45 protein-coding genes and 7 pseudogenes (1 of these 52 running past the window's edge) are annotated in these 57,671 nt (G+C 63.0%); 17 read left to right on the top strand and 35 right to left on the bottom strand.

What is annotated here, in order from left to right:
* From galA to NX05_RS04250, 6 genes and pseudogenes are all read right to left on the bottom strand, one after another.
* A protein-coding gene (gene galA / locus NX05_RS04275) for a beta-galactosidase GalA (protein ID WP_173568302.1) crosses the window boundary here: on the bottom strand, positions 1-2,127 show its 5' portion. 765 nt of this gene lie to the left of the window's left edge; 2,127 of the gene's 2,892 nt are visible here — the first part of the coding sequence; the start codon lies at positions 2,125-2,127; its stop codon lies beyond the left edge, outside the window.
* A 153-nt stretch (positions 2,128-2,280) separates the two neighbouring features.
* Entirely contained in the window at positions 2,281-4,989 is a 2,709-nt protein-coding gene (locus NX05_RS04270; protein ID WP_010368199.1) for a TonB-dependent receptor, read from the bottom strand.
* A gap of 716 nt (positions 4,990-5,705) precedes the next feature.
* Positions 5,706-6,416: a type II secretion system protein N gene (gspN, locus tag NX05_RS04265; protein WP_039431798.1), complete on the bottom strand. Its 711-nt coding sequence runs from the start codon at positions 6,414-6,416 to the stop codon at positions 5,706-5,708.
* A gap of 5 nt (positions 6,417-6,421) precedes the next feature.
* Positions 6,422-6,667 (bottom strand): annotated as a pseudogene (gspM, locus tag NX05_RS04260) (type II secretion system protein GspM); the annotation flags it as partial.
* A gap of 228 nt (positions 6,668-6,895) precedes the next feature.
* Positions 6,896-7,309 carry a VanZ family protein gene (locus NX05_RS04255; RefSeq protein ID WP_039431745.1) on the bottom strand — a complete coding sequence of 138 codons (414 nt, stop codon included), beginning with the start codon at positions 7,307-7,309 and terminating at the stop codon, positions 6,896-6,898.
* Positions 7,297-8,550 carry a class I SAM-dependent methyltransferase gene (locus tag NX05_RS04250; protein WP_172645707.1) on the bottom strand — a complete coding sequence of 418 codons (1,254 nt, stop codon included), beginning with the start codon at positions 8,548-8,550 and terminating at the stop codon, positions 7,297-7,299. Before NX05_RS04250 ends, NX05_RS04255 begins: the two co-directional genes overlap by 13 nt.
* Between NX05_RS04250 and NX05_RS04245 the strand changes: the two genes are divergently transcribed.
* Complete coding sequence (locus tag NX05_RS04245; protein ID WP_039431747.1) at positions 8,549-9,286, top strand: pteridine reductase; 738 nt, start codon at positions 8,549-8,551, stop codon at positions 9,284-9,286. The two genes, NX05_RS04250 and NX05_RS04245, sit on opposite strands and share 2 nt — an antisense overlap.
* A gap of 165 nt (positions 9,287-9,451) precedes the next feature.
* On the opposite strand, the gene folK is transcribed toward NX05_RS04245, so the two are convergent.
* From folK to NX05_RS04220, 5 genes are all read right to left on the bottom strand, one after another.
* Positions 9,452-9,967: a 2-amino-4-hydroxy-6-hydroxymethyldihydropteridine diphosphokinase gene (gene folK, locus NX05_RS04240; RefSeq protein WP_017118973.1), complete on the bottom strand. Its 516-nt coding sequence runs from the start codon at positions 9,965-9,967 to the stop codon at positions 9,452-9,454.
* Positions 9,968-10,059: 92 nt separating this feature from the next.
* On the bottom strand, positions 10,060-11,562 hold the full coding sequence (locus NX05_RS04235) for an ATP-binding response regulator (RefSeq protein ID WP_010368207.1): 1,503 nt from the start codon (positions 11,560-11,562) through the stop codon (positions 10,060-10,062).
* 3 nt (positions 11,563-11,565) lie between these two features.
* Positions 11,566-12,006, bottom strand: a complete 441-nt coding sequence (locus NX05_RS04230) for a response regulator (protein WP_003482689.1) — start codon at positions 12,004-12,006, stop codon at positions 11,566-11,568.
* Positions 12,003-13,814, bottom strand: coding sequence for a sensor histidine kinase (locus NX05_RS04225; protein ID WP_039431749.1), 1,812 nt, complete (start codon positions 13,812-13,814; stop codon positions 12,003-12,005). Before NX05_RS04225 ends, NX05_RS04230 begins: the two co-directional genes overlap by 4 nt.
* A 285-nt stretch (positions 13,815-14,099) precedes the next feature.
* Positions 14,100-14,471, bottom strand: a complete 372-nt coding sequence (locus tag NX05_RS04220) for a BON domain-containing protein (RefSeq protein WP_039431751.1) — start codon at positions 14,469-14,471, stop codon at positions 14,100-14,102.
* Positions 14,472-14,622: 151 nt separating this feature from the next.
* On the opposite strand from NX05_RS04220, the gene NX05_RS04215 reads away from it, so the two are divergent.
* Positions 14,623-15,681 carry an oxidoreductase gene (locus NX05_RS04215; protein WP_017118974.1) on the top strand — a complete coding sequence of 353 codons (1,059 nt, stop codon included), beginning with the start codon at positions 14,623-14,625 and terminating at the stop codon, positions 15,679-15,681.
* Between the two features lie 338 nt (positions 15,682-16,019).
* Here the strand turns inward: NX05_RS04215 and gnd are convergent, their stop codons facing one another.
* The 8 genes from gnd to NX05_RS04175 form a co-directional block, all read right to left on the bottom strand.
* Complete coding sequence (gnd, locus tag NX05_RS04210) at positions 16,020-16,961, bottom strand: phosphogluconate dehydrogenase (NAD(+)-dependent, decarboxylating) (RefSeq protein WP_039431753.1); 942 nt, start codon at positions 16,959-16,961, stop codon at positions 16,020-16,022.
* Between the two features lie 20 nt (positions 16,962-16,981).
* Entirely contained in the window at positions 16,982-18,325 is a 1,344-nt protein-coding gene (locus NX05_RS04205) for a hypothetical protein (protein ID WP_039431755.1), read from the bottom strand.
* 170 nt (positions 18,326-18,495) lie between these two features.
* Positions 18,496-18,876: a glycine zipper 2TM domain-containing protein gene (locus tag NX05_RS04200; protein WP_010376256.1), complete on the bottom strand. Its 381-nt coding sequence runs from the start codon at positions 18,874-18,876 to the stop codon at positions 18,496-18,498.
* Between the two features lie 124 nt (positions 18,877-19,000).
* A complete protein-coding gene (locus NX05_RS04195; RefSeq protein ID WP_039431757.1) occupies positions 19,001-19,774 on the bottom strand; it encodes a DUF2242 domain-containing protein in 774 nt (257 codons plus the stop codon).
* 74 nt (positions 19,775-19,848) lie between these two features.
* Positions 19,849-20,913 carry a DNA methyltransferase gene (locus tag NX05_RS04190; protein ID WP_039431759.1) on the bottom strand — a complete coding sequence of 355 codons (1,065 nt, stop codon included), beginning with the start codon at positions 20,911-20,913 and terminating at the stop codon, positions 19,849-19,851.
* Complete coding sequence (locus tag NX05_RS04185) at positions 20,906-22,006, bottom strand: hypothetical protein (protein ID WP_039431761.1); 1,101 nt, start codon at positions 22,004-22,006, stop codon at positions 20,906-20,908. The genes NX05_RS04190 and NX05_RS04185 overlap by 8 nt, the downstream gene beginning before the upstream one ends.
* 20 nt (positions 22,007-22,026) lie before the next feature.
* Positions 22,027-23,430: a nicotinate phosphoribosyltransferase gene (locus NX05_RS04180; protein ID WP_039431763.1), complete on the bottom strand. Its 1,404-nt coding sequence runs from the start codon at positions 23,428-23,430 to the stop codon at positions 22,027-22,029.
* A 121-nt stretch (positions 23,431-23,551) separates the two neighbouring features.
* A complete protein-coding gene (locus NX05_RS04175; RefSeq protein WP_039431764.1) occupies positions 23,552-24,607 on the bottom strand; it encodes a bifunctional nicotinamide-nucleotide adenylyltransferase/Nudix hydroxylase in 1,056 nt (351 codons plus the stop codon).
* 160 nt (positions 24,608-24,767) lie between these two features.
* Here NX05_RS04175 and NX05_RS04170 point away from each other — a divergent pair, with 160 nt between their 5' ends.
* Entirely contained in the window at positions 24,768-25,634 is an 867-nt protein-coding gene (locus NX05_RS04170; protein WP_039431767.1) for an endonuclease/exonuclease/phosphatase family protein, read from the top strand.
* Between the two features lie 285 nt (positions 25,635-25,919).
* On the opposite strand, the gene NX05_RS04165 is transcribed toward NX05_RS04170, so the two are convergent.
* The 4 genes from NX05_RS04165 to NX05_RS04150 all read right to left on the bottom strand — a co-directional run bounded on the left by NX05_RS04165 (position 25,920) and on the right by NX05_RS04150 (position 30,548).
* Positions 25,920-28,079: a carboxy terminal-processing peptidase gene (locus NX05_RS04165; protein ID WP_172645709.1), complete on the bottom strand. Its 2,160-nt coding sequence runs from the start codon at positions 28,077-28,079 to the stop codon at positions 25,920-25,922.
* A gap of 475 nt (positions 28,080-28,554) precedes the next feature.
* A complete protein-coding gene (gene lipA / locus NX05_RS04160) occupies positions 28,555-29,568 on the bottom strand; it encodes a lipoyl synthase (RefSeq protein ID WP_010368229.1) in 1,014 nt (337 codons plus the stop codon).
* 15 nt (positions 29,569-29,583) lie between these two features.
* Positions 29,584-30,282: a lipoyl(octanoyl) transferase LipB gene (lipB, locus tag NX05_RS04155; RefSeq protein ID WP_039431770.1), complete on the bottom strand. Its 699-nt coding sequence runs from the start codon at positions 30,280-30,282 to the stop codon at positions 29,584-29,586.
* Positions 30,270-30,548: a YbeD family protein gene (locus NX05_RS04150; RefSeq protein WP_010368232.1), complete on the bottom strand. Its 279-nt coding sequence runs from the start codon at positions 30,546-30,548 to the stop codon at positions 30,270-30,272. Before NX05_RS04150 ends, lipB begins: the two co-directional genes overlap by 13 nt.
* Positions 30,549-30,806: 258 nt before the next feature.
* Between NX05_RS04150 and NX05_RS04145 the strand changes: the two genes are divergently transcribed.
* On the top strand, positions 30,807-31,868 hold the full coding sequence (locus NX05_RS04145) for a lipid A deacylase LpxR family protein (protein WP_039431773.1): 1,062 nt from the start codon (positions 30,807-30,809) through the stop codon (positions 31,866-31,868).
* 129 nt (positions 31,869-31,997) lie between these two features.
* On the opposite strand, the gene NX05_RS04140 is transcribed toward NX05_RS04145, so the two are convergent.
* The 5 genes and pseudogenes from NX05_RS04140 to NX05_RS04120 form a co-directional block, all read right to left on the bottom strand.
* Entirely contained in the window at positions 31,998-33,203 is a 1,206-nt protein-coding gene (locus NX05_RS04140) for a D-alanyl-D-alanine carboxypeptidase family protein (protein WP_039431775.1), read from the bottom strand.
* A gap of 505 nt (positions 33,204-33,708) precedes the next feature.
* On the bottom strand, positions 33,709-35,121 hold the full coding sequence (locus tag NX05_RS04135) for a septal ring lytic transglycosylase RlpA family protein (RefSeq protein WP_039431777.1): 1,413 nt from the start codon (positions 35,119-35,121) through the stop codon (positions 33,709-33,711).
* Entirely contained in the window at positions 35,118-36,266 is a 1,149-nt protein-coding gene (mltB, locus tag NX05_RS04130) for a lytic murein transglycosylase B (RefSeq protein WP_017118980.1), read from the bottom strand. The genes NX05_RS04135 and mltB overlap by 4 nt, the downstream gene beginning before the upstream one ends.
* A gap of 357 nt (positions 36,267-36,623) precedes the next feature.
* On the bottom strand, positions 36,624-38,015 hold the full coding sequence (locus NX05_RS04125; protein ID WP_017118981.1) for a glycoside hydrolase family 28 protein: 1,392 nt from the start codon (positions 38,013-38,015) through the stop codon (positions 36,624-36,626).
* 213 nt (positions 38,016-38,228) lie between these two features.
* A pseudogene (locus tag NX05_RS04120) lies at positions 38,229-38,428 on the bottom strand (integrase core domain-containing protein); the annotation flags it as partial.
* A 33-nt stretch (positions 38,429-38,461) separates the two neighbouring features.
* Between NX05_RS04120 and NX05_RS21755 the strand changes: the two are divergent.
* The 6 genes and pseudogenes from NX05_RS21755 to NX05_RS04080 all read left to right on the top strand — a co-directional run.
* A pseudogene (locus NX05_RS21755) lies at positions 38,462-38,716 on the top strand (DDE-type integrase/transposase/recombinase); the annotation flags it as partial.
* Positions 38,712-39,136 (top strand): annotated as a pseudogene (locus NX05_RS04115) (transposase); the annotation flags it as partial. The pseudogenes NX05_RS21755 and NX05_RS04115, both read left to right, overlap by 5 nt.
* A gap of 672 nt (positions 39,137-39,808) precedes the next feature.
* On the top strand, positions 39,809-41,506 hold the full coding sequence (locus tag NX05_RS04105) for a glycoside hydrolase family 6 protein (protein WP_017118983.1): 1,698 nt from the start codon (positions 39,809-39,811) through the stop codon (positions 41,504-41,506).
* A gap of 205 nt (positions 41,507-41,711) precedes the next feature.
* A pseudogene (locus NX05_RS21750) lies at positions 41,712-42,668 on the top strand (IS1595 family transposase).
* A gap of 221 nt (positions 42,669-42,889) precedes the next feature.
* The gene (locus NX05_RS04085) at positions 42,890-43,273 is read left to right on the top strand and encodes a hypothetical protein (protein ID WP_230597667.1); all 384 of its coding nucleotides are present in this window, start codon (positions 42,890-42,892) and stop codon (positions 43,271-43,273) included.
* A gap of 76 nt (positions 43,274-43,349) precedes the next feature.
* Positions 43,350-43,541 carry a hypothetical protein gene (locus NX05_RS04080; protein WP_039431786.1) on the top strand — a complete coding sequence of 64 codons (192 nt, stop codon included), beginning with the start codon at positions 43,350-43,352 and terminating at the stop codon, positions 43,539-43,541.
* On the opposite strand, the gene rodA is transcribed toward NX05_RS04080, so the two are convergent.
* The 5 genes from rodA to NX05_RS04055 form a co-directional block, all read right to left on the bottom strand.
* Positions 43,535-44,653: a rod shape-determining protein RodA gene (gene rodA / locus NX05_RS04075; RefSeq protein WP_039431787.1), complete on the bottom strand. Its 1,119-nt coding sequence runs from the start codon at positions 44,651-44,653 to the stop codon at positions 43,535-43,537. The two genes, NX05_RS04080 and rodA, sit on opposite strands and share 7 nt — an antisense overlap.
* Positions 44,650-46,710 carry a penicillin-binding protein 2 gene (mrdA, locus tag NX05_RS04070; RefSeq protein ID WP_039431789.1) on the bottom strand — a complete coding sequence of 687 codons (2,061 nt, stop codon included), beginning with the start codon at positions 46,708-46,710 and terminating at the stop codon, positions 44,650-44,652. The genes rodA and mrdA overlap by 4 nt, the downstream gene beginning before the upstream one ends.
* 3 nt (positions 46,711-46,713) lie before the next feature.
* Positions 46,714-47,199, bottom strand: coding sequence for a rod shape-determining protein MreD (gene mreD, locus NX05_RS04065; RefSeq protein ID WP_010368256.1), 486 nt, complete (start codon positions 47,197-47,199; stop codon positions 46,714-46,716).
* A complete protein-coding gene (gene mreC, locus NX05_RS04060; RefSeq protein WP_039431791.1) occupies positions 47,196-48,542 on the bottom strand; it encodes a rod shape-determining protein MreC in 1,347 nt (448 codons plus the stop codon). The genes mreD and mreC overlap by 4 nt, the downstream gene beginning before the upstream one ends.
* 172 nt (positions 48,543-48,714) lie before the next feature.
* Positions 48,715-49,761 carry a rod shape-determining protein gene (locus NX05_RS04055; protein WP_010368259.1) on the bottom strand — a complete coding sequence of 349 codons (1,047 nt, stop codon included), beginning with the start codon at positions 49,759-49,761 and terminating at the stop codon, positions 48,715-48,717.
* A 274-nt stretch (positions 49,762-50,035) separates the two neighbouring features.
* Here NX05_RS04055 and NX05_RS04050 point away from each other — a divergent pair, with 274 nt between their 5' ends.
* Positions 50,036-50,968 (top strand): carbohydrate kinase family protein, encoded by a 933-nt coding sequence (locus NX05_RS04050; protein ID WP_039431793.1) that lies wholly within the window; start codon positions 50,036-50,038, stop codon positions 50,966-50,968.
* A 260-nt stretch (positions 50,969-51,228) separates the two neighbouring features.
* A pseudogene (locus NX05_RS25155) lies at positions 51,229-52,412 on the top strand (sigma-54-dependent Fis family transcriptional regulator); the annotation flags it as partial.
* Here NX05_RS25155 and NX05_RS25325 read toward each other — a convergent pair.
* A pseudogene (locus NX05_RS25325) lies at positions 52,407-52,577 on the bottom strand (integrase core domain-containing protein); the annotation flags it as partial. The pseudogenes NX05_RS25155 and NX05_RS25325 overlap by 6 nt on opposite strands.
* 213 nt (positions 52,578-52,790) lie before the next feature.
* A complete protein-coding gene (locus NX05_RS24125; RefSeq protein ID WP_162231346.1) occupies positions 52,791-53,123 on the bottom strand; it encodes a hypothetical protein in 333 nt (110 codons plus the stop codon).
* Between the two features lie 279 nt (positions 53,124-53,402).
* Here NX05_RS24125 and NX05_RS24120 point away from each other — a divergent pair, with 279 nt between their 5' ends.
* From NX05_RS24120 to NX05_RS04015, 5 genes are all read left to right on the top strand, one after another.
* Positions 53,403-53,552: a hypothetical protein gene (locus NX05_RS24120; RefSeq protein WP_155282139.1), complete on the top strand. Its 150-nt coding sequence runs from the start codon at positions 53,403-53,405 to the stop codon at positions 53,550-53,552.
* Positions 53,553-54,102: 550 nt separating this feature from the next.
* Complete coding sequence (aepX, locus tag NX05_RS04030) at positions 54,103-55,068, top strand: phosphoenolpyruvate mutase (protein WP_039437895.1); 966 nt, start codon at positions 54,103-54,105, stop codon at positions 55,066-55,068.
* A complete protein-coding gene (aepY, locus tag NX05_RS04025; protein ID WP_039437892.1) occupies positions 55,065-56,282 on the top strand; it encodes a phosphonopyruvate decarboxylase in 1,218 nt (405 codons plus the stop codon). Before aepX ends, aepY begins: the two co-directional genes overlap by 4 nt.
* 8 nt (positions 56,283-56,290) lie before the next feature.
* The gene (locus NX05_RS04020; RefSeq protein ID WP_249027770.1) at positions 56,291-57,316 is read left to right on the top strand and encodes a diiron oxygenase; all 1,026 of its coding nucleotides are present in this window, start codon (positions 56,291-56,293) and stop codon (positions 57,314-57,316) included.
* Positions 57,313-57,671, top strand: a 359-nt coding sequence (locus tag NX05_RS04015) for an NTP transferase domain-containing protein (protein WP_253956508.1), incomplete at its 3' end; no start/stop codon positions are given. The genes NX05_RS04020 and NX05_RS04015, both read left to right, overlap by 4 nt.

Raw genomic sequence — 57,671 nt, 5'->3', positions numbered from 1 at the left:
GATAGGCGCGCCGGTGGTTTCCACACGCGTGCGCGCCACTTCGCGTCCATCACGCCAGCCCACCGCTTCGAGCACACCTGGCGCGTAGTCCACCTGCCATTGATTCGATTGCGCACGATCCACCGCTTGTTTCCCGAGCGAGCGACCGTTGAGCAACAACTCCACCTGCTCGGCATTGCAGAACGCCATCACCTTGATCGGCTGACCTTCGCGTCCGGGCCAGTTCCAGTGCGGCAACAGGTGCAGCACCAGCGCATCGTCGATCCATAAAGCGCGGCGCAACCAATAGGCGCCCTTGGCAAATCCGCATTGGTCCATGATGCCAAAGAACGACCCGACAGATGGCCATTCGAACGGCGTGGGTTCGCCGCGATAATCGAAACCAGTCCACACGAAACTGCCGGCGACGAATGGGCGTTCGGCAATCAGCTGCCAGGCACGGCGATGGGTATTGCCCCAGTCCGCAGCCAGGCTGTCGTCTTCTGCCACCACGTGCGCGTCCAAATCGGTGAACCATGCACCACGCGTCTGAAACGCGCTGGTGTCTTCGCTGGACAGCATCGGCGTGCGCGGACGTGCCGCATGCACGCGGTCGTAGTTGTACTGGCGATAGTTGAAACCGAGCACGTCCACCACATCGGCCGCGCCGCGGGTGGCGAACATGCCGTCATTCATGCCGGCGGTGATCGGGCGCGTGTCATCGAGCGCACGCACCGCGCTGGCGGCGTGCGCTATGATCGCGTACCCGGTGGCGGTGCCTTGCAGCGGCTCTTCATTGAGCAGCGACCACAAAAATACGCTGGGATGATTGCGCTGGCGCCGCACCATATTGCGCAGCAGCGCCACATAGTCGGGCGCAGGATTGAACAGGCGGTTCTCAGCCATCACCAACATACCGAGACGGTCGCAGGCCTGTAGCAGTTCCGGCGCCACTGCGTGGTGCAGACGGATGGCATTGCAGCCCATCGATTTCAGCCGCTGCAGACGAAACACATGCAGCGCATCGGGTAGCGCCACGCCAACGCCGGCATGGTCCTGATGCAGGCAGACGCCCTTGATCTTGAGCGCACGCCCGTTGAGGAAAAAACCGTGGTCGGCATCGAAGCGCAGGCTACGAAAGCCGACGTCGCACGCGCCACGGTCACTGCGGCCGTCTGCGCCCTGCACCTCGGCTTGCAAGCGATACAGCACCGGTGTCTCCACGCTCCAGCGCTGCGGCTTTGGCACTGCGATGCTGATCGCGGCCTGTGCAGTGGCGAAGGCGGCAAGCCGCAACTGCGTCTGACCATGCGCCACGACAGCGCCATGCGCATCGCGCAAGACGACCTCAACCCACGCATCAGCGGGCTGCTCGCCGCTGTTGACAAGGTCCAACTGCACCGGCACCTGCCAGACATCGCCCGGGCCTTCGCGCGGAACCGCTGCCAAGCCGTCGCCGGCGATATGCAGGGGCGCACGCAGCACCAGCCAGGTGTGGCGGTAGATGCCGCCGCCTTCGTACCACCACCCGTCCATGGCCTCGGCATCGACGCGGATGGCGATGCTGTTCAATGCATTGCCGTAGCGTGCGACCGGCGTGATGTCGATCACCAGCCCGTTGTAGCCGCTCCAACTGCGCGCCATCAGCATGCCGTTGACCCACACCGTGGCATGGCTGGCGATACCGTCCAGACGCAGTTCCACCGCCTGGCCGCGCACCGCCTCTTCCAGCCGGAACGTGCGCCGGTACCAGGCAAGACCGCGCGGGCGATAGCCTTGCGCGACGTTGGCGTCGGCGCGCACCGGCTGCTCCACGACAAAATCGTGCGGCAATTGCAGCTGCCGCCAACCGGTATCGTCGAAGTCCGGCGCCGCCGCGCCCCAGGCCCGGCCCGCCTTGCCATTGGCGTACGTTTCGTCCTGCCCCAGCAGGCGCGGAAATGGCACATCGCCGGCATGAAAGCGCCATCCCTCGTCCAGATCCAGCCATTGGCCGCCGGCCCCTGTGGCGGATGTCTGCGGCCCGGGAGGCGGCTTGGCGCTGGTGCCGACACGTGGGGTGTCGGCGGCGGCGCCAGACACCAGCGCAGGCATGCCAAGCAGCGATGAGGCACAGACGCTGCCGGCAAGGAACTCACGCCTGCGCATGGCAACGCCTGATCAATTGCGGTGCATGCACGCCACGTGGTGCCCGCACTGCCAGCACGGCACGGCACGCGTCCCCTGCACCAGCACCGTTACCTTCACTGCTGGCCGCCGCGCGCAGCTGTGCATGGCGGCCCGAAGCGCGCTGCCTCAGCATCAACGCATGTCCCACTGCATCGACAGGTAGTAGCTGCGACCGGTCACGCCGGTCATCTGCCAGCGGCTGGGGATGTCCTTGTACGCCTCTTCCTTTTGGTTGGTGAGATTCAGGCCGCCCAGTTGAAAACTCAGCTTGTCGTTGACCTGGTAGCCAAGCACCGCATCCAGCTGCGTGCGCGCCTTCATGATGTGGCCTTCGCGCGCGAAGAAGCTGTCGCTGCTGTCCTGTTCGTACTCGCTGCGATGATTGAGCGACACGCGTGCCGAGTAATGCTCGCTTTCCCAATATGCGGTGGCATTCCAGGTCTGTTCGGACAGGTTGCGGATCTTGAAATCGGTATCGCGCTGCGGAATCACCCGGGTGAAATTGGTGGTGAACCCGAAGCCATCGATCGGCAACCAGGCATCCAGCGATTGCGTCCAGCCCAGCTCGTAACCGCGAATCTTGACCTTGCTCGGATCGTTGGTGGTGGCGGTGATCTCGTAGATATCGCCGTTACTGCTCACACAGTCGCCGGCTGCATTGCTGGACAGCGCAGTGCCGTTGAACGCGGCCGGGCAGACGATGCTGTTGAAGGTTCCGTTCTTGATGTTTTTCCAGAACCCGGCCACGGTCAGCGCACCGCCGTTGCCGTAATACCACTCCAGGCTCAGGTCGGCTTGGTCGGCGGTCAATGCCTTCAGATCGGTCTGGCCCTGGGTGACGACATAGGTGGTGGTGCCGCCGGTATTGGTGCCGGTTGAAATCGTTGAGGCGATGGCGGTATTGCTGTCCAGAATCGGGCGCACCAAGACTTTGGCCGCCGCAAAGCGCAGCAGCACGTCTTCGCGCATATCCAACACCAGATTCAGGCTGGGCAACCAGTTGGAATACTCGTACGGCGCGCGCGCGGTGCCGACCACGATATTGGCGTCGTCGCTCGCGGCTTGCGCCTGCGTCAGGTAGGTGTCGGTGGTGCGTTTGGTATTTTCGTAGCGCATGCCGACGTTGCCGCGCAAACGCATGCTGCCGATGTCAGTGTCGATGCGCGCCATCGCATACGCCGAAGAAATGTCGTTCTCGATGCTGTAGCTGCTCTGCGGTGCAAACAACACCGGCACGGTGATGCCCGCGGCCGCCAGCGAGCGCGCATAAGCGGCGATGTCCGGGGTGACCCAGCTGTCCTGCGAGGCCAGTTGCCCGTCGAGGAAGTTGCTGACCGTGCTGCTGGCGGCCGACAGTTCCGGAAACATGTCGAAACCCGACACCGCACCGGTCCTGAGCAGATACAAAAAGTCGCGCCGGCGCACATCGCGATCGAAGGTTTCGCGACGGTATTTGGCACCGAAGCGCACTGCGTTCAACGCACCCAGGTCCAGATAGCGTTCGGCGTCCAGTTGGAGCGACCATTCCTTGTTGCTGAGTGACTGGATGGAACCGTTGGGATATTCGCTGCGCACCAGATTGGCCTTGTTCCAGGCGCTAGCGTCGTTGGCGTCGGCATCGGTGGTCAGCGAGATTGCGTCGGGATTGGAGGTATCCAGCAGCGTTGCCGAGGGAATCCGGCCCAGGATCGCGGCACGCTCGTTCTCGTCGGTCTTGCCCTGGGTGTAATTGGCCGCGCCACTGAACGTCCAGGCATCGCCCTTCCACTTGAAGTCGTAGGTAAGCAACTGGGTGGACAGATTGTGCTGTTCGATTTGGTGATTGTTTTCCAGCCAGTAATCCGATGCCGACACCTGTGTGGCGGTCAGCCCGTTGGTCTGCAGCACCGTCAGCGGACTGCGCTCGAACGAGTACACCAGCTGGTTCATGTCGTTGGCGGTCCGGTCCTGCGAATACAGCGCAGTAAGGTTCATCTCCAGCTGGTCGCTGGGCTTCCACTGCAAGCCGCCGTTGAACATCTTGCGCGTGGTGTCGCGCTCGATCGAGCGATAGCGCGGACGGCGCGGGATATACAAGGTGCCCGCGTCGGTGGCTTGCGTATACCAACGGTCGATCCACAGATAATCGGCGCGATCCTTTAGCTTCTGATAGCCCGCACTGAGAAACACGCCCAGATCGCCGCCACCGAACTTGAACTGGTCGATATAGGTCAGCACGCCCTTGGGCGTTGGCGAGCCGCCAGCAAATTCGGAGTATTGGGTCTTGGCCGAGAACAACAGCTTGGTCTGCTGGTAGTCCAGGGGTTTGGTGGTATTGATGTTGACCGTGCCCGACAAGCCACCGGCATCCATGTCCGCAGACGGCGATTTGATCACCTCGATCCCGGCGGCCACTTCTGGCTGGATGATGTCGTAGCGGAAGCCATCGGTGAAATCGGCGCTTTTGATCACCTGACCATTGATGGTGGTGGCCGAATACTGCGGCCCCAGGCCGCGCACACTGATGGTGGAACCGCGCCCGTTGATGGTGGAGATCTGCACGCCGGGAATGCGCTGGATCGCCTCGGCGATGTTCTCGGCAGGAAACTTGCCGATGTCCTGCGCAGAGATGCCGTCGGTCATGCGCACGTCGTCGCGCTTGTTGTCCATCGCGGTGATCAGGCTCTTCTGGTACGAGCTGGTGACCTTGACCGTATCGAGCTGGGAGATCTGCGCCGATGCTGCCGACGATGCGTCCTGTGTCTGCGCGTTGGCGCCGCAGGCAAGCAGCGACAGCGCAATGGCAAGGGACAGCGACGAGGGCGAACAACAACGCAGCGAGGCACGCGGGAGAGGCGACATGAGAGATCCTGGAGTGGAATGGCTGGACGACAACGCGACTGGCATTCCGATCGATCAGCGATGACAGATCCCGCGCTGGCAACCCACCACGCGCGCACAGGTCACCAGTTCCGGACGTCCGGAACCGCCTGCGATCTGTTGTCTGCGAGCACCCACGGCCCCCCGTGGGTGCCGATGCCGCCTCCCTCCCAGGACCGGCACCGCATGCCATTGCTGATCAACGGCCCTGAATGGAAAGTACCAATCCAGTGGAGTTGATTCTTATGGTCTCTAAAAGATCGTGTCAACAGTCACTTTCGAAAGTGTTTGATAGCTCTCTGATAAGGCGCCCGTTCCCCGTCGTTATTGACCTTCAACGGTGCATGCACGGATATCGGGTGCGCACCGGGCATCGTTGTCACAGGACCAGTCACTGACCAATTCTCGGTGACCAGACCAATTGTGTGCAGTCCACGCCGCGGTCGCGGCATTGCGATCACCGGGGCTGCGTCACAGTCCTTTGCAGCGCGCTCATGTGTGTTCCAAAGCGTGTGTCGCGTCTATTCGCGCAAGCGAACATGTGCCGTAATGACTCTGCGTCGTTGCACCACGACAACGTTGTCAACGGATGAGTCAGCACGCCATCCAAGCGTCCGTGACGAACACATCAACCGTGGGGCATGCACGCCAATGGTGCAGAAGGCCGATGCTGCGGCACGCAGCCAGTCATCGCGCTTCTAGCGCAATTGTCCTTGGTCGTTGCGCAGAAACTCGCGCTTCGGGGCAGCAGCGAAGCCGAGCAATTGCAGCCCGATACGCAGCACGGCGTCCTGCGCTGGATCGACACGCGACTGCAGTTGCCAGCGTCCATCGCGCCAGAGTTGCAGCTGTACCTCGACCTGCACGCCGGCAGGCAGCGCCGCATCTGGCAGCAGGGTCAACACGGCGGTGTCATCCACGCACTGCGGCTGCCCGGACAAGCGCAACGGCGGCAGACCGGGAAGCTCGCCCTCGCCGCTCGCCAGCAGTTGCAGGCTGACCCGCCCGCGCGCCTGCACGCAGCCGGTGGCGTCGAATAGCAGATCGACCTGCTGCAGCTGCAGGACCAGATCGATCAGCGTCACGCCACCTGGTTGGTGCAACAGCAGCTCGCCCTGTGCGTTGCGAATGCCGTATTGCGCGCCATCCACCACCAGCAGTTGCAGCTGCGGGGACTGTAGGTGCACCTGATACTCGTCACGCAATAGCGCCAAGAGACGCGGGCGTACTGCGACATCGCCGAACGCAATGCCCTGCCATTCCACGTGCCGCAACGTGCCGGCCCAGATGGAGCCCTCTACGTCCAGCACCGAGAACGGCAGCCCTTCGCGTGGCAGCACCAAGCGCAAGGGCAGCGACGCGATCAAGGCGACACCCAGCATCAACAGGAGGATCAAGGCCCAGCGCAAATGGGTCACGGCGCAGATTCCGCAAAGCTGCAGCGTACGCGGAGTTGGCCCTGATCGCGCACGACGCTCAGCTGTGTCGGCACTACACCATATGCTTGCCGCAACCGCTCGAGCCAGCCGAACAAGTTGGCGGCGCTGACCGCATCGATCTGTACGTCTACCCCGCCAGCCGCGCGACGTTGCCGAGAAGTAATGCTCATGCCGGCATCGCGCGCGCCACTGGCGATAATCTCGGCCAATGCGGCCGGGCCTCCATGGGGGCTGGTTGGCGACATCCATGCCGCCAACGAGCCCGCAATCGGCAAGGGCACCGCACCAGATAGTTAGTCGGTGGCTTTTTAAAGCTATCAAGTTGCCTGGCTTGAATTGCGAAGCTCACGGGACACATGGGTACGCCAGCATGTCCTTCATTCCTAGATTGAGAACATGCACACCGCTGCCGACAGCTAGCTAATCCCGCTAATGACGCTCCTTAATCATCAGCGCCGACCAAACAGGCGCCGATCAATCCGCAACATCACACATCGCAACGGCGTCCATGCCAGACAGAGCCCGGCGAGAATGCCCAAGGTATCGGCCAATGCATCGTACGGGTCGGCGCTGCGATTGGTGGTCAGCGCGCCTTGTGCGATTTCGATGCCGATGCCCAGCAGCACCAATCCGAAGGCGGCAAACACCAGCGCGCGACGGGTGGCGAACAATTGCACGGCTCCCCAACACAGCAACGCGAACGTGATGAAGTGCTCTGCCTTGTCGCTGTTGGACGGCAACTCCGGGAACTCAGGCGGCGGCCCCAAACACACGGCAATCACCACAACGATTGCGGCGATCCACAAGCCCACCCACAAGCGCGGCCGCTGAAACGGCCGCAGCGCCCAGATCACAACCGCCACGTGAGATCACCTGAGAGGAACGCAGGTGCAAAGTCGACATCGCGCGAGAAGCCCATCACCTGGAAGCGCTCGCCCATCTCGCTGGGCAGCGTCAGCCGCTTGATCTGTTCGCGCAGACGCATGCGCCCCACTTCATCGGTGCGCGTATCGGCCTGCGCCAACAATGCGTCCAGCCCATTGCCGAGCAGGAAGCTTGCTTGCGTGCAATACCCGGCCAGCTCGAAACCTGCGCCGGTGCCTGCCTCGGCCAACGCGGTGAAGTCCACCGATGCGGTCAGATCCTGCAGGCCCGGCCAACGGTAGAGATCTTCGTGCATGCGATGCCGGTAAAACGCACGCAACGTGCCGTCCTCGCGCTGCGCACGATAGAACTCGCCGCGCGGGTAACCGTAGTCGACGAACAACATCGCGCCACGCTTCAAACCGCCGGCTACCGCCTGGATCCAGTACGGCAACTGCGGCAGCAACTCGGAGCGATAGCCATCGGCGAACGGCTGCTCCAGATAACGCTCCAGGTGACGCACGGCCGCGCTCAGCAACGCATCGGCCGGTTGCTCGCCGCGCGCGAAGTGCTGCTGGGCATCCAGCACCACGGTTTCTTCATACACCTGCCCATCGCGCAGTGCGAAACGCGGCGTGGGCAAGGCGTCGATGACTTCGTTGGCAAACAGCACGCCATCCCAATCGTCCGGGAACAGCGCATCCAGCCATTCCACCAGATCGAATACCGGCGGAATCAGGCTGCGCCCCAACCGCTCGCGTTGACGCTCGCGCAGGTCGGCACTGGGTTCCAGGATCGCGTAACGCTCGGGCAGCGCGTCCAGCTCCAGCAAGCGCTTTAGCGTGACTTCGGCAAATGCGCCGCTACCGCCGCCCACTTCCAGCACCCGCGCCTGCGGCCCGAGCTGCTGCAACACCGGCGCCAACGCACCAGAGACAGTGGCCGCAAACAACGGCCCCAGTTCCGGGGAGGTGACGAAATCGCCTGCCTCGCCGAACTTGCTCGCGCCGGCGCTGTAATAGCCCAGGCCGGGCGCATACAGCGCCAGCTCCATGAAGCGCGAAAACGGAATTGCACCGCCGGCGGCCTGAATTTCGGCGCGTACGTGAGCAGCCAGCCGGTCGCTGTGCGCCAGTGCGTCCGGATCGGGTGTGGGAAGGTCGGCGTGCATGCGGGCACCGGTTGCGGGGACAATGCACAGGATAGCCGAGCCCTCCGCAACGCCGAGCGAGTACGCCATGACAGACAGTTCCAAGGTGGTGTTGATCACCGGTGCCGCCCGCCGCATCGGCGCGCAGATCGCTACCACGTTGCACGCCGCCGGCTACCGCGTTGCGCTGCATGCGCACCGCTCCGCTGAGGTGCTGGACGCGCGCGTGGCCGAGTTATGCGCACAGCGTGCCGGTAGTGCGCAGGCGTTGCATGCCGATCTACGCCTGCCCGAAGCACCTGCGCAACTGGTGGCCGACTGCATTGCCTCCTTCGGCCGCCTGGATGGCGTGGTCAACAACGCCTCGGCGTTCTACCCCACCGCCATCGGCGAGGCCACCACAGCGCAATGGGACGAATTGTTTGCGGTCAACGCACGCGCGCCGTTCTTCATCGCCCAGGCAGCCGCAGAACAGTTGCGTCAGCATCGCGGCGCCATCGTCAACCTTACCGATCTGCACGCGCAGCAGCCGATGCGTAACCACCCGCTGTATGGCGCGTCCAAAAGCGCGTTGGAAACGCTGAGCCGCTCGCTCGCGCTGGAACTGGCGCCGCATGTGCGCGTCAACGCGGTCGCGCCCGGGGCGATCATATGGCCGGAACAAGGCAAGTCCTCCGAAGCCAAGCAGGCGCTGCTCGCGCGCACACCGCTGGCGCGCATCGGCACGCCGAAAGAAATTGCCGAAGCGGTGCGCTGGTTGCTGGACGACGCCAGCTTTGTCACCGGCCAGACCCTGCACGTCGATGGTGGCCGCCAGCTCAGTTGAGCAGCGTTGTCGGCTAACCATGCTTCGCTGCTGAGAGTTGATATCTAAGCAGCGCGCATCAGCTCAGCTGCGACATCGCAGGCGCCACTGCCATACAGGTTTCGCACGCCATATCGCTGCCCGCACGCTTGCTCAACCACGCTCAGCAAAGCCGCCAGAACGGTACTACTGCGCCGCACTCACCTCCGGCACAGTCGCATCCAGCTCCACCGTCGTGAACGCGCTGCCGTACTGCGGATGCGCCTGCCACAATGCTGCCAACGTTTGGCCGCTCAGCGGGTCGATAAAATCCGGCGCAATATCGGCCATTGGCTTGAGCACGAATGCGTGTTTGAGCTCGGGCCGCGGGATACGCAGATACCCGGGGCCTTCGACGATGCAATTGCCGAAGAACACTACATCCACATCCAGGGTGCGGTTGCTGAAACGCGGGCCGCTGCGATCGCGCCCGTGCGCATCTTCCAGCGCATGCAGCCAGTGATCCAGCGCGTCCAGCTCCAGATCGGTCTGCAATGCCACTGCGTTGTTGACGAAATCCGGCCCATCGAAGCCCACCGCCGGCGTGCGGTATGCGGGGGAGACGTCGAGCTGGCCAAAGCGTGCGCGCAAGGCGGCGACAGCCAAGCGCAGGTAGTGGGTCGGCTGGACATTGCTGCCGAGGCTGAGAAGCACGTTGGTCATGCATTATTCGCGCATGCGGCCGGCATAGGCGTCAACTGTTGCAATCGCATTGCACCTATCCACGCACGCACTGAGTCCGCAGAAACCTGGTGTCAGGCCACTTCCAGCGCGTGCGAAACGGCGCGGAAGACCCGGCGCATTTCCAGCGGTTTGCGCAATACATGCACCGGCAGATCCGATGGAAAATGTGAACGCTGCAGCGGCGCGCCAACATCTTCCAGCACGATCGCCGGGCCCTGGTACCCCAGCTCCTGCATGCTCAGCAGCACGCTCACTGCCGAGAGCAGAATGATGTCGCTGTCGATGATCACCAGGTCCGGCATGGCGTGCTGCTGCACCAACTGCAGCGCCGCGGCACCATCGCTGGCCAACTGCGGCTGATAGCCCTGGCTGGAAAGTGCATTGCCCAGCAGGGATAGGCGCGTGGCCTCGCCATCCACCAACAAAATACGCTGCCCATGGCCAAGCGGGAGCGGCAGTTCGGTTTCTGTCACTGCCGTCGACACCGCGCGCATTGGCACGATCATGTCGAAGCGCGTGCCTTCACCCAGCCGGCTATCGACCACGATGCTGCCGCCATAGCTCTCGATAATGCGCTTGCACGAAATCAGCCCCAGCCCGGTGCCATCGGCCTTGGTGGTGAAGAACGGGCTGAACAGGCGCGCACGGGTTTCATCGCTCATGCCCACGCCGGTGTCGGCCACGCTCATGCGCACGCGCGTGTCGTCAAAGCGATCGGCCGTCAGGATCAGCGTGCCGCCCGCCGGCATCGCCTGAATCGCGTTCAAGCCCAGGTTGAGCAGGCATTGCTGCAATTCGGTGTAATTGGCCTCGATGGTCAGATCTGCAGCGATGGTGTCCATCTGCAGACGCACGCCGTCGGGCAGGCTGCTCTTGAGCAGCATCTGCACCGCCTGGAACAGATTGGCGATGGACACCTGCTCGCGCGGCTTGTTGGAACCACGCACGAACGACAGCATCGACTCGGCCATTTCATGCCCGCGCCGGCCGCATTCGGCCACCACATTGGCCAGCTGACGCAGCTGCGGGTCGTCGGTGCGCCCGGCCAGCAGGTCGGGCACGATCAACAACGGCTGCAGGATATTGCGCAGATCGTGACTCAGGCCGGCCGCCAACATCGCCAGGCTTTCCAACCGTTGCGCGCGCATCAGCTCGCTTTCCACGCGCTGGCGTTCCAGATCGGCGCGCGCCTCGCGGATCGCGCGAATCACCGCGCTCGGCAAACGGGTTGGGTTGTGTTTGATGATGTAGTCGTTGGCGCCATCCTGCAGCGCCTTGACCGCGGTCTCTTCACCCATGGTGCCGGAGACGAAGATGAAAGGCGTGGCACCATTCTGGCGCACCAGACGCAGCGCCTGATGGCCGGAAAAACCCGGCATGCTCAGGTCCGACAGCACGATGTCTGGCTGGAAGGTCTCCAGCGCGGCGCGCAGCGACGGCTCGCTGTCCACGCGCTCGAATGCCGCATCCAGCCCGGCATCCAGCAACTGGTCGGACAATAGCTCCGCGTCTTCCGGTGAATCTTCCACCAGAAGGATCTTCAGCTGCTCCAGATTGCCACCCTCATGCGGCATGGTTCAGTCCAGCTCCGGTGCCTGGTTGATCACCGCCCAGAACGTGCCAAGCGTCTTGACCGCGTTGAAGAACTGATCCACATCCACCGGCTTGACCACATAGGCATTCACGCCCAGGTCCCAGCTGCGGGCCAGATCGCTTTCTTCGCGCGAGGACGACAGGATCACCACCGGCAGGCGCTTGAGTGTCTCGTCGCTGCGCACCTGCTTGAGCACTTCCAGCCCATCCAGACGCGGCATCTTGATGTCCAGCAGCAGCACTGCCGGCAAGCCTTCCTCGCGGTCGGCGAACATGCCTCGGCGCAACAGATAGTCCATGGCTTCCACACCATCTTCGACATGCACGATGGGGTTGGCAAGGCGGGCTTCGCGCAGGGCGTCGACCGCCATCTCCGCATCGGCCGGGCTGTCCTCTGCCAAAAGAATGGTACGGATGGCGGTCATACACTGAACTCTTGGTTGGGCGCTTCAAGCGCAGGGGGTAACACGAAATAAAACGTGGCGCCTTCGTCGACGACGCCTTCGGCCCAGACCCGGCCGCCGTGACGCGTCAAGACGCGCCGCACGCTGGCCAGACCAATACCGGTACCAGCGTATTCGCTGGCCTTGTGCAACCGTTGGAACACACCGAACAATTTGCCGCTGTATTCCATATCGAAACCGGCACCGTTGTCGCGCACGCTGAACTGATGGCCGCCGTCGGCCATCGGCGTGTAGGTGACCTCGACCTTGGCCACCTCGCGCTTGGCGCTGTACTTGACCGCATTGCCGAGCAGGTTCATCCACAGCTGGCGCATCATGTTTTCGTCGGCCACCAGCACCGGCAGCGGCGCGATGTGCCAATCCACGCGGTGGCCGGTGTTTTCGCTCTGCACGTTGGCATCCAAAATCGCGCGCGTCTCGGCCACCAGCGATTGCATGTCCACCGCCTGCAGACGCAGTGCACTGCGGCCCAGGCGCGAATACACCAGCAGGTCGTCGATCAGCGAGGCCATGCGTCGCGCCGAGCTACTGATCACTTCCATGTAATGGCGCGATTTCTCGTCGGCCGCATCGCCCAGATGGCGGGCCAGCTTGTCGGAGAATCCGGCCACGTGCCGCAACGGCGCACGCAGATCGTGCGAAACCGAATAGCTGAAAGCTTCCAGCTCGCGGTTGACCTCAGACACTTGCTCTACCTTGCCTTCCATCTGCCGGTTGAGCTCCTGGATGCGCATCTGCGCGCTCTTTTGCAGGCTGATGTCGCTCACCGTCATCAGCACCACGTTTTCATCGGTGGTGTCGGGCAGCGGCATGCGGCGTGCGTTGATCAACATGGTGCGCAGCACGCCATCGGCGCCGCGCTGCTCATGTTCGTAATCCCACAGTTCGCGGCCACGCAGCAACACGTCGGCCAGCCGCTGATGGATCTGGTTATCGCGCCACACGCCCTCGCCCACATCCTCCAGCGCCATCGATTCGTTGCCGCGCTCTTCCAGGCCGTAGAGTTCGGCGAAGGCGGGGTTGTGCAACACGATGTGTTGGTTGGCATCCAGCAACACGATCGGCTCGCGCACGGTCTGCAGCACCGAGCTTGCGCGGCCGTTGGCGCGCAGGTATTCCTGCTCGGCCGCCAGCCGGCGCCGGATCTGCCGCTGCAGCAGCCAGGTCACCGTGCCCAGCAATAGCAGCTGCACAGCCAGCGTCGCCCAGCTCAGCAGCGCGTAATGCATGCGCTCGGTCTCGGCGCGTGCATTGCGTAGCGCCAACAAACGGCCTTCGGCGCTTTGCAGGTCGTCGATCAGCGTACGGATCGGGTTGTTTACCGTCATGTCGTTGATCAGTGCGCGGATCTGCTCCGGCGCAGTGGTCACTGCAATACGATCGGCCAGCAGCAGACGCCGCTCGATGGTGCTCTGGATGCGCCCGATGCGCACCAACTGCGCCGGGTTGTCCCTGGTCAGTTCGATCAAGCGCTGCACCGCAGCCAGCGACTCGCGTCGCCCGCGACGCATGCGCTCACGCAGCGCCTCGCGCTCCACTCCGTGCGAGCGCATCAGCGCCGCCGATTCGGTATCGCGCATCGCCGCTTCCAGCCGCTGCGCGGTTTCCTGCACTTCCTGGCTATGCAACACCCACACCGCTGCCTGATTGGCGTTGCGCGCCATCTGCTGCAGTAGCAACGACGGCACCACCACAATCAGGAACACGGCAACCGCCAACAAAGGCAGGCGCCAGCGATCCCATTTGTCTGCTTGGACCGTTGTGTGCATTGCTAGATCGGTTTCCGCTCGCTGCAGGGGCCAAGGACAGACCGGCATTGTCTCCGATCATGGCACTTTCCAGATTAATGATTCAGAGAAATCACGCTCGCCCGTGACATAGCTGAATGGGCATAGCATACGTGCAGCAAACGTGAAAGCAGCGCGAGCACCTTGCCGTCTATCGGCTCGCCGGGCGGTTTCTTCAGGACGAAAAAAGGCGCACTCCGTGGAGTGCGCCTTGTGCTCGGGTCCGCCGCCTCGCCTCGGCAGACCCAGCATTCGCAGCGGCCGCGTTTACTTCTTCGCAGCGGTGACCTTCAGACCGGTCGACTTGACGCTCTTGACGCCTTCGATGCCCTTTGCAACGGCCACGGCCTTGTCGTGCTCAGCCTGGGTGGCGACGGCGCCGGTCAGGGTCACGATGCCGTTCTTGGTCTCGACCTTCACATCGGTGCCAGCGACGTTATCGGTAGCCAACAGATCAGCCTTGACCTTGGTGGTGATCCAGGTGTCGGTGACCGGCTTCTTGGACTCATTCATGCCAGCAGCGTGGTCCTTGTGGTCGGCATGTTCCTGCGGGGCCGCGAATGCCTGCGACGCGCCAAGGGTCAGACCGAACGACAGCGACAGAGCCAGCAACTTGCGTGCATTGATCATGTTCTTCATACCAGGTACCTCACTGTTGAACGTGGGCGCAGCTTGCGGTGGCGCTCGTCGAGCAGACGTGACTGTGACATGCAGAGGTTGTGAACCCTGCGCACACGGGCAGGTGCAATACCATGCGGATTCCCTTGGTCGTTGCGATGAACCGTTTTCAATGCCTAAACCGTTCAATCTGGCCGTCGTCGGCTACGGCTATGTCGGCCGCACGTTTCATGCACCGCTGATCGCGAGCACCCCAGGCCTGCAGTTGCACAGCGTGGTGTCGTCCAAGCCGCAGCAAGCACAGGCCGATTTTCCCGGCATCAACGTACTTGCCGACCTCGACAGTGCATTGGCCGATCCCGCATTGGACGCAGTGGTCTTGGCCACCCCCAACCAGACCCATGCGCCGTTCGCGCTGCAGGCGCTTGCCGCTGGAAAACATGTGCTGGTGGATAAACCATTCGCACTGGACGTTGCGCAGGCGCAGCAGATGGTCGATGCCGCCAATGCAGCGGGACGCATCATCAGCGTGTTTCAGAATCGCCGCTGGGATGCGGACTTTCTCACCGTGCGCCGGCTGATTGAAGAAGGCCAGCTCGGCGAGGTGGTGGAGTTCCATTCCCACTTCGACCGCTATCGCCCGCAAGTACGCGACCGTTGGCGCGAGAGCGATAGTCCCGGCGCCGGGCTCTGGTACGACCTGGGACCACATGTGCTTGATCAGTCGCTGCAGTTGTTCGGTGTGCCGCAGGGCATCAGCGCGGACCTGCAACGTCAGCGCGATCAGGCACGCAGCGTCGATTATTTCCACGTCACCCTGCACTACCCGCGGCTGCGCGTGATTCTGCATGCGGGGTCGCTGGTGGCCGATGGCAGCCTACGCTTCGCCGTGCATGGCACGCGCGGCAGTTACCTCAAGCACGGCATGGATACGCAGGAAGACCAGCTGCGGGCCGGGCGACGCCCCGGCACGGTCGGCTGGGGCGTCGATCCATTAGCGGGCACGCTCACCCGCGTCGATGACGAAGGCCGTGTCCACACGCATCAACCCGACAACCTGCCGGGCGACTATCGGCAGTACTACACCGCCTTTCGCGACGCGCTGGCCGGCACCGGTCCGGCGCCGGTCAGCGGCAGCGACGCGGTGCAGCTGATGCAGCTGGTGGAACTTGCGCAACGCAGCGCTGCAGATGGCAAGGTGCAGTGGTTGGATGCTGCACGCGGGCTGTAACGCCGAAAAGTCAGCACAGGGCGAGGTATATGAGCAGCGCTTGCGTGCCCGCATCTGCAGGTGAGCAACCCTGCTCGCTGTGTGCGGTAGGCGTAATGGTTGCGGGCGCTGTACTTGATGGCCGTCGCTTAGCGCGAAGCGTGCCGTACGTGGAGCATGATGCGCGGTGCTTGGCAGCAATGCTGCCTCGTTGCATCAGGCCCGCAACAACGCGGCGACGTTGCTAATTCCGCGCAATGTTGCGAACGCAATGATGTGTTCGCTCGAAATGCTGATGTTCTGCAAGACCGACGCTGCGCCCCGCAATCCAGGCGCGCAGCGTTGGTGCATCGGACCGCTTACGCGTCCTTGCTGCCGATCGTCGGCGCTGCAGAGGTGGTGGTCATCACGGCGTGGCCACCGAACTGGTTGCGCATCGCCGCGAGCAGTTTGTCGGTGAACGAATCCTTGTCGCGCGAGCGCAGTCGTTCCATCAGCGACAAGGTGATGACCGGTGCCGAGACTTCCAGATCGATCGCCTCGGCCACCGTCCAGCGGCCTTCGCCCGAGTCGGCCACAAACGGCGCGATGCCGGCCATGGTCGGGTTATGCGTCAACGCATCGGCAGTGAGATCCAGCAACCAGGAGCGCACCACGCTGCCGTCGCGCCAGATCTCGGCAACCTGGTGCAGGTCCAGCGCGAAATCGGTCTTGTGCTGCATCAGCGCGAAGCCTTCCGCATAAGCCTGCATCATTCCGTATTCGATTCCGTTGTGGACCATCTTGGTGAAGTGGCCGGCACCGCTCGGGCCGACGCGTCCCCAGCCCTTGTCCGGCGCCGGCGCGAGCGTTGCCAGGATCGGATGCAACGCAGTCACGGCCGCTTCATCGCCACCCACCATCAGGCTGTAGCCTTCCTGCAGCCCCCAGATGCCGCCGCTGGTGCCGCAGTCGACAAACGCAATGCCGCTGGCCTGCAGCAGCGCGGCGCGACGTTGCGAATCCTTGTAGTACGAATTGCCGCCGTCGATGACGATGTCGCCGGCCTGCAGCAGGGGCAACAGCTGGGCCAGGGTGTCATCGACGATCTTGCCCGCTGGCACCATCAGCCACACCACGCGCGGGCTCGGCAGTGCGGACACCAGCGCTACCAGCGCATCGGCCGTGACAATACCCTTGGCTTGCGCGCTGGTGCGCGCATTCGCGCCCGGGTCGTAGCCATGCACGCGATGCCCGCCGTTGACCAGGCGCTCGGCCATGTTGGCGCCCATGCGGCCCAGTCCCACCATACCAAGTTCCATAATCGCTCCTCATACGTTGATCAGTGCAGGGTGCCACGCCCGGCGTACGCTGGCGTGGCGGAATTCTCAATGGATTGTTCCGCCGCGGTGGCGGCGCTGCATTGCTGCAGCTGCCAGTCGATCCACCGCCAATACAAGGTGGTGCGCAGATTGTGCAAGGTCAGGTCGATGGCATACGGCGTGCGCGGGTTACGGTCGAGCAGGCGCGCCACGTGATAGCCGATCGGCTTGGTGCCCTTGGGATGCACATAGACTAAAAATCCCTGGTAAAACGGGTCGTCCAGCAGGGTCTGCAACTGCTGCAGCTGGGTCTGCTGCTGCGGGTCGAGCGTGGCGCGCAACGCTGCATCGCGCTCGTAAAGCAGGCGCTCGAAGCGGCGCTTGCCAGGCCCACGCAGCTGTTTGGCCAGCTCCCAGATCTGCCGGCTGCGCGCGTCGTAATACGCAAACCCGCCGTGCAGTGCCAGCGCTTGCGCGGCTGCATCGCTGACGTCCACCACCACGAAATTTTCGGCCTGATTGTGGATGTCATCCAGATAGGATTTGTCGAACACATGCGCAATAAACCCCGGCGCGCCGACAAACGCTTGCCGCCCGAGTTGCGAGCTCTTCACCGCCTTGCCGTCGGCGAAAAATTCGCCAGCATGCGCACCGAGCAGAATGCTGTCGGTGTCGTGCAAGGTCAGAAACGTGCCAATCGAGAGTTCGCCAGGCGTAAACGCCTGGTCGAATCCAGCATCGCCAAACAACTCGCGCTGTGTGGCGAGCTGCGCTACTTGCCGGCCCACGCCGCATTCGGAGCGCACCTGCCCGCGATAGAACGCATCCAACGCCTGCGCATTGCTGCCGCGCGGCTGATACCCGCGACCGAAACTGCGAAAACCACTCCAGCCCTGCGCTGCTGCGCCACGCCAGCCAAATCCGATCCAACCCAGCTGCACTGCTGAAAAACGGTAGTGCGGGTTGTTCTGTAATTGCGTTACCGCACGGCGGGTCGCTGCACCGAGTTCGAACGCATAGGCGCAGTGCGTGGCCGCATCGTCCAGCACGGCGGTGAGCGCTGCGCCGCGCTGGTGCGTGTTCCAGTCGGCCGGAAGCGTTAGCTGCAGATCGCCCGCGGCTTGCGCTTGCGCAAGCGAGACACGCGTACACGGTTCGCCACGCTGTAGTACCGGCGCGCTCACCGCGGCGCGATGGATTTTCCAGCCCAGTCGGCGCAACAGTGCTTCCACACAATCTGCGCTCGCGGCGTTTGCGGTTTCGCTCGGTGCAGCAGCCGCTACCTGCAGCAGCTGCACCGCGAGAAATGCGCTTGCACAGACCACCGCAGCACATCTGCGCCTGCCCGCATGCCACATCGACATCGACCTCGGCGCAGAGATTGATCGCCGCAACGATGTGCCGCTTCGCACATGGGCGGAACTCATCGATGACATGCACCATCAATCGTCGGCACGGCGCCACACCCTCAGACATAGAAAGCCCCGGCATGGCCGGGGCTCGCAATCAATTCAGACGAATCACTTCGCCAGGCTCAGCGACGTTCGCAGACGCGCTCGACCTGACGATTGCCGTTGGCTTGCTGACGATTGCCCTGGATGGTGCGACCGGCTGCGCCGCCCGCCACTGCGCCTGCCACGGTCGCCAGCTTCTTGCCATTGCCGCCGCCGACCTGGTGACCTAGCAAGCCACCAATCGCGGCACCAGCCAGCGTGCCGCCGATGCGGTTGGGGTCAGTCGAGTTCTTCTGCACTTCGACATTGCGGCAGCGGACGCGGGTGCCATCGTTGAACCTGCGGCCTTCGTCTGCTTCCGTATAGCGCTGCTGATGCGAATAGCTTTGAGCCTGGGCGAAGGTGCTCGTTGCCATCAGGCCAATCAGGGAAATACCCAGCAGGGAGGTGCGCATTTTCATCGTTGTTCTCCACGTTTCTCGCCCGCTCGGCGAGTCATGGGCGCACTCTGGCCGCTGGGTCGAGAACAGAACGTGAAGCGCGCACCTGGCTATTCAGGCTTTGGAGCGGAGCGTGAATACCCCATCACGGCTGCGTGGCGGGCTCTTTTGGCGGCACCTTCGCCGGTGCTGGGGGTGGGTCCTGCGCTTCAACCGGCAATGGCGCAACCGGCGGTTGTGCAACTGTCGCGGGAGCCGCTGCAGCGGGCGCAGGCGATGTTGGCGTTGGAGTGTTCGCTGTAGGCGTTGCCGGCACTGCAGCTGCTGGCGCCGGTGTGGCCGCATGTGGGGGCACAGGCGCTGCACTCACGGCAGCCGGCACCGCTTCAGTGACCTTGGGCAGATACGAGTTCAAACGTTCGAAAAAGCGCTTGTAGAAGGCCGCATCCTGCACCGTGGTGCTGGACACGCGCACCAGCGAATCGCCGCTGCTACCGACCGGCAACGACAACGAGCCCAGCACGCCAACGCCCACGCTGGCCGAGGTAGAGCTCTTCTTCAACGCGTAACGGTCCTGCAGCGCGCTCACGAACACCTGCGCCTTGCCGCCGTCCTGCGTGGCGCAAGAAATGCGCAAGTTGAGCTGCTCGCTCTGGTCGGCTTCCTCGAGCTGGAAGTTCTTGCTGCCTTCCACCGCGGCGGCATCCGCGCGTGTCACGGCGTAACCCTGACTCAACAGCACGCGCCGCGCCGCCTCGCAGGCCTGCGGCGAACTGGCCGCGACGCTGCGCGAATAGGTGTCATCGGAATTGAACGACTCGCGCATCAGCATCGTGTCGCCCTTGCTGCCACCGCAGCCAGCCAGGGTTGCCAGCGCGGCAAGCAGTGCGCCGCGCGCGATCAGTGAAGAACAAGACATTGGGAGATTCCGGCATCCAAAACCGGCACAGAGCATAGCGGCAACCCATGTGCGCGCGGCGTCGCGTTGCAGGGTCAGGGCAACGGCGGTTCATCCGCTGGCAATTGCAGGTCCACCTGCAGGCGGCGACCATCGGCGCCGATGCGCTCGGCGCGCAGGTAGTGGTGCGCACGCACCGCCGCCAGCGCCACCGGGGCACGGCACGGCTCGCCCCATAGGCTCAGCGCGAAGCCCTGCTGCTGCAGCCAGTGGGTGAGGTGGTCCCACAGCGCTTGTTCGGCGTGCAGCATCAGGTCCAGATCGGCCGGGCCCGCCGGCATCAGCGTCGGCGACGCCAGCCAGCGCGCGTAGCTGCCATGTACCAGCACCGGCAGGCCCTGCGCGTGCAGCGCCTGCAGCAGCTGCGCGGCCTGCTGTAGATCCAGCCGGGCACGGCTGTGCTGGAAGATCAGCGCATATTCGTGGCTGCGGTTGCTCGCGGCGCTTGCGTGCGCCAACGCTGCTGCCGGACGCTGGTAGCACAGCACCCGCTCCTCGCGCAGCGTGAACAAGCTGGCCAGGATCCGGCCCACGTCCCACGCCTGCGGAATCACACGGCCGCCGACCACCACGTTCTGCACCATCGCCACGCCCATTCCACCGGACCGCAGTTGCTTGCGCAGCGCATGGAACACTGCACGCATGCCGGTCAGATAGCTGGCGTAATCGCCACTGGCATAGAGCTGGCCGGTTAACGCTTCGCCCTGCCAGTGGCAGCCGAAATACGGCACGTTGGTCAGGCACAGGTCGATTGGCGCAGCTGGCGTCTTATTGACCAGTGTGCCGACTACCACCGGCGCTTCCACCGCGTGCCGCTGCAGGCGCGTGTGCGCCAACTGCGCGCGTGCTGGGTCGATCTCCATGCCATGCGCGTTGCGGCCTTCCAGCGCAGCTGCCAGCAAGGTGCTGCCGAAGCCGCAAAACGGGTCGAACACCTGTTCGCCCGGCTGACTGAAATGGCGCACGAACGGGCGCATCTGGTTGACCCAGCCACAGTCGTGCCCGTTCAACGGGTCGGCCGCGCGCAGATCATCGGGCAGCGCCCAGGCGGCATCGTCCGGCGTCGGCGTCCACCAACTGCGTTGATCGAACTCATCCATTGTCGGGTTCCCACAACACATCAGCATCCGGGTCCCAGCCCGCACACAGACGGCCATTGGCGAAAAACACCAGCTTGTATAGATCGCCAGTGGCGTGGCGTGCATGCATCGCGGCGTAGTCGGCGCTTTCGAAAACCACCTGCAGGCCCGTCTCGTCGCGCACCCGCACATTCCAGAAGTAATAGCCTTCGGTCAGGCCGTCGGGTTGCCAGCGCGACCACCAGGGCTGCTGCACGCACTTGGCCAGCAAGGTGTCCACGCCGACGCGGTGCTCGCTGATGTAGCGCAGCGTGCCGTTACTGCGGTACGCATCGTCCAGCCGCGACAATTCACGAAAGATCACCTGGCTGGCGCCACAGCTGCGCGCCCATGCGATGTACTGCGCAACGGCGTCGGCGTTGCCCACGCCACCGCGCTGCACGATGCAGACCAAGCGCAGCGGCAAACGCGCTGCCAGCCGCTGCGCTGTTTGCACGAAGGTCGCCGCATCGGCGATCGACTCGTCAGCGCGGAAACGCATGATCGCGTCGTTGCGCTCCTGCAACGGATGGTGACGCGACAGCTCGACCCACGACAGCCCGAAGGCGACCAGCGCATCGATCAACCGCGCACCGTGCGTGCGCGCCAACCCGGCGCCATTGCTGTACAGCACGCGTTGCTCGACACGCGGACCGTTCGGTGTGGTTGCCAGGGTGTGCAGCAAGGTCTGTAACCACGTCGCATCGTCGGTCATTTCCAGACCGGACAAGGAATACGACAGCGGCACACCCCGCAGCAGCTGCAACGCAGCGCTCAACTGCTGGAAATACGCAGGCCCAGGTCGCAACGTCGCTGCCGCACGACCACCGCCATGCTGCCGCAGATTTTCCGAACAGAACCCGCAGCGCGCCGAACACGGCCGCACCGAGGCATACGGGGTAAAGGTGATCGGCAACGCCGCCCGATAGGTGCGCGCACCGATGCGCACTGGATGCCAGCGGTTGGCCTCGTCCTGCAGCGGCACGCGCCGCTGCAGGCTGGGCACTGCGGCGCGCAGACGCGCCAACAGCGGTGAAACAGGCAACAAAGAGATGTTGTCGATGGAAGCATGCATGGTGAACCCTGCGCGCCGCGTCAGCGACGTGCGGCGTTGGCACGCGCGCGCACCTGCTCCAGCGTCCACTCCTGTTGCGACACGCCGTTTTCCCACACCGTCACCAGCGCATCTTCGCTGTCGGCATGCGTGCCCACCTCATCGAGCAAGGCGCTGCGGTAGCTGCCATCGCTGCGGTTGCGCAGCAAGGTCAGGCGACCACGCTTGCTCTGCTTGTCTTGATCGGTGATGGGGTCTTTGTAGACATCGATCCACTGCCCGTCCACGCGTACCGCCGAACACTTCAACGCAAACTTCTGCGTGTCGCGGTCCACCTTCTGCAGCAACGCACCGCCCATGCCGAAGGCGACGTTATCGGCGGCATAGCCGGCGGCGGTGATGCGTTCCAGAATCGCGCGCAGCGAGGTTGGGTTGATGCCATCGCCCTGGATTACCCGCACATGGTTGAGCACCTTATAGCCCTTGCCATTGACCTGGTGACCGAAAGCCTCGTCCAGCAGCACCAAGCATTGTTCGACCACATCGACCGGGTCGCCGGAGTCCGGGCGGATCACCACCGTTGCACCGGAGGCGATCACGTCCTCGCGCAAGGTGGTGCCCCAATGCTCGGCAATGGCACGGTAGATGTCGTAGCTGTCCGACACCACCGCCACGATCGAACCCGGGCGCGCGAACTGCGTCAGCATGTTGCGATACGCATCCACCTCGCGCTCGCGGCCCCAGCTGGTGATAGTGCTGTGCTCGGCAGCGGGAATCGAATACCCGGCTACTGGCGTGTGGTAATGCGCACGCGCCAGCAGCAACGCCGACAACGTATCGGTACCAAGAAAATTCACCAGATGCGCGGCACCGCCCAAGGCGGCCGAGCCAAGACTGGACACGCCGCGCGCGCCAAAATCGTGCAGTTTGAAAGGCAACTGCCCTTCCGGATCGTCGCTGGTGCGCTCCAGGTAGTCGCGCACGATCTGCTTCACCTGCCAGCTCACCGTGGCCACGGTCACCGGGTACCACACACGCAATAACAGGGTTTCAAGATACGACGGCACCCAGAACGCCTTGGCGTCGGTGGATTCGATCGTCATCAGCACGTTATGCGTTGGCACTACCGCGCCTTCGGGCACGGCGCGGATGCGGATCGGCAGCTGCCCGCCAAGCCGGTCGACGATATCGCGCCAGCCAGCTTCGTTGAACGGCTCGCCGTGCGCGGCCAGCAACTCCTTCGCATCGTCGATGTCGGCGTGCGTCACCGGCCGGTTGATCGCTTCTTTCAGGAGCGATTGCAGGCCGAAAAAGACGGTCTGCTCGTACAGGCCACCGCGGGATTCGACGTAGAAAAACGAGGCATCGGTGCCGGGCGGATATTGCAGCCAGTGGCTGGCCTTGTAGCTATCGGTATTGAGCAGCAGGTTATCGAGATAATGCATGACGGAAGCTCCTTCACGTCGAATGAACCAGCGGTCTGTCCGCCGGCGGGAGGTCACGGTTCAAGCGATCACACTGCGTGCGCCTACGTTGCGTCGCGGCAACACGCAGTCGTTTGCGCTCTCAGCCACGACCCAGGAAGAATTCAAGAATATGCAGGTGGTCTTCGTACAGGCGCGGGCCCATCGCCATCACTTCGGCTATCGGGATCCAGCGCGCTTTATCGGCGTCGTCGCCACCGCGTACCGCAGGCAATTCGCCGGCGGCAAATTCGAAATGAAACGCATGGGTAATCGTGCGTCCGCGGTGGCTACGCTCGGGGTGATCGAACACCTGCTTGCCACGCAACGATCCCTTGAGCACCGGCACCGGCAGCTTGAGCCGGGTTTCCTCGCGCAGCTCGCGCAGGCAGCAATCCAGCAGGCCTTCGTCCTGGCCCACAAAACCGCCCGGCAACGCCCACAAACCTTTGCCCGGCTCGGCGCGACGCCGCACCAGCAACACGTGGCCCGAATGCACCACGACTGCATCGGTAGTGACAAACGTCGGCGGATACGGCGCGTCCTTCCACGCGGCGCGGTATTGCTCGATGAACCGGTACTCGGCCACCAGCTGCGCGTAGCTGGGCGAATTACGCCGGAATGCTTCCAGCATGTCGTACACCGGCGCCGGCACATTGCCGCGCAGCATCAACAGCCCACCGTGGAACCCGATATCGCCGGCTTCGAACAGGTAGCGACGCAATTCGGTGGCCGACAGCGTGGCGGTGTGTTGCACATCCTCCAGCGGCCACTGCGGAAACTCACGCAGGTAATAGCTGCTGGCATCCTTGTCCATGCCGATCAGGCCGATGTTCGCATCCAGCGTGCCGCCATCGGCTTGCACTGCCTCGGCAACCTGACGCTGCACGTCGGCAATCCACAGGGTTTCGTTGTAGAGATGGTCGCGTAGCGGGCGCACGATCAGCCGCGCAGTTTCGTCTGGCAGCGCAGACTCGATCATCACCGCACGTTCGGCGACGGTCCACGGATTACGAATGGTGCGAGGCGTGTCGGCCGAGCCGATCAGGATGATGAGCTTTTTCGCCTTGTCCAGCGCGTGGCGGGCGACGGCGGCGTGGCCGTTATGAAAGGGCTCGAAGCGCCCGATAAACACGAGATAGTCGTACGGTGTTGCCATGAGAATCCCTCACGGTTGAGTGGTCAGCTGGCGGTCTGTCCGCCGGCCTGGTGCAAATGCTACGCCGATGCACGGCGGCGTCAAGCGCCTGCGCAATGCACTGACACAGCGGTCATGCGTACTGGCTAGACTTGCCGCTTGTCTTCTGGAGATCCTCTACATGCCACGCTCATCGCTACGCGTTGCGTCACGTTATTTTTTCGCCGCCATCCTCGCGCTATGCATCACGTTGCCGGCCTTTGCCGCGTCCGCGCCATCACCGTTGCGGGTGATGTCGTTCAACGTGCGCGTACCAGTGGACCGCGATGGCGACAAACGCTGGGCGGTGCGGCGGACGTCGATGGTTGCGTTGATTAAACAGACCCATCCCGATGTGTTCGGCACCCAGGAACTGGTGCAGGAGCAGGCGCAGTATCTGGCCTCGCACCTGCCTGCCTATCGCTGGTTCGGCAAGGGACGGCGCGCCGATGGTAGCGAAGAACATATGGGTGTGTTTTACGACAGCAACGCACTGAGCGTGATTGAATCCGGCGACTTCTGGTTATCCGAAACCCCCGAGGTACCCGGCAGCAGCAGTTGGAACACCGACCTGCCACGCATGGTTACCTGGGCATTGTTCGAACGCCGCAGCGACAAGCGCCGTTTCTATCTGCTCAACACCCACCTGCCGCATCGCGATCAGGATGAAGCAGCACGCGAGCAGGGCGCCCGCGTGATTCTCTCGCGCATCGCAACGCTGCCTGGCGATATTCCGGTGGTCGTCACCGGCGACTTCAATAGCGATCCCGATCAAGGCACCTATCGCACGCTGACTGCCGTTCTGGGCGATGCGCGCGCGCATGTAGCAAAGCCGCAGGGCCCGGAAAAAACCTTCCAGGATTTCACCACCCAGCCAACACGCCGCATCGATTGGATTTTATTCCGCGGGCTGACACCCACCCGTTTTTCCACGCTGGACATGCGCCCAGGCGGGATCTTGCCTTCCGATCATTACCCGGTCTTGGCCGAATTTGAGTGGCCGCAGTGAGCCACCGACGCATGCAGTTGTTTGCGGCGCAGATGCTTGGCGGCAGATGCCGCCATTGCGCTGCTGGCGCCTGATGCGGCGCCAATGTGGCGGCGATAGCAGCCTGTAGTGCGCGCAGGTCGAGCATGAGCTAACGCTCTACCAGCGCGGATTGTATTTGCAATGACGCTACGATCACTACCCACCGCATCTCACTCTCACAAATACATGCCGCCAACAAAAATGCCACCGCAGTGCGATGGCATTTTTGTTCCAAACGCTTTTAGATCTCAAGAACTGCGGCAATCAGTCCGCCCAACGCCCCGGCGCGGTCGACTTCGGCAGCACCTGTGCCGACAACGGCTTGTCCTGCGACAGCAAGCCCAGCGCGTCGGCCAGGATTGCAGCCGACTCATGCAGCAACGGATCCGGACGCTTTTCGGCAGCCTTTTCGCGTGCGGTGTCTTTGACGATGTCGCGCTCGTTACCGGTCAAGCCGTCATCGCTGTCTTCGGCAAGCGGATCCAGCGGCAGCCCAAGTTGCTTGCGAATCTGCTGGCGATCCTTGCGCTGCTGATCCTGCTTCTGACGCTCGGCAACGCGCTCGGCTTCGTTCAACGAAATGTACTTCTTGGCCTTTTCATCGCGGAACTGCTTGACGTCTTCTTCCCACCACTGGAATTCCTTGTCGGTGGCGATACGCGCAGTGTGCAGGGTCTGCAGCTTCGGCAGCAGCGGCGCAAAGTTGCCGTACTGCGTATGCGGCGCAGCGGCAATGCGCGTCCACGGCAATGCATTGTCGTAAGTGCTCTCGCCGAATTCGGTGGCATCCACGCTGGCCGGGAAGGCGATGTCCGGCACCACACCCTTGTGCTGGGTGCTGGAGCCGCTGACGCGGAAGAACTGCGCGATGGTCAGCTTGACCTGCCCATAGCGCTGACCTTCGGCAGCCGGCCAGCGATCCAGGTCGACGATGTTCTGCACGGTGCCCTTACCGAAGCTGGTTTCGCCGATCACCAGACCACGCCCGTAATCCTGGATCGCACCAGCAAAGATCTCCGATGCCGACGCCGAGCCGCGATTGATCAACACGCCCAGCGGGCCGTCCCAGGCAACCTTCGGGTCGCTGTCGCCATTGACGGTGACGCGGCCGCCGGATTCGCGCACCTGCACCACCGGGCCCTGCTCGATGAACAGGCCGGTGAGTTCGATTGCCTCATCGAGCGAACCGCCGCCGTTGTTGCGCAAGTCCAGCACCACGCCGTCGACCTTGTCGGACTTGAAGCCGGCCAGTAGCTTGGCGACGTCGCGGGTCGCCGATGCATAGTCGGTCGCATTGCGACGACGGCCTTCGAAATCCTGGTAGAAGCCGGGCAGCTTGATGATGCCGATGCGGCGCTGCGGCTCGGCACCCGTAGCCGGCAAGGTAATGGTTTCGCCCTTGGCAGCCTGTTCGGCCAGACGCACCTTCTGACGTGTCAGAGTCACGGTATGGTGCTTGCCATCGATGCCCGATTCGGCCGGGATGTACTCCAGGCGCACCTGAGTGTCCTTGCTGCCGCGGATCTTGGCCACGACGTCGTCGATGCGCCAGCCGATTACATCTTCGATCGTGCCAGTCTTGGCCTGACCCACGCCGACGATGCGATCGCCGGGCTTGAGCGTGCCATCCACGGCTGCCGGACCACCGGGGATCACCTCGCGGATCACCACCATGTCGTCCTGCTTCTGCAGCTGCGCGCCGATGCCTTCCAGCGACAGCGACATCTGCTGGTTGAACGTCTCGGCAGTGCGCGGGGTGAAGTAGTCGGTGTGCGGGTCGACGGCATTCGTATAGGCGTTGACGAAGAACTGGAACACGTCTTCGCCCTTGAGCTGCTTGACCGAGTCGGCCAGCGCCACGTAGCGCTTGTCCAGCGTTTTGCGGATGTCTTCGGGCTTCTTGCCGGCCAGCTTCAGGCGCAGCCAATCGTTCATTACCGACTTGCGCCACAGCACGTCCAGCTGCTTGTCGTCTGCAGCCCACGGCACGTCCTTGCGGTCGTACTCGAACTTGTCGTTACCGCTGAAATCGAAGTCCTGCTTGAGCAAGTCGCGCGCGTATTTGACGCGTTGATCGACACGCTTCTTGTAGACCGAAAACACCTGGAAGGCCGGCTCCAGATTGCCACCGCGCAACGCGTCGCCAACGCCGGCTTGCAACGGCGCGAAGCTATCGATATCGGCCTGGGTAAAGAACTGCTTGCCGCCGTCCAGCGTTTCCAGATAGCGCTTGAACACGTCCTTGGACATCGCCTCGTCCAACACGCGCGGCCGGTAGGCATAGCGGCTGTCGGAGAGCAGGCCATAGACGAGTTTGGTGGCCGTCGCCTGGTCGGGCGTGGCAGCGGCAGGCAGCGCGGTATCGGCGCGCGCGAGCAATGCCATCGGAGTGGTCAACACCAGCGCCAGCAGGCCGGCCTTCATGGACGCAGAAACGTTGTAGGTCATCGAATGGCTCTCGGCATGGGGCCGATGAAAGGAAGGCGGTGAATGGATCAGACAGCATGACAGTGCCGAAAGTTGCTGGCGTTGTCATCCGCTGGCTGAATCAGCCTAGCGCCGGGCCTGTAGCGGATTGTGAACGAGACCGTACCCTGCCGCTGCGCCCCGCATGGGACAGAGACGACTTGGCCCCGCGCAGTGCACGGGGCCGAAAGGGGTGTTCGACCAGAATCGCGATGTGATTGAGGCCGATACCGCGACCGGTGGTGCCGATCGCCGTGCCGGCGGCGGCCTTTTTCGTGTCGCCGAAAAGTCACGACTGATCCACGACGCGTCTACCGACATCACGCGGGACCTGCTGCTCCGGCATGCTAACGAACAGAGCCCGCAAAGCGGAGCTGGTTCGAACACCGATCACACAGTTGCCGTGGCGGCCATGCCACGGCGTGCAGCTGACTCAGGCAGCGACACCAGCGCCAGCGGCCTGCCGGTCGGCGTGGTACGACGAACGCACCATCGGGCCGGAAGCGACGTGACTGAAGCCCAGCGCGTTGCCGTAGTCTTCCAGCGCCTGGTATTCCTCCGGCGTCCAGTAACGCATCACCGGGTGATGGTGCGGCGTCGGCTGCAGATACTGGCCGATGGTAATCATGTCCACATCGTGCGCGCGCAGATCGCGCAATGTGGCGTGCACCTGCTCCATCGTTTCGCCCAGGCCGAGCATGATGCCGGACTTGGTGGCGATCGACGGATGCTGTGCCTTGAAGCGCTGCAACAGCGTCAGCGACCACTGGTAATCCGCGCCGGGGCGCACGTTCGGGTACAGATCCGGCACGGTTTCGATGTTGTGGTTGAACACGTCCGGTGGGCTCAGCGCCAGGATTTCCAGCGCGCGATCCATGCGGCCCTTGCCACGGAAATCCGGGGTCAGGATTTCGATGCGGGTATTGGGCGAACTGGCCCGGATCGCCGAAATGCAGTCGACGAAATGCTGTGCACCGCCGTCGCGTAGATCATCGCGGTCCACGCTGGTCACCACCACGTACTTCAGGCCCATGTCGGCCACGGTAGTGGCCAGGCTGGCCGGCTCGCTCGCGTCAGGCGGCTTTGGCCGGCCATGCGCCACGTCGCAGAACGAGCAGCGCCGCGTGCACACCTCACCCAAAATCATGAAGGTCGCGGTGCCGTGGCTGAAGCACTCGTGGATGTTCGGGCAACTCGCCTCTTCGCACACCGTGACCAGTCGGTTTTCACGCAGCTTGGCCTTGAGGTTCTGCACCGCATTGCCGGACGGAATCCGCACCCGGATCCACGACGGTTTACGCAGCACAGGCGCATCGACGAACTGCACCGGCGAGCGATTGATCTTGTCGCCACCGATCTGCTTGACGCCGGTCTGCAGCGGCGCAGGCGCGGCGGTGTCGCCGGAGACGACCTGCAAGGGAATGGAACGGGCGATAGGCTGGGTCATGACAATACGGGGCGCTCAAGCCGGAAGCGAAAGGTCGGGCAATGCGGAAGTGGGCTGCAGCACGAGGCCGAACTGGCGCGCCAGCTGATCGAGCAGCACCGCCTTGACGGCATCCATCCCGGAGGGGCCGCCCAAGTCTAGCACCGAGGTCACCTGCAGGCCCTGATAGCCACAGGGGTTGATGCGGTGGAACGGCTCCAGGTCCATGTCCACGTTGAACGACAACCCGTGGAAGGTGCAGCCACGCCGCACGCGGATGCCAAGCGCGGCGATCTTGGCCCCACCGACATAGACACCAGGGGCGCCGTCGCGACGCTCGGCCACGATGTTCCACTCGTCCAGCGTGTCGATCAGCGCCTGCTCGATCTTGCACACGTAGTCGCGCACACCGATCTTGAGCCGGCGCAGATCCAGCAGCGGGTAAACGACCAATTGGCCGGGACCGTGATAGGTGACTTGCCCACCGCGATCGACCTGCAGCACCGAAATATCGCCCGGCGCCAGCACATGCTCGGGTTTGCCTGCCTGGCCCAGCGTAAACACCGGCGCATGCTCCACGACCCACACCTCATCGGCGCTGTGCTCATCGCGCGCATCGGTGAAACGCTGCATTGCACGCCACACCGGGGCGTAGTCCTGCAGGCCAAGGTCACGCAACTGCGCAACCAGGCCAACAGAGGAACTGCTCACGGGCTCGGCCGCTACAGCGTCCACTTCACTTCCGGATGGTCACGCAGCGCCTGGTGCGCGGCGTCGAACTGCTCGCGGCTCTCGGCGCGGAAGCCGATCTTGACCGAGACATATTTGCCGCTGGACGAATGCTTCCAGCTAACGCTTTCCTGCAGCAGCTCCACGCCGGTGGCGGCAAGCAGGCGCGGAAGTTCGGTTTCCAGCCCGCGCCCGGCCGCGCCCATGGCGCTGAGCTCGAAGGTGCCGGGAAACTGAAAGCCGTGATCGGGGTTGTCGGTGCTGATGTCCATCCGCCCATTATCGGGCCGGCGATGGGCAAACCCAAGCCTCTGCAACCGATCAGTCCGCCTAGCTCGTCCGCACTGCCACCATGTAAGTCAGCAACTTCCCACACCGTGATAAAGCCGTGGATCGAACACAGCTATACGTGGTGGAGATGCAATAACGAGCCGAAGCAGAAGAGCTGCAGTTGCGGCCACGCACTTCACATTGCGCAGCAGAAGACGCAGGCACCTTTCTGAATCCCAGCTCTCCTCCCCAGGCCTTCCATGCTTCGACCGCGCGCGTTGTCAGCTGCCTTGCTGCTCTCTCTTTCCGGGCTGTCGCTGCCGGTCCTGGCGGCGGATCAGTGCGATTCCAGCCGGCTTGGGCGCACGCCGCCTGCGGTGAATTTCCGGGTCGATAACGATTTGTTCGGTGGCGAAGATCAAGACCAAGGCTATTCCAACGGCGCGGTGCTGACGCTGGTGTCGCCCAATCTGGTCGATTACACCGACGACCCCTGCCTGCCGCGCACTGCGCGGTGGGTCAACAGCTACCTGGAGCGACTGCATCCGGGCGAGTTCGACCAGCAGAACATGGTGTTTTCGATCGGCCAAGGGATCTTCACCCCAACCGACTCCACCCGCCGCGATGTCATACCGGACGACCGCCCGTATGCGGGCATCCTGCTGGCCAGCTTCGGCTACAACGCGCGCAACGATGCGCACCTGCGCACCACGCAGCTACAGATCGGCGTCGTCGGCCCTTGGGCATTTGCGAAGGAGGCGCAGGATGCGATCCACGACGCACTTGGGGACGAGAAATTCCAGGGCTGGGACAACCAGCTGCACAACGAGCCGCTGATTAACCTGGTGCACGAGCGCATGCGCCGCTGGCCAGCAGATGCGAGCGGCAATGCCGATGGCTTCGGCTGGGATTTCATTTCGCATTGGGGTGGCGCGGTCGGCAATATGGCCACGCATCTGAATGCCGGTGGCGAAGCCCGCTTCGGCTGGAAGCTGCCGGACGACTTCGGCAGCACCCCGACCCGACCCGCGGGCGAAAATACTGCTCCCAGCCGGCTCGGACGCGCCAGCGGTTGGTCGGGCCACCTGTTCGTGACCACCGACGCACGCTGGGTGATCCGCGACATCACGCTAGACGGAAATACCTTCCGCAATAGCCATAGCGTGGACAAGCGCCCGTTCGTGGGCGATGTGGGCTACGGGCTGGCAGTGATGTACGGCCGCTGGAAATTCGCCCTCGCCCGCTACCACCGCACCCGCGAATTCGACACCCAGCGCGAGACGCCGGTGTATGGGAGTTTCACGATTAGTCGGATGCTTTGAAGGCTGGGAATCGAGAATCGGGAATGGGGAATCGCAAAAGCCAAGGCGGTGCCCTGGCTTCTAACCATTCCCGATTCTCAATTCTCGATTCCAAACAAAAAGCCGGCTTTCGCCGGCTTTTTGTTTGGATCACTCCGATTCCCACCACATCCAGAACGCATCCCAGAGGCGCTTGAAGAATCTGCCCTCTTCGACCGCGTTGATGGCGACCAGCGGGGCCTGTGCGATGACCTTGCCGTCCAGGCTGACCTTCACGGTGCCGACCTGCTGGCCCTGCTTGATCGGTGCCTGCAGATTCTTGGGCACTTCCATGCTGGGCTTGAGGTCGTTGTAACGGCCGCGCTGCAGGCTGACCAACAGCGGCTGTGCCACGCCAAGCTGCACTTCGTCCTGCTGGCCCTTCCACACCTTCTGCTTGGTGACGACCTTACCGGGTGCATACAAGCTGTGGGTTTCGAAGAAGCGGAAGCCCCAGTTGAGCAGGGCCAGGCTATCGGTGGCGCGTTGTTCTTCGGAGCTGTCGCCCATGACCACGGCGATCAAGCGCTGGTCGCCGCGCTTGGCCGAGCTCAGCAGGCAGTAGCCAGCCTCCGAGGTGTGGCCGGTCTTGATGCCGTCCACGGCCGGGTCGCGCCACAGCAGCCGGTTACGGTTGCTCTGCTTGATGCTGCCGACCTGGAATTCCTTGATCTTGTTGTAGGCATAGGTCTCCGGGTAATCGCGCACCATCGCGCGGCCCAGCATGGCCAGATCGTACGCGGTGGAGTGATGCCCTTCGGCGCTCAGGCCGTGCGCGTTGACGAAGTACGAATCCTTCATGCCGATCTTGGCGGCGTAGCTGTTCATCAGCGAGGCAAAGGCTTCTTCGCTGCCGGCGACATGCTCGGCCAATGCGATGGCGGCGTCGTTGCCGGACTGGATTGCCATGCCCTTTTCCATGTCTTCCAGACGCGCCGTCTGGTTGACCGGGAAACCGCTGTAGCTGCCATCGGTACCGGCGCCACCCTCGCGCCAGGCGCGCTCGCTCATCATGACCTGGTCGTCGCGCTTGACCTTGCCGTTCTTGATCTCGGCGGCGACCACGTAGGAGGTCATTACCTTGGTGATACTGGCAGGGGCCAGTTGCTGGTGGATGTTCTCACCGGCCAACACCTGCCCGGTGGCGTAGTCCATCAGGATCCAGGACTTGGACACGGCCGGGGCGGGCGCCGGTGGCACCGGCAAGGCGGCCGGGGCGGCAGCCACGGCGGGAGTCGGCTGCGGCGCAGGTGTCTGGGCGCAGACCAGGCCGAAGGCGAACGTGGCCACGGCAGCGGCGGCGAAGCGGAATTTCATTGAAGAACGACTCCTGACGGGCCCGAAAGCTGGGCAATGCGAAATTGTAAGGCGCCACGGCGATCAGGGCGACGCGTCGCAGGGTGCACGCGCTTATGCAGTTCAGCGATGGCGGCACGCTGGTCGCGCCCGAGGCGAGCTGTCGGAGGCGCCACCTGCAGCGTGGACGTCGCTTACAGCGCGTTGGAACAGGCACTTTGGTGCTCAGTGATTAGTTGGCCGCAAACGGCGCAACGAGTACCGAAGTGCACGAGAGGGGTATCGATTCCGGCCTTGACCGCATCTGCGTTGCAGATGCGCTTTGTCTGCCAACCAATCGGGTTGCCCCAGCCGTGCCATTACAGCCGATGCAGCCTGCGCGCGCGCGACGAGTGTGCTGGTGCCTAATTGGCTAAAGCAGTCACCGGCGCGCTTACGCTTAACCAAGATGGCATAGGCGGCCAGCGCGCGAGCGACCAATGCGCTCGCGCTTCATTAGCTACCGCAATAACAGTCTCGCCAGCGGCTAGTTGGCCACGATCTGCGGGCGACCGAAACCGAGGCCGGCGATGCGCTGGGCAATTTCCGAGGCATTGGCGTGGTCGCGTGCGTTCACGCGCAGCCGCCACAGGGTGCGCCCGCCGCTGACGATGTCGCTGACGCTGGCGCCCGCAATTCCCGCCGAGGCCAGTTGCGACAGTGCGCGATTGGCGTTTTCGCGGCTGGCGAAACTGGCGACCTGCAGCAGGATGTCGCCGAGTGCGGCTTCAGCCACGCTGGGGGCCTTGGCGGGCGCTGGCTCGGGCTTCAGCGGGCGCGAAGACGTGTTCTCAGACGGCTTGACCGCCGCAACCGCGACCGGTGTTGCCGCGACAGGTGCGGCGGCAGGCGCCGACGACGTCGGGCGCGGGACCGCAGCGGTCGGCTTGCCGGTGGCCACACGCACGCCCTGTGCCTTCATCCAGGCATCGAAATTGTCGGCATTGCCAGGTTGGCGCGAATCGGCGACGCGGTAGCGCCAACGCTCGCCGGCCGGAACGACCGGCGCGCTCGCAGTGGCTGCAGCGGCAGTTGTAGCAACCGCGGTGCCGGCACCGGTCGATGCTGCACGCGGCGGCACGGTACGGGTGGGCAGACGCTGCACCAGGCCATCGATCTGACTGGCGCCCGCGGCCGGCCGCGTCGTGGCAACGGCGGTCGTCACCGGTGCCTGGCCACTGCGGCGCTTGGCGAGCAGATTGCCGTTGTCGGCTTCGGTCAGGCCACGCACTTCGACATTGCCGGTGCCCTTGCCGGTGATACCCAACTTCACCGCCGCGGCGTAGCTCAGATCGATCACGCGGCCGTCGTGGAACGGGCCGCGGTCGTTGATGCGCACCACCACCGACTGGCCGGTGTCGGTGTTGGTAACCAGCGCGAAGCTGGGCAACGGCAGGGTCTTATGCGCGGCGGTGAAGGCGTACATGTCGTAGACCTCCTTGTTGGAGGTCAGCCGGCCATGGAACTTGTTGCCGTAGTACGAGGCAGTGCCGCGTTCGACATAGTCGCCGGGGTTATCCATCACCACATAGCGCTTGCCCAGCACTTCGTAGGGCGAGCGATTGCCCACCGCCGAGCGCGGCTCGTTGGTGACCAGCGGTTCGGGAATGCAGGCCACATTAGGGACATGATCGGGCGTGGTGTCTTTCACGCCCGGCTTGTACAAGCCGCCCGCGGTGTAATCGCCGCGCGTGGACGGGTCTTCTTTGGCAGGCGCGTAGGGCGACGTGGACGGGCAGCCGGTGGCGACATATGCCGGTCCCTTGCCTTCGACCTTGACGCCCTTGATCGCGCCGCTGCCGTTGCTACCGGCAGTCTTCTTCGGTGCGCTGCTGCAGGCCGCCAGGCCGAGCATCAGTGCCATCGGAATCAGCCACTTGGGGCCTGCAATGCTGTTCATGCCGGGGGTAACTCCTTGCCGGCGATGGCCTCGGACAGCTGGAACACGGCCATCGCGTACATCTTGGAAATGTTGTAACGGGTAATTGCGTAGAAGTTCTGGAAGCCCAGCCAGTACTGCTTGCCGTTAGCGTCGTCCAGGCCGATCGGGGTGGCGGTGCTGCCCGCCACCACCGGTGCGCTCGGGTGATACCCGCGCGCCGACAAGTCGGCCAGCGTGTACACCGGCGACCAGTCGGTAGGATTGAATTCTTCGTGGCCGGCAGCCAGCGTGGCCGGTACCGCGACCTGCCCGCCGCGCACCCAGCCGCCCTTCTTGACGAAGTAATTGGCGATCGAGGCGAACACGTCGTTGTAGTCGGTGAACAGATTGCGCTTGCCGTCGGCATCGCCGTCCACGCCGAACTGGCGATAGCTGGACGGCATGAACTGGCCCATGCCCATCGCGCCGGCATAGCTGCCGATGAGGGTGGTGACGTCGAGCTGTTCTTCCTTGCCGAGCGCGAACAACTGGGCGAGTTCATCACGGAAAAACAGTTCGCGGCGCACTTCGCGTTCGAGCTTGGCCGGGTCGCCGCTGCGCGGATAGCGGAACGCCAACGTGTACAGCGCGTCCAGCACGCGATATTTGCCGGCGTTGCTGCCGTAGCTGGTTTCCACCCCAATGATGGCGACGATGACCTGTGCCGGCACACCGGTGGCGGCTTCGACCTTGCTCAGTTCGGCGCGATGTTCGGCGAGGAACTTGCGGCCGCCGTCGATACGCGCCTGGGTGATGAACATCGGCCGGTATTCGTTCCACGGCTTGACCCGTTCGGCCGGGCGCGACATTGCCGTGACGATGGCGTCCTTGAATTGCGCCTGCGCCAGCACCGCTTCGATCTGCTCGGCATCAATGCCGTACTTGGCCGAGGTATCGCGCACGAAGTTGGCGCGGGCAATCTCGAACGGCACCGGGGTCAGGTCGACTGGCGGAAGCGCAGGCGCCTCGGCGGCGGCGCTGGCCGGCGGCGCTGACGTCGATGGCGCAAGCGGCGGCTTGGCCGGCGGCGCGCTGGCAGCCGGGGGCGGGGACGGAGGGCTGGGCTGGGTCGCGCAAGCGACAAGGCCGAGGGTGAGCAGGCAGGTCAGGGTGCGTCGAATCATTGGCCGAGGGTAACAGACATCAGATGAACTTCTGGCAATAAGGCCATGAAAACGAAGAACTTTGCCCGATGTCAAGGCCATGCGCAGCATGCCAACCCGCCAGGGCGAGCCCGCGCGTAGTCCGCGGCGGGAGCTGAACAGCGCGTACCAAGGCCTGCGGCTGGCGGATGTCGCCACAACGCGGCCTCTTGCATCCAGAAGCCCGCTATCGTCGCATGGCTCTGCCGATCGGGCCGGGCCAAGCCCGGCGTCGGCATCCGTCTCGCGCGGCACGGGCCGCGTTCTGGCAGCCGGCCTGTGCTGCTGCGCAATGCGCTTTCGTCAGCGAGGCGACCGGCAAAGGTCGCCTCGCCCCGCTCATAGAGCGGGAAACTGCGAAGCGCCCGGGCAGGCAGGCACCGCACCGTCGAGCTGGACTGCGGTGGTCACCACGCCGCTGCCGCTCGGCGTCAACGCGCTATTGCTCAGGCCGATCGCCGCATTGCTGGTGGTATTGCCAAGGTTGTCGGACGCCACGTTCGCCAGCACCAGATCGAGTGGAGCGCTCGCATCGGCGCCCTGCAGGACCCATCCCTTGCCGCCGCGCCCGTCGACGCTACGCAAGCCATCGACCACGATCCTGCGGAAGGTCGGGACGCTGCCGCTGCGGGCGCTGCCGTAGAACGGATTGATCACCAGCGGGTTGCTCACTCCGTAAAGGCAGGTGTTGCGGTAGGTCACCAGGTCGACCGCACCTCCCTTGGCCAGGCTGGTCTTGATGCGCAGGCCATTGTTGTCGGTGCTGCGATTGCCGTCGTCATCGGTGGAGACGATGAGGTTGTTGTCGACCAGCACGTTGCTGACACCTAACATCAATTCGCTACCGATCGAGATGCCATGGGTGCCATAGAAGCGCGAATTCAGCACGCTGATGTTGGCCGACCTGGAAGCAATGGTCTTGATTGCCACGCCATCATCGCCGCTCATCACGTCGCTGTCCTGGATGGTGGCATTAAGCACGCTGTCCAGGTCCAGAGCGTCGGTATTGGGACTGGTCGCCGGCGACTTCACACGCACGCCCCAAATGGTCAGGCCGTCGACGATATGCGCGAAGAAATGGAAGTACGCCGCATTGATCAGGTTGATGTTGTAGAGCGTGAATGCCGTGGCGTTCTGCACCTTGATCAGGTCGGGGCTGTTCTGCACTTGGCCTGCGTTCTTGGCGTTTTCGCCGAATTCCCACCAGGTGGCGCTCTTGCCGAGCATGGCCAGGTCGCCGCGCCCGTTGATGGTGCCCTGGCGCCCGCCGGTGCGCATACCCATCACGCCCGCATTCGCACCTTTGATGCCGATCAACGGCAGGCAACTGCCGCTCTTGGAACCGGCGGTGCCGCAGCCGCTGCCGTAATCGGCCGGGTTGCGCGAGCCGTACACGGTGACGCCCTGATCGACGACCAGGGTGACGCCAGCGGGAATCGTCAGCGGCCCGGTCAGGAAGGCATTGCCGCTGCCGCTGGTGAGCAACACTGCGCCGTTCTTGCACGCAGTGAGCGCCGCCTGGATGGTTCTGGTATCGGGCGGCGCGCTTTCCAGCGCCGCCTCGAACAAGCGCCCGTCCGGCGTCTGGCTGGCCTTCAACGCGGGCTGACAGAGGGTGGGAACCGCAGGTTCCGCGACAGCGCGCGCATCGCCGGTGGCGAACGTCACGGCACTGGCCTGCGCAGCCAGCGTGAGGCAAGCACCGCCGATCGCGGCGGTTAGCAGTTTCATGAAAGAACTCACCGAAGAGGAATGGCGCATGCTGCTGGAGCGATGCAACGACAGCGCCGTTGCGATAGCGCCGTTGCGATAGCGCCGAGGCGACTCTACGAAGCACTGCCCGCATGCGTGCAAAGCGAGCGAAACGGACGCCGCAAGAACGAAGCAGCGTTGCGCCACTATGTCGTCGTTGCAATGCAGTTCGCAGAGCTGTGTGTGATTGACATCGTTGTATTCGCGTCGCCAGCGCTCTCGGTACGCGCATGCAGCAGTGTCGGGAACCAGTGCTCGTTGAGGCATTCATCGCGTAACCGGCCATTGAACGATTCGACGTGGGTGTTCTGATTTGGCTTGCCCGGTTGGATCAGCCGTAACTGCACGCCACGCGCATGCGTCCAGGCCACCATCGCTTTGCCGCAAAACTCTTACTGATTAGCCCCATTCCTCAGCCATGGAAGTTGGACAACGTCACCAAGGAATGTCTGGCCATCGAAGTGGATCAGAACCTCAAAGGAGAAGACGTCGTGGCAGTGATGGAACGCTTACGCCACCAACGCATCCTGCCGCAGCGCATCCAGACCGACAATGGCAGCGAGTTCATCTCGATGGTGATGGATCGATGGGCCTACGACAACGGCGTGACCATGGATTATTCCCGGCCCGGCAAACCGACCGACAACCCGTTCATCGAATCGTTCAATGGCAGCTTCCGGGCTGGTGCACCACGTCCATTGCACAGCGGCCAATGTCGCCGATGTCATGGTGATGCACACGTTGCTGCATGGCAAAGAAGACAGCGTGTTCGGCGACAGCGGCGACACCGGTGCAGACAAACGCGAAGACTGAAGGACTGCGAAGCTGCATTCTTCATCGCCGCCAGGCCCTCGACGATCCAAGCCATCGGCAACAACCGCGAGCGTGCCCGGGAACAACGTTGGGAGCACTTCAAGGCCAGCGTGCGCGCGAAGGTGGAGCATCCCTTCCGGGTGATCAAGCGCCAGTTCGGTTACACCACGGCCCGCTATCGCGGCTTGGCCAAAAACACGGCGAACGTGCTGACCTTGTGTGCGCTCTCCAATCTGTGGATGAAGCCAAAGCAGTTGCTGCCGGCTATGGGGAGCGTGCGTCTGTAAACCGGGGAATTCCCGCGGAAAGCGCCAGAGATGGTGAAATTCCGAAGATCCAGACGCCACTCTTCGGAACGATGCGACATCTCGCCATCCCAGGCCTCGTTGTTCAGACCTCCCTAATGTTGAGTGCGATGGTCCACAGTTCCGAAATTTGCGTTGCGGTAGAGCTCGATATTCGAGGCTGTTCACGGATTTGCATCTGTCGATGATGGTCTGCTACGCCCACTGCATCGGTGGACAATCATCCACGCCTTTCCACTGGACACTGCCGCAAAGCCTGCCGAGTTGTTGATCGACGTGCTGGCTATTGATGGGTGCGGCTTGCTGTTGGAGGGCTATGGTTATTGGCCGCAACTGCGCGGCGCGCGATTGCCAATTGCGCGTTGCCTGCAGCATTGGGTGCGCGCAGGCGTGCGGAATTGGCGCAGTGCGCACACCGATGTACGAACCCGGCAATCCGCTTGACTGCGGCATGTCGCTCCCTCTCCTGCGCTGATTGCATCGGCGCGGGCTAGCCGATGCACGAGTGCGTTTGAGGTTAAGTCGATTGCGCCCGTGCATTACCCGCCTGACATAGGCATCGCTTTATAAGGAACCACCAGCACAGCTAATCACGCGACATCTCTGCATCTCGTTATTCGGTAGCCTCACTTCCCCCTTTCCAGGCAGAATTTAATGTCACTTCCGAAAAGTCTCCGGCCCTGCGGCGCATACAAGATCACTGTTTCGCTCCTGACAAGCGCGCTGCTCATTCCCATCGCCGCATACGCACAAACGCATGTCGACAACCCGTTTATCGGTGCGACCGGTTATGCCAATCCTGATTATGCGAAGGAAGTCGACTCTTCGATCGCCAAAGTCAAGGATGCCGACTTGAAAGCCAAGATGCGAGTCGTCAAGTCCTATCCGACCTCGGTCTGGCTCGACTCGATCGATGCGATCTATGGCGGATCGCGAAATGCGGGCCGTCTCAGTCTGCAAGGGCACCTAAATGCGGCCTTGGCGCAGAAGAAGGCAAATACGCCGATTACGGTTGGCTTGGTCATCTATGACATGCCGGGACGCGACTGCCATGCGCTGGCCTCCAATGGCGAGCTGGCTCTGACCCCAGCCGGCTTGCAGCGCTACAAGACGGAATACATCGACGTGATCGCAGCGACGCTGGCCAATCCGAAATACAAGGATCTTCGGATCGTCAACATTATCGAGCCGGACAGCCTGCCGAATCTTGTCACCAATCAGAGTACTCCCGCCTGCGGCCAAGCGGCTTCCACCGGCATCTATGAGGAAGGCGTCAAGTACGCACTAGACAAGCTCCATGCCATCCCCAATGTCTACAACTACATGGATATCGGCCATTCCGGCTGGCTGGGATGGGACAGCAACCGTGGCCCGGCAATTTCGCTGTACACCCGGGTCGTCCAGGGCACGATTGCCGGTCTCGCCAGCGCAGACGGCTTCATAACCAATACCGCCAACTACACGCCGCTGGTTGAGCCCAACCTCCCCAATCCGGACCTGACGGTCGGCGGCCAACCCATTCGCTCGGCCAAATTCTATCAGTGGAACAGGTTCTTCGACGAATCGACGTACGCCGAAGCGCTGTACAACGGCTTCGTCGCCGCGGGCTGGCCCAGCAAGATCGGCTTCTTGATCGATACCGGTCGCAATGGCTGGGGCGGCAAGGGGCGTCCCACCTCTGCCAGCGGCAATGACGTCAATACATACGTGGACTCGGGACGCGTGGACAAGCGTCTCCATCAAGGCAATTGGTGCAATCAGGCCGGCGCAGGCATCGGCATGCCGCCAACCACCGCCCCCGGTGGGCATATCCACGCCTATGTGGTGGGCAAAGGACCGGGCGAATCCGACGGATCCAGCAAGTACATCCCTAACAAACAGAACAAGGGCTTCGACAAATACTGCGACTCTACGTATACGACACCGGATGGCACGCTGACAGGTGCCTTGCCGAATGCGCCGATCGCTGGTAGTTGGTTCCACACCCAGTTCGTTCAGTTGGTCACCAATGCCTATCCTGTCATCGGCACCCAGACCAAAACTGCACTGCAGTCGGCCTCGACAGGCACGGCGACCGCCGGTCGACCGGCGGCGACAAAGGGGCTGACCGCCACTGGGGCAGATGGCAGGGTCAGGCTCAGCTGGTCGTCCGTTCCCGGTGCCACCACCTACAGCGTGCAACGAGCCAATGAAGGCGGTGCTCCGATCACCGTCGCATCGGGCCTGACCTCGCCTTCATATGTTGACCAGGCGCTCACCAACGGCACTACGTATTACTACAAGGTCACGGCTGACGATGCCTCGGGGACAGGTGCGGCCTCGATCACTGTGAGCGCGACGCCGCATCGGTGATACAGCCACCGCTTCTCTGCTTCGCGGTGTAGGCGATTCGGCTCTCCCTTCTTGCGGGCGCCGGATGATCGATGCAACCACGATGGCGGCCCTCGCGGCCGCCATCTTAAACCTTATCCCGATTCGCCTGGCTCTCAGCCAGCAGTCGCAAGATCTGCGCCGGGCTGGGGAGATGCTGTTCACCTGAAGCCGACGAGGTGGCCCGATGAACATCGATGCCGTGCAGTTCCAGGCCGGATTGTCGATGCCGGAGTTTTTTCGTCCTACGGCACCGAAGCCAAGTGCTACCGCGCTCTGCATCGTTGGCGGTGGCCGCAGGCAGTTCGCTGCCCTTGCTGCGCTGGACGGCGCGCTCGCGCTTCAAGCGTGCTGGCGCCAGCTACTATCAATGCAGCACGTGCCGGCATCAGACCAGCCTGATCGCGGATACGATGTTCCAAGGCACCAAGCTGCCACTGCGTACCTGGTGCTGGCCTTGCACCTGTTGACCTCGACCAAGACCACATGCCCGCGCTGGAGCTGATGCGTCATCTGGACATCAACGACAAGAGTGCTTGGCGGATGAAGCACAAGATCATGCAGGTCATGGCCGAGCGAGAAGCTACGCGTCGACTGTCCGGGCTCGTACAGATCGACGATGCCTCCCTTGGCGGTGAGCCCAATGGCGGCAGGGCTGGGCGCGGATCGGAGAACAGGCGCCGTTGCTGATTGCAGTGCAGACCGATACCACTTTCACCGCGCCGAGCTTTGTGGTGATCGAGCCGGTGCGCAGCTTCGACAATGCCTCGCTCACGGACTGGACTGTGCGCCGCCTGGCACCCGAATGCGAGGTGTATACCGACGGGTTGGCCTGCTTCCACCGCCTGGAAGAGGCCGGCCACGCGCACACCCGCTGGACACCGGTGGTGGGCGCGCTACGACAGAAGCTGCTGGTGCCCGCTGGGTCAACGTTGTGCTGGGCAACCTAAAACGCGCCATCAGCGGCGTCTATCACGTCATCGCACAAGGCAAATATGCAAGACGTTGTCTCGCCGAAGCGGCCTACCGTTTCAATCGCAGATTCCGCCTGCCCGAGATGCTGCCACGACGCGTTACAGCGATGATGCGTTGCAAGCCCTGTCCAGAGCCGGTTCTGCGCATGGCGAGCAATTATCATGGCTGAGATTCAGAGATAATCAGAAATTACATTAGATAAAAATCACATTTATATACAACCCCATCCGACCAATACACTTTCATGAGTTTCTCCGCAATCCCGTCTTAGCCCTTAACTTCACTCTGGACAGAAGCGCTACGCTCAGGCAAGAATTAAAAGCACCATTCGTAATACCTCCCCCCGCAGCCTGCGACAGGCCGCGCTCCTCCAACCGAAATTAAATTTAAATGACCATATATTCGAACGCGCGTAATTTCAGGAAAGCTGCTTTTTGTGCCGTGCTCGCATTGACAGCCGGAGTCGCCACGACGGCCAGCGCCCAGCGGCCCATTCCCATTTTTGCGACAAATAAAAACGCTGGCGTGAAAGCAATTCTCGTACAGAACGTCAACGTTCGCAGCGGATGGATCTGCACTCAGGTACCTTCGAATGGCAAGTCCACAACCCTTGCCTCGGTTCTTGCCGGCTCCACATTTCAAGTGGGTGGATTCAGCACGACCGACTGCAGACTCGGCACTGCGCTGAAAACCCTGAATCAGCCGATTTTTACAGTCGGCAACGGGTATCAAGTCTTTATCGACGTTAACGGCACCATCCAGGTTACCCAATAAGGCTGCAACGCTCAGCCACTGACACCCGCGGCAGCCCTTCCTGCCACGGGCTGCCGCGTTGCCAGCAAAAAGGACAATGCGCAAGACGGGCCTGCCGTGCGATCCCGGCGCTGGCGGAAAGTGGCTGCTGGACAATGCGGGAATGGACGAAGTCGTGGCGCGTCTGATTGCCTGGCTCGGCGCGATCGCGTGGACATGTTCGAGCGCCTTATTTCAGTCGCAGCGCACATCGGTGCTTGAACTGCATACGTCTGGGACGGCTCAGTAACCGTGCACCGGGCGATGCGACTTTACTGCCATGACCAATCCAAGGCCGGCCAGCAGCGACACCGCCGAGGTGCCGCCGTAACTCATCAGCGGCATCGGCACGCCCACCACCGGTAGCAAGCCAGAAATCATGCCGCCGTTGACCAGTACGTAGACGAAGAACGCCAGGCCGGTGGCGCCGGCAATCAAGCGCGAATAGGTGTCGCGCGCCTGCGAGGCGATCCACAGGCAGCGGCCGATGACGATCAGGTACAGGGTCAGCACGGTGGCGACGCCGATCCAGCCGAATTCTTCGCTGAGCACCGAAAACGCAAAGTCGGTGGTCTGTTCGGGAATGAAGTTTAGGTGCGATTGCGAGCCCAGACCCCAGCCCTTGCCGTTCAACCCGCCCGAGCCAATCGCGATCTTGGACTGGATGATGTTCCAGCCCGCGCCAAGCGCATCGTTCTCGGGGTTGAGGAACATCATGATGCGGTCCTTCTGGTACGGCCGCAGCAACCAGAACCATGCCACCGGCGCAGCCGCAGACACGCCACCCACGCCGACGGCCACCCACCACCACGGCAGGCCGGCCAGCAGCAGCACGAACACGCCGCTGGCAGCAATCAACACACCGGTGCCGAAGTCCGGCTGCAACATGATCAGTGCGGTGGGCACGCCGATAATCACGCCGGTCACCAGCACGGTGGAAATGCGCGGCGGCAGCGGCATGCGGTGCAGATACCAGGCCGCCATCATCGGCAAGCTGATCTTGAGAAGTTCGGCCGGCTGCAGGTAGAACACTTTCAGATCCAGCCACTGCCGGCCGTATTTACCGGTGCCTAGCGCGAACACCGCCAGCAGCGGCAGCATCGATAAGCCATACACCCATGGTGTCCAGGCGCGCAGACGCAGCACCGACATACGCGAAATGCCCCACATCGCCGCCATGCCGATGATGAAACGGATGCCTTGCGCCAGCATCAGGTGCTCGCCGTTGGCAGTGCCGCCCGCGCTCTTGAGCACTGACAGGCCGATGACCATCAGCCCGCCAAGCGCCAGACACAGCAGCCAGTCCAGGGTGCGCGTAAAGCGCGCAGCCATGTCCACCAGCCAACGCAGAATGTCGCTCAATGGTCGGTCTCCTGCACCGCGTCCGGCACATCCGGCACCACCGGCTGCGCGGGTGTGTTGGGGTCCAGCGCAACAGCGGTCTGGCCGATCACCACCGGCAACTCGTCCAAGGTGGCAGCGGCCGCGTCGCCGGCAGCGCGCGCGTCGCTGACGCCGGCTTCAAACTGATTGACACCCACCGCGGTCATGCCGAGCTCGCTGTCCAATGGCTCCAGGCCGGCGGGCATCTTGCCCAGCAGCCAGGCATCGAAAATTTTGCGTGCAATCGGCGCCGCCGAGCTGGTGCCGAAGCCGCCGCCTTCCACCGCCACCGCCACTGCGATGACCGGGTTATCGGCCGGCGCGAAGCCGACGAACAAGCCGCGGTGGCGCAGGTGCAACGGCAGGCTGCGTGGGTCCACCGCCGCCACGCCCTTGCGGCTGACCACCTGCGCGGTACCGGTCTTGCCGGCCATCTGGTACGGCGCACCAGGGGTGATGGCATAGCCGGTGCCGCCGGGCCGCATGGTGTCCATCATGCCTTCGCGCACCACCTGCAAATGCGCCGGATTCGGGCTGATCGGCTTGCCCGGCGGCTGGATCATCGGCTCCCACGGGTGATCGAAGCCGGTGCGTTCTTCCAGTACCAGATGCGGGCGCAGCAGCAGGCCACTGGCGATGGCCGAGACGCCGCGCACCAGCTGCAGCGGTGTCACCTTCCAGTCACCCTGACCAATCGCAATGTTGACCGTGTCGCCGGGATACCAGCGCTCCTTGCGGGTTTTGTACTTGTAGGCCGGTGATGGCAGGATGCCGCCGATTTCGCCCAGCAGATCCACCCCGGTGGGCTGGCCGAAGCCGTATTCGCCCAGGTAGTGGTCGAAGCGCTCGATACCCATGTCCACCGCCAGGCGGTAGTAATAGGTATTGACCGACTGGGCGATGGATTTGCGCAGATCGGTCCAGCCATGCCCGCCACGGTGCGAATCGCCCCAACCGCGGCTCACGCCAGGCAGGTAGAACATGCCGGTGGACAGCACCCGGTCTTCGGGCCGGCGCAGGCCGCTGTCCAGGCCGGCCAGCGCGATCAACGGCTTGAGCGTGGAGCCCGGCGCGACACCGCCCAATACCAGGCGATTGAACTGCGGCCGCGACGGGTTGTCGTTGAGCATCTTGAAATCGGTATGCGAGATGCCGTTGACGAACAGATTGGGGTCGTAGCTGGGCAGGCTGACCATGCCCAGGATCTCGCCGGTGCGCGGGTCCATCGCGATTGCCGCGCCTTCGTGCTCGCCGAACGCGGCCACCATGGCGCGCTGTAGATCTGCGTCTACCGACAGGCGCAGGTCCGCACCCGATTGCGGCGCGACCCGGCCAACGGTGCGGATCGCCCGCCCCTGCACATTGGTTTCGACCTGCTCGTAACCGACCTGCCCGCGCAGATCCTGCTCGTAGTAGCGCTCCAGCCCGGATTTGCCCATGTGGGTGAGCGCGGCATTGCCCTCACCCAACACCGCCAGGTCTTTTTCGTCGATCCGGCCGACATAACCAATGATGTGCGCGAACAATGGGCCATACGGATAGCGCCGGGTCAGATACGGCTCCAGCTCCACGCCGGGGAAACGCCAGCGCTCCACCGCAAACCGCGCCATCTCTTCATCGCTCATGCGCAGCTTGAGCGTCACCGGCAGGAAGCTGCGCCGTGCACGCCGCTCGCGGTTGAATCGCTCCAGATCCTCCGGCGAGATCGGGATCACCTTGCCGAGCGCGTCCAGCATCGCGTTCATGTCGGTGACCTTGTCGGGGGTCACGTCCAGACGGAAGGCCGGCACGTTTTCGGCCAGCAGCCGGCCGGAGCGGTCGTAGATCATGCCGCGCCCGGGCACCACCGGCTTGGGCTTGATGCGGTTGGCCTCCGAGCGCGTGGCATAGACCTCGTGATCGAGCACCTGCAGCCTGAAATACCAACCGCCCAGGCCGACCAGGCAGATCACCACCATCAAAAAGCCCAGCACCGCGCGGCGGCGGAACTGTTCGGCCTCCGCATGCGGATTCTTGGGATGACGGCGCCCGTGCATGGCTTACTTCTTGCTCCGCTTGCCCAGCCGCACCGCATCCAGCACCACAAACAACGGCGGCCACAACGCCATGCCCAGCAGCGGCGCCCACCAGTAGCTCCACGGCAAGGTTGGCTCGCCCACGGCCAGATGCACCGCCGAGGACACGATGCGGTCGTTGAGCAGCAGCCCGCCGATCGCCAGCGCCTGCTGCGACACCGGGAAAAAGCGCATGCGCGCGCGGAAGCGCTGCAGGATGAAGGTCATGATCACCAGCCGCAGCGCCTGCTCGCCGAGCAGCCCGCCATACAGCAGGTCGGCCAGCACGCCAGCCACGAAGGCCAGGCCCAGCCCGACCCGATCCGGCTCCTCGATCACCCAATACGCCAGCACCAGCGCCAGCCAGTACGGCCGCAGCGGCTGCACCACCATCGGCAACGGCAGCAGACCCAGTACCAGCGCAATGAAGATGCTCACCGGCAGGATCCAGGTGTTGCGCATGCGGGTCATTGGTCCGTCTCCTGCGAAGACGGGCGGGATTTGGGATTCGGGATTTGGGATTGGTTAGGAGCGGTATTCTGCGTTGGCGAGGCGTTGCTGTTTCTCGATTCCCCATTCACCGCCGCCCGCGTGCCCGGCGGTGACGCCGGGCGGGCATCGGGATGCTGGATGCTGGATTCGTTCGATGCAGGCGGACGAGCGGGCAGACTGGTGGTGCGGCTGGACGCTGGTGCGCTGGACGCTGGTGCGCTCGCCGGCTGTGCGCCAGGCGTCGCTGGTGTCGGCGCGGACTGGGCGCGCGGCGCGGCGCCGGTACTGGTGGCGGTTGTGGCACCCGATGCCGCGCCCGCCGTCGGGCGTGCCGGATCGAACGCCGCATTAGAAGCGCCGCCCGCCGGCGTGCGCGGGGTTGCAGTCACCGGCATGTTCGCTGGCGCAGTGGTGGCTGGCGCGACATTGCCGTTGCCGTTGCCAATTCCCGACTCCCCATTCCCCATTCCCGGCACCACCCGTAATGGCTTGCCGGCGCGCAGCAGCAGTACATCGCGGCCGCGGTCGAGCTTGGCGGCGGGGGTCAGTTCGCCGACCAAAAAGGCGTGGGTGTCGTCGGGATGCAGCTCGGAGACCTTGCCAACCGGGAAGCCGGCCGGGAAGCGGCCGCCCAGGCCGGAGGTGACGATTTCGTCGCCCACCTGTACGCCGGCACTCAGCGGGATGTCGCGTAGTTCCAGGCGGTCGCCGCGGCCGTAGACGATCAGCCGCACGCCGTTGCGCGCGACGCTGACCGGCACGGCGTGGTCGGGGTCGGTGAGCAGCAGCACGGTGGAATGCAGCGGGGTGACTTCGATCACCTGCCCCATCAGCCCGCCAGCATCGATCACTGCCTGACCCAGCAGCACGCCGTCGCGGCTGCCGGCATCCAGCAGCAAACGTTGCCTGGTTGGGTCCAGATCGATATTCAGGATCGGCGCCAGCTGCACATCCAGGCCGCGGCGCTCGGCCACGTTGAGCAGTTCGCGCAGCTGCGCATTGTCCAGCGCAGCGGTCTGCAACCGGGTCAGGCGCGCGTTGGCGATCAGCAGTTGATTGCGCAGATCCCGGGTCTCTTCCACCAACTGCGCATGCGTTGCAGCGTTGTCGCGCACCTGCGAGCCGATCCGCCCCGGTAGCCCGGCCACGGCCCAGATCGGCTGGATCAGCAGATTGGCCTGCATGCGCACCTGGCTCAGCCAACTGCCGCGGCTATCGAGCGCGATCAGCACAACCGCCAGCACCAGATAAACCAGCAAGCGCAGCGTGGAGGTGACTTCGCCCGGACGGGAGGCGACGGGGGGACCGGCGTAGGAGGGCACTTTCAGGGCCGGGAATGGGGAATCGGGAATGGGGAATCGGGAAGCAGTCGGCTGCCCCCGAGACGATTGAGGCGAAAACTCACAGGGGCGGGATCGCGTCGCAGCCGCTCAGGGCCGCAGGCGGGGAATGCTTTCATGATTCCCCATTCCCGATTCCCCATTCCCAGCTCCATTACTCCGGCGCGAAGAACTCATTGCCGTGCATGTCCACCAGTTCCAGCGCACGGCCGCCGCCGCGGGCCACGCAGGTGAGCGGGTCGTCGGCCACCTGCACGTGCAGGCCGGTTTCTTCGGAGATCAGGCGGTCCAGGTCGCGCAGCAGCGCGCCGCCACCGGTGAGCACGATGCCGCGCTCGGCGACGTCGGCACACAATTCCGGCGGGGTCTGCTCCAGCGCCAGCTTCACCGCCGAGACAATGCCCGACAACGGTTCGTGCAACGCTTCCAGCACTTCGTTGGAGTTGATCTTGATCATCTTCGGCACGCCCTCGGCAAGGTTACGGCCGGAGATTTCCATCTCCTGCACCTCGTCCTGCGGGTAGGCGCAACCGATCTGCAGCTTGATGCGCTCGGCCGTAGCTTCGCCGATCAGCATGCCGTGATTACGGCGCACGTAGTTGGTGATCGACTCGTCGAAACGGTCGCCGCCCACACGCACCGATTGCGAGTAGACGATGCCGTTGAGCGAGATCACCGCCACTTCTGTGGTGCCACCGCCGATGTCGATGACCATCGAGCCGCGCGCCTCGGTCACCGGCATGCCGGCGCCGATCGCAGCAGCCATCGGCTCTTCGATCAGATACACATCGCGCGCACCGGCCTCTTCCGCAGATTCCTTGATGGCGCGGCGCTCGACCTGCGTGGAGCCTGCCGGAACGCACACCAGCACGCGCGGGCTGGGGCGCAGGACGCGCGACTTGTGCACCTTCTTGATGAAGTGCTTCAGCATCGCCTCGGTATAGGTGAAGTCGGCGATGACGCCGTCTTTCATCGGGCGAATCGTGGTGATGTGGCCGGGGGTACGGCCGAGCATCTGCTTGGCCTCCGCGCCGACTGCGGCCACCGAGCGTGTGCCGCCGATTGCGCGGTCCTGACGCACCGCAACCACCGACGGCTCGTTCAGCACGATGCCCTGTCCGCGCACGTAGATCAGCGTATTGGCCGTGCCCAAATCGATGGACAGGTCGTTGGAGAACATGCCGCGGAGTTTCTTGAACATCGAGGGAGTCGTTCCTGGGTAAGTCGCGTGCCCATCGCCAGACTGGCGAAAATTTGGGCAGAAAACGAAGTCGGCTAGCCTAGCAATCCCCCCCGGTGCGGGCAAGGAAAAAACGGTGAATGCGCATCTGTTTTCATGTGCCGGTCACGCCGGGCATGGCATGCGGTTCTGGCCCTGATCGGTCGCAGCCGTTACCCTTTGCGCCGCGGCGCTCGCGTCGTCCCGCTGCCATGCCCGGCAATTGGCGGGTTTCCTAACGCAAAGGCCTGACTCGATGTCCGCACTGATCTGTGGTTCCCTCGCCTACGACACCATCATGGTGTTTCCGGACCAGTTCAAGAACCACATCCTGCCGGACAAGGTGCACATTCTAAATGTGTCGTTCCTGGTGCCGCGCATGCGCCGCGAGTTCGGCGGTTGCGCCGGCAACATCGCCTACAACCTGCATCTGCTGGGTGGCGCGCCGATACCGATGGGCACCGTGGGCCAGGACTTCGGCCCCTATCGCGAACACTTCGAAACGCTGGGCATTGATCTGTCGCGGGTAAAGATCATCGATGATCTGTTCACCCCGCAGGCCTTCATCACCACCGACCACGACAACAACCAGATCACCGCCTTCCATCCAGGCGCGATGATGCGCAGCTACGAGAATCACGTGAAGGATGTGCCGGGCGTGACCCTGGGCCTGGTCGGCCCGGACGGGCGCGAAGGCATGATCCAGAATGCGGAAGAGTTCGCTGCCGCCGGCATCCCTTTCATCTTCGACCCCGGCCAGGCAATGCCGCTGTTCAACGGCCCGGAGCTGCGCCAGTTCATCGAACAGGCCCAGTACGTGGTGGTCAACGACTACGAGTCGAACCTGTTGCAGGAGCGCACCAGCTGGGACGAGAAGGACATCGTTTCGCGTGTGCAGGCCTACATCACCACGCAGGGCCCGAAGGGCGCGCTGGTGCACACGCCGGAAAAGACCTACGACATTCCGCCGGCGCACGAGCGCCGCGTGGTCGACCCGACCGGCTGCGGCGACGCGTTCCGCGCCGGCCTGATCTACGGCATCCAGGGCGGCTACGACTGGCTCACCATCGGCCGCATGGGCAACCTGATGGGCGCACTGAAGGTGGAGCACCCCGGCACCCAGAACCAGCGCTTCGACTTCGCCGAGTTCAACGACCAGTTCAAGCAGCAGTTCGGCTACGCGCTGTAAGCCTGGGTTAGAGAGTCGGGATTGGGGAGTCGCAAAGCAGCAATCCGGCGTTTTGAGGCCACGCAGAACCGCGCGATCGCGCGGTTTTTTCGTTTGGCCGAGGCGCAAAAGGAGCCACCCCAGCCAAGCCGCTCTGGCCAATCCCCAATCCCCAACCCCGAATCTCCAATCCCGGCTTTTGCTGCACCGCGGTTTGAGCCCCGCCCCGGTTCATGCGTCACTGCCGCTCTGGTCCCAGGTGGGGACCGAGGATGCGCCACGTGTCGGAAGTGACTGTCGCCAACCTCCTGCAGGCCACGGCTGGGCCCTCCTCCGCTGCCGAGGCGGAATCCGCGCTGCTGATGCGGATGCGCCGCTTCCGCCAGATCGAACCGCTGCCGCCGGCGTCGGCACGCTCGTGGCAGCGCTGCCTGGACGAGTATGGGCTGAACCCGGATGCTCCCCCTTCGCCAATGGTCCAGATGGCAGCGGGCTGCGCAAGCGCCACACCAGCGCGCTGGTGCGCATGTCGGCGGCGCAGATCGCGCGTTCGTATTTCCTGTAGCAGTACCGGCATGGGTGGATCCTGCGCTTCCACAGCCGCCCGGAGTTCGCCGGCCTGCACGAGGCGCTGATGGCGATTGGCCCCGACGACTGCGTGCTGGCCGTCAACGAAGCGGCGCTGGAACAGCTCGGCAAGGGCGATCGCAGCCTGCTGCTCGGTCGCGACATCTCGCAGATCATGCAGCTGGACTTCGACACCGTGGAGCAGCGTGCACGCAACGATGCCAGCACGCTGTGGTCGATCCGCTGTGCCTGCCACGGACGCCGCTTCTTCGCCCTGGCGCAGCCGCCGCGCCGCAGCGTTGTTACTAGCGGCGCGCCTGCCACCCACGCCGACAATGGCGAGGCCAACCCACGCGAACACGTCGGCTCCGATCCGCGCATGCGTCATAACCTCGACAACGCGCTGAAGCTGGTCGCGCATCGCGTGTCGATCCTGATGTGTGGCGTCACCGGCACCGGCAAGGAGGAGTTCGCCAAGGCAGTGCACCGCGGTTCACCATGGGCGGCACGGCCGTTCGTGGCGGTGAATTGTGCGGCGATCCCCGAAGCGCTGATCGAGAGCGAACTGTTCGGCTACGCACGCGGCGCGTTCACCGATGCCGCGCGCGAAGGCCGCCACGGCAAGCTGCTGCAGGCCAGCAGCGGCACCTTGTTCCTGGACGAAATCGGCGACATACCGCCGCCGCTGCAGACGCGACTGCTGCGCGTACTCGAAGAGCAGAGCGTGACTCCGCTGGGCAGCGACCCACCCCCGATAGCAGGGCCATTAGCAAGTAGAGATTTCGACCTTCTTCGGCGCCTGCAGATTCGCTTGGGGCCCGTGTTCTCGGGCAAATTCCGCAGGGGTTTTCCATGCCAGTGCACGGTGGGGACGTTGCTCGTTATAGAACTTCCGCCACGCCTCGATTTTGTTCCGCGCATCGGCCAACGACAAGAACCAATGCGCGTTTAGACACTCGTGCCGCAGCCGGCCGTTGAAGCTTTCCACCACCGCGTTGTCCGTCGGCGTGCCACGCGGGGAAAAGTCCAGCTCCACACCGTTCTCATATACCCAGCGGTCCATCACCTTACCGGCAAATTCACTGCCGTTATCCCACCCTGATTGCTTCGGGCTTGCCTCGTTGAAAAACCAAGCGTGCCACGGCTGCGGCGACATCGTCAGAGCGTAGGGATTGATCCACGACGATGTCCAGGCACTCATGCGTAAAGTGGCCCCGTACCGGCAGCAGGCGGAAGCGACGACCATCGAACAAAGCGTCACTCACAAAGTCCATCCCTACAGGGTGTTGGGCGTTGTCGCCACTTTGATCGGCTTTCTTCGACGGCTGCTGCGACGGCGGCCGACAATGCTTAAAGACAAGCCTTCCTCCTTGTAAATGCGATGCATGCGCTTGTGTTTGTCGCGCCAGCGCTCCCGTCGCAGCATCACCAGCACCCGCTCGCAGCCGTAATGGATCCGCGTTTGGGTGATCTCTCGCATCCGCAGACGAATGGCGCTGCAGTCGCGTGCCTCGGTCTTGTACGAAAACGCTGACCGCGACATTGCCGCGATCCGCAATGCACGCCGCTCGTACGCAATCTGCTCCTCGGTAAAACGGGACTGCGCCATCGCCTGATTCCTCGTGATCCACGGAGCCCGTGCGGCGCGCAGTCTCTCCTTTACATTGACCCGGTTTCTCGGGGGAGGGCAATGACACTTCAGTAACACTGACCGGCAAAACATGACATCGAATGACAAATAACAACGCGCGTCGAAATTCAGTTGAGCCAGGTACCCAAAAAAAAAACAAGACCACCGTAGCAATAGAGATATTCTTTCCTGATGCAGCTTTTTTTTTGTTGACAGTTACATGACGGCAGGATTATCAATGACTCACCGACCACATCCATGACCAATAATCTGAATGTGCTCGGAGCGATTGAAAGCGGCATGGACCGCCTTGCGAAAAAACTGCAGTTAGAAAGTGCAATCAGCCCTGCTAACGTCAGCCCCCCCCACATGCACTCGACTTCAGGTGCGCTTGGATCATCCCCATGAAAATATTTCTAGAACCCGGTCTCGCTGCATCTACCGCGATGTACGCTCGACACTGGCACACATCCTAGTGTGTCTTGCAGTTCGGCAATCGCAGGCTTGAGCGTGGCCGGGCACTGCAGGAAATCACCCCTCACGCCGCTGCTTCGCTGACAAGCCTGTGTTGCCCCGAGGCCTCTGGGCCTCTCCTCATGCATCTCACTGCATAGCGCTCACGAGCCTGCGAATGAGTCACGCCACATGGATGCGCTCGCATCGTGCATGCCGAACGGTGCGCGCTCAAAATGTAATGCATGAATCGCGGAAATACTTCCAGGCCAATGCATTTTTAATACTAAGTTATTTACCAAAAATTCAGCATTACGAGAAATCGTAATCGAACTCATAAACGGGATGTGCATGACCTATTGCACCGCCATCATTCAGCGCCACCTTAAATATCCAAATAATTTTAGCGGCACTCCTTTACAGCACGACTGCATTCAGTGGCGCGGCCACGTATGCACAGACCGCGTATAACAAAGATAACCAATAAATATACGGAGTGAACCCCTTGAACGCCTTTACTCAAAAAATCGATGAGCGTCATCGCGATGCATACCTGGCTTCAAAGCTGCGCGGCCTGCTTACCGGGCAGAACACCTCGTTCCTGATGGAAGCCCATAACGGTCTGTCTGCGCGCATCGTCGCCGAGGCCGGCTTCGAGGGAATATGGGCCTCTGGCCTGTCCATCTCGGCCTCCCTAGGTGTGCGCGACGCCAACGAAGCCTCCTGGACGCAGACCTTGGAAGTGGTCGAGTTCATGACCGACAGCACCGATCTGCCTATCTTGCTCGATGGAGATACCGGCTACGGCAACTTCAACAGCGTGCGCAGGCTCGTGCAAAAGCTCTGCCAACGCAACGTTGCCGGAGTCTGCCTAGAAGACAAGATGTTCCCCAAGACAAACTCCTTCATCGGCGATGATCAGGAACTGGCGGACCCTTCCGAGTTCGCCGGCAAGATCAAGGCCGCCAAGGATAGCCAGAGCAACGACGCATTCTGTGTCGTTGCGCGGGTCGAGGCACTAATTGCCGGCCGAGGACTCACTGAAGCATTGAGCAGAGCCGAGCAATACCACGCCGCTGGCGCCGACGCGATTCTGATCCACTCCAAGAAGAGCGACGGGGTGGAGATCCTCAAATTCGCCGAGCATTGGCAAGACCGTTGCCCCCTGGTAATCGTGCCGACCACGTATTACGCAGTGCCGACCCAAGCCTTCGTCGACGCAAAGATCGCCAGCATCATCTGGGCCAACCACAACCTGCGTGCATCAGTGGCCAGCATGCGCAAGATCTGCGCGACCATCCACCGGGAGCGTTCGCTCAGCGGAATCGAAAAGGAACTTCCACGGGTAAAAGAGATCTTCGACCTGGTCGATCAGGACGAACTGACACAGGCCGAAAGCATCTATCTCCCGAAGAAGCAGAAGGAAGTTGCCTTGGCTAAAAACAGCTACGACGCAGGGGCTGCACGATGATCAACGGCAAAGAATTCGTCGCGACCGCATCGCGACTGGGGTTCGATTTCTATACTAGCGTGCCTTGCTCCTATCTGACCCCGCTGCTCAATGGAGTCTTGGGCGACCCGAATGTGCATCACGTCACTGCAGCCAGCGAGGGCGAAGCAATCGGCATCGCGGCCGGGGCCTATCTTGCCGGGCGCCTACCGGTGGTGATGTTGCAGAACTCGGGCTTGGGCAACGCTGTCAATCCATTGACCTCGCTCAACCATGTCTTTCAGATCCCCTGTTTGTTGATCTGCAGTTGGCGCGGCTCCCCCGGTGTTCCTGACGAGCCTCAGCATGCTGTGATGGGCGAGATCACTCAAAGCATGCTCGATGTGCTGCGTATTCCGCACGCACGTTTCCCCTCCGAGCCGGATCAGATCGAGTCAACGCTCCGGGCCGCCCACGCCTGCATCCAGCAAACGCGTTTGCCATACGCGCTGATCGTGGAACCCAACGTGCTCGAAGACGAGAAGTTGCTGGCGCAGGCAGTGATCCGATTCCCGGCAGCGACCCAGTCCCAATTCGGACGACCCGAATCACCGCTGCCAAGCAGGGAAGACGCGTTGCGCATCGTGGCCTCCATGACACCGCATCACAGCGCCATCATCGCGACCACGGGCAAGACCGGGCGGGAACTCTTTTGTATACGCGACGATGCGCGCAATCTCTACTTGGTGGGGTCGATGGGGTGCGCCAGCGCGCTTGGCCTGGGAGCAGCCCTCAATACCGATCATCCAGTGGTCGTGCTCGATGGCGATGGCGCTGCGCTCATGAAGCTTGGCAACCTTTCCACCATCGGCCGCTATCAGCCGACCAGCTTCATTCATGTTCTGCTGGACAATGGCGTGCATGACAGTACCGGAGGCCAGCCGACCAATTCGGGAAACATCGATTTCCCGAGCATCGCTGCAGCCTGCGGCTATCGGGCCACGTACGCTTGCCACGGCGACATAGCGCTGAAACAGGCGTTGGATATCGCATTACACAGCGCCGGCCCGCACTTCATCCACCTGCGTACACGCCCCGGCTCTATGCATCCGCTAGCGCGCCCCACGGTTTCGCCTTCCGAAGTCTGCAGGCGATTTGCGGCACATCTGCGGCAGCCCAGGGTGCCCACCTCCGACGCAGCTGCCTTTCCAGCTGCCGCACGCGCCAACGCAAACCAGAGATCGGCGGCGTTATGAACTATCCAATGCCATTCAAGGAATGGGCACGCTACGCGAAGGTACGCGGCCCGCTACCGGTGCACGCACCAGATGCCAACGACTGGCAAAAAGGTTTGCTGTTCACACCCGAACTGCTGGCGTGCCATCGCCACCACCTGGTGCAGGCGCAGGGTCCGGACGCCTTGCACTGGTTGTTGGCGCAGGCGCTGTACAGCAACCTGGAGTTCACGCAGGTGCTGGAGCATCAGGTAGTCAACACGGCGGTCTATCGGATCGCGCGCAACGACAGCGGATTCGAACTTCCGCCGGACATGGTCATCGACGCCTGGAACATTCTGGTGGACGACTCCTACCACGGCAAACTGACCGCCGATCTTACGCGCCTAGTGCAGGCGCAGACCGGAATCCCGTCTACATCGGCGAAGCCTCCTGCTTTCTATGAACGCCTGCAACGTGAGTTCGCGCGCGCCGACTCGTCCATAGCCGAGTTGCTACCTCTGTTCTTCTGCTCGATTTCCGAAACACTGATCACTAAGAACCTGGTCGAAATTCCGCGCGACCCACGGGTGATCGATGCCGTACGTCAAGTCATGAAGGACCATGCAGAGGACGAAAGTAGACACCACCGTTTCTTTACGAGCTTCATTGCACTGACCTGGCCGCAGTTGAGCGAGCGACTCAAACAACGCATCGGTCCGCTGTTGCCCTCGTTCATTGCAATCTTCACCGACACCGACCTGGTGGCCGTGCGGGGGCAGTTGCACGATATCGGCTTGGACCAAGCGCAAGCCGATGAGGTGATCAACGACTGCTATTCACCGCAGCAAGTCGCGCAGGTCCTGCGCGAGGCGTCACGGTCATGCATGGGCACGCTACGCAAGGTCGGTGTCCTAGACAGCGCGCATGTTCAGGACGAATGCGAGCGTCTGGGCTTGCTTGACCGCCTCCCTGAGGACGAATGCGAGCGTCTGGGCTTGCTTGACAGCCTCCCTGAGGACGAATGCGAGCGCCTGGGCTTGCTTGACAGCCTCCCTGAGAAGGCCTTGTCATGAGGGCGATCATCCTTGCCGCAGGCACCGGCAGCCGACTCAGAGCGCATACCGAACTGCCAAAGTGTCTGCTGAAACTGGCAGACAGGCATCTGATCCAGCATCAGATCGATGCGCTTTCAATGCTTGGCATCGACGACATCCACGTGATACTTGGCTATCGCAGCGACGACGTGGCCAGGGTGCTGCCGCCGCACGTCCAGCCTCACCTGTATCCCGGCTTTGGGGACACTAAGGATGGTCTGATCAACGCGACCGGAAAACGAAGCAACCGCATCCGCCGCGCTGAGGGCGCTCAAATCGCCGATTTTTTGCCGGTTTCGGCCGTTTGCGGGGTGTTGCCTGGGTTACAGGCACA

The sequence above is a fragment of the Xanthomonas vasicola genome, from assembly GCF_000772705.2.
GTDB classification, from domain to species: Bacteria; Pseudomonadota; Gammaproteobacteria; order Xanthomonadales; family Xanthomonadaceae; genus Xanthomonas; species Xanthomonas vasicola.
This window is presented reverse-complemented; position numbering and strand designations above follow the sequence as displayed.

Excerpts from the sequence above, each read along its gene's own strand:
- NX05_RS04270 (WP_010368199.1), bottom strand. The coding sequence starts at position 4,989 with ATGTCGCCTCTCCCGCGTGCCTCGCTGCGTTGTTGTTCGCCCTCGTCG.
- NX05_RS04245 (WP_039431747.1), top strand. The coding sequence starts at position 8,549 with ATGACAGACAGTTCCAAGGTGGTGTTGATCACCGGTGCCGCCCGCCGC.
- NX05_RS04250 (WP_172645707.1), bottom strand. The coding sequence starts at position 8,550 with ATGGCGTACTCGCTCGGCGTTGCGGAGGGCTCGGCTATCCTGTGCATT.
- folK (WP_017118973.1), bottom strand. The coding sequence starts at position 9,967 with ATGACCAACGTGCTTCTCAGCCTCGGCAGCAATGTCCAGCCGACCCAC.
- NX05_RS04235 (WP_010368207.1), bottom strand. The coding sequence starts at position 11,562 with ATGCCGCATGAGGGTGGCAATCTGGAGCAGCTGAAGATCCTTCTGGTG.
- NX05_RS04230 (WP_003482689.1), bottom strand. The coding sequence starts at position 12,006 with ATGACCGCCATCCGTACCATTCTTTTGGCAGAGGACAGCCCGGCCGAT.
- NX05_RS04225 (WP_039431749.1), bottom strand. The coding sequence starts at position 13,814 with ATGCACACAACGGTCCAAGCAGACAAATGGGATCGCTGGCGCCTGCCT.
- NX05_RS04220 (WP_039431751.1), bottom strand. The coding sequence starts at position 14,471 with ATGAAGAACATGATCAATGCACGCAAGTTGCTGGCTCTGTCGCTGTCG.
- NX05_RS04215 (WP_017118974.1), top strand. The coding sequence starts at position 14,623 with ATGCCTAAACCGTTCAATCTGGCCGTCGTCGGCTACGGCTATGTCGGC.
- gnd (WP_039431753.1), bottom strand. The coding sequence starts at position 16,961 with ATGGAACTTGGTATGGTGGGACTGGGCCGCATGGGCGCCAACATGGCC.
- NX05_RS04205 (WP_039431755.1), bottom strand. The coding sequence starts at position 18,325 with ATGTCGATGTGGCATGCGGGCAGGCGCAGATGTGCTGCGGTGGTCTGT.
- NX05_RS04200 (WP_010376256.1), bottom strand. The coding sequence starts at position 18,876 with ATGAAAATGCGCACCTCCCTGCTGGGTATTTCCCTGATTGGCCTGATG.
- NX05_RS04195 (WP_039431757.1), bottom strand. The coding sequence starts at position 19,774 with ATGTCTTGTTCTTCACTGATCGCGCGCGGCGCACTGCTTGCCGCGCTG.
- NX05_RS04190 (WP_039431759.1), bottom strand. The coding sequence starts at position 20,913 with ATGGATGAGTTCGATCAACGCAGTTGGTGGACGCCGACGCCGGACGAT.
- NX05_RS04185 (WP_039431761.1), bottom strand. The coding sequence starts at position 22,006 with ATGCATGCTTCCATCGACAACATCTCTTTGTTGCCTGTTTCACCGCTG.
- NX05_RS04180 (WP_039431763.1), bottom strand. The coding sequence starts at position 23,430 with ATGCATTATCTCGATAACCTGCTGCTCAATACCGATAGCTACAAGGCC.
- NX05_RS04175 (WP_039431764.1), bottom strand. The coding sequence starts at position 24,607 with ATGGCAACACCGTACGACTATCTCGTGTTTATCGGGCGCTTCGAGCCC.
- NX05_RS04170 (WP_039431767.1), top strand. The coding sequence starts at position 24,768 with ATGCCACGCTCATCGCTACGCGTTGCGTCACGTTATTTTTTCGCCGCC.
- NX05_RS04165 (WP_172645709.1), bottom strand. The coding sequence starts at position 28,079 with ATGAAGGCCGGCCTGCTGGCGCTGGTGTTGACCACTCCGATGGCATTG.
- lipA (WP_010368229.1), bottom strand. The coding sequence starts at position 29,568 with ATGACCCAGCCTATCGCCCGTTCCATTCCCTTGCAGGTCGTCTCCGGC.
- NX05_RS04150 (WP_010368232.1), bottom strand. The coding sequence starts at position 30,548 with ATGGACATCAGCACCGACAACCCCGATCACGGCTTTCAGTTTCCCGGC.
- NX05_RS04145 (WP_039431773.1), top strand. The coding sequence starts at position 30,807 with ATGCTTCGACCGCGCGCGTTGTCAGCTGCCTTGCTGCTCTCTCTTTCC.
- NX05_RS04140 (WP_039431775.1), bottom strand. The coding sequence starts at position 33,203 with ATGAAATTCCGCTTCGCCGCCGCTGCCGTGGCCACGTTCGCCTTCGGC.
- NX05_RS04135 (WP_039431777.1), bottom strand. The coding sequence starts at position 35,121 with ATGAACAGCATTGCAGGCCCCAAGTGGCTGATTCCGATGGCACTGATG.
- mltB (WP_017118980.1), bottom strand. The coding sequence starts at position 36,266 with ATGATTCGACGCACCCTGACCTGCCTGCTCACCCTCGGCCTTGTCGCT.
- NX05_RS04125 (WP_017118981.1), bottom strand. The coding sequence starts at position 38,015 with ATGAAACTGCTAACCGCCGCGATCGGCGGTGCTTGCCTCACGCTGGCT.
- NX05_RS04105 (WP_017118983.1), top strand. The coding sequence starts at position 39,809 with ATGTCACTTCCGAAAAGTCTCCGGCCCTGCGGCGCATACAAGATCACT.
- NX05_RS04085 (WP_230597667.1), top strand. The coding sequence starts at position 42,890 with ATGACCATATATTCGAACGCGCGTAATTTCAGGAAAGCTGCTTTTTGT.
- NX05_RS04080 (WP_039431786.1), top strand. The coding sequence starts at position 43,350 with ATGCGCAAGACGGGCCTGCCGTGCGATCCCGGCGCTGGCGGAAAGTGG.
- mrdA (WP_039431789.1), bottom strand. The coding sequence starts at position 46,710 with ATGCACGGGCGCCGTCATCCCAAGAATCCGCATGCGGAGGCCGAACAG.
- mreD (WP_010368256.1), bottom strand. The coding sequence starts at position 47,199 with ATGACCCGCATGCGCAACACCTGGATCCTGCCGGTGAGCATCTTCATT.
- NX05_RS04055 (WP_010368259.1), bottom strand. The coding sequence starts at position 49,761 with ATGTTCAAGAAACTCCGCGGCATGTTCTCCAACGACCTGTCCATCGAT.
- NX05_RS04050 (WP_039431793.1), top strand. The coding sequence starts at position 50,036 with ATGTCCGCACTGATCTGTGGTTCCCTCGCCTACGACACCATCATGGTG.
- NX05_RS24125 (WP_162231346.1), bottom strand. The coding sequence starts at position 53,123 with ATGGCGCAGTCCCGTTTTACCGAGGAGCAGATTGCGTACGAGCGGCGT.
- NX05_RS24120 (WP_155282139.1), top strand. The coding sequence starts at position 53,403 with ATGACCAATAATCTGAATGTGCTCGGAGCGATTGAAAGCGGCATGGAC.
- aepY (WP_039437892.1), top strand. The coding sequence starts at position 55,065 with ATGATCAACGGCAAAGAATTCGTCGCGACCGCATCGCGACTGGGGTTC.
- NX05_RS04020 (WP_249027770.1), top strand. The coding sequence starts at position 56,291 with ATGCCATTCAAGGAATGGGCACGCTACGCGAAGGTACGCGGCCCGCTA.